This is a genomic window from Rhizobium sp. 05L429, assembly GCF_056397645.1.
This window is the reverse complement of the sequence record NZ_JBFTNV010000005.1, coordinates 221767-276219: the sequence shown is the minus strand read 5'-3', so window position 1 is coordinate 276219 and position 54453 is coordinate 221767. Positions and strand designations below refer to the sequence as shown.

The following is a 54453-nucleotide window of genomic DNA, read 5'->3' as shown; positions in this document are numbered from 1 at the left end:
CTCGATATGACAAGCTCATGCTCAACTTCGCGGCAACTTGCTACATCGCCGCCATCGTCATTTGGTGGGCCTGATTGAGTCTGGAGCCTAGAGCGCCGGGGCGGCAGCTGCCGCGGCGCTCGATCCGGGAACCGAAGTTGCCGATTCTTCGTCCGATTTCGAGGGCAGTGCCTGCAGGTGCAGGGTGCGCGGGTGCAGCGCTTCCAGATAGGTTTCCGAGCGGCCGATATAGATCATGCCGGTGTCCGGCATGGTGGCGAGCAGCTTCGTCATCGTGCGCTGCCATTCCGGCTCCATGCCTTCGAGCACTTCATCGAAAACGGCCCAGCGCGGCTTGACGAGAAGCAGGCGAGCAAAGCCGATGGCCTTTTGCTCATCGGCATCGAGAAGCTTGTCCCAGCGCGCGCGGCTGTCGAGGCGGGCGATCAGCGAATGCAGGCCGGCAGCCTCAAGTGCGGCCTCGACGGTCGCCTTGTCATAGGCCTCGGGTTTTTGGGGGAAGGAAATTGCCTCGCGCAGCGTGCCGCCCGGCACGTAGGCGACCTGCGGGATGAACAGCATGTCGGCAATGGGCGGTAGGCCCATTGTGCCTTTGCCACATGGCCAGAGGCCGGCCATGGCCTGGAAGAGCAGGCGGCGGTTCACGCTGTGATCGCCGTTGATCATGACCTTTTCGCCGGCCTTGATCGTCACATCCGCCTCGCGCATCCGGAAGCCGCCGCAATCCTCGATGTCTTCGCCAAGCTTGGCGAGGATGACGACATTCTTCAGCGTCAGCGTATCCGGCGCGGTTTCCTCATAAACAATGGTGTCTTTCAGATCGAAGCCATCGTCCATCTCCAGCAACGCCTGACGGAAATCGGTGACGCGCATCAGCGTGGCGCGCCATTCGGCAATCGGGCCGAAGTTGGCGACGTACCAGCGCAGCGCTGTATTGACCTGATTGAAGGCGCCGACCGACATCATCAACTGGCCGAAGGTCAGCCCGCCAGAAAAATAGGCTGGGGCTGCGACGATAATCGGGATGACGATGACCAGCCAGCCGTACCCTGCCGAAACCCAGGTCAGGTTGGTATTGGCTATGGCCAGCCGCTTGATGACGGCAAGAACATTGGTGATATCGCCGTTGATGCGCTTGCGCTCATTCTCCTCTCCGCGCGCCACTGTGATCGCCGGCATGTTCTCATTGGCATGCATCAGCGCGAAGCGCAGTTCGGCCTCCTTCGAGAACCGGTCGGCATTGAGTTTGACGAGCTTGCGGCCGACGACCTGGCTCAATAGCGAGGCTGATGCGGCGTAGAAGATTGCTGCCCAGACCATATAGCCGGGAATGGTGAAGTTATAGCCGCTGATATGGAAGATGAAGCCGCTCGAAAGCTCCCATAGCACGCCGATGAAGCTGACGAGCAGGATGGTCGACTGCAGCAGTCCGAGCACAAGCCCGGTCGTGCTTTCCGCCAGATTCCGCGAATCCTCATGCAGGCGTTGGTCGGGGTTTACGCCGATGATGCCGATGGTGGAAAGCTTGAGGGCGCGTTTGCGCTTCAGCCATTGATCGACGAGATCGCGCGAGAGGCCTTCGCGCATATAGAGCGCGGTCATCTGGTTCAGCCAGGCCTGCAACACGTTGAGCAGCAGCAGAGCGCCGGCAATCATCGCGAAGACTTCGAGCTGCTTGAAGAATTCGCCAAGGTCACGGCGTTCGAGGGAATCATAGAAGGGCGCATTCCACTCATTGAGGATCACCTGTCCATAGGCGGTTGCCAGGATGATGACGACGAGCGTTATCGCAAGCAGCAGCACCCTGCCACGAACCTCAGAATTCCAGAATGCGGAGAACATCACTCCAAGTCGATATGTCAGGCTGAGATCATACCCTACCCGGTCCTGACTCTGGATGCCCCTCCCCCTTTCAACGTCATTTGCCATTACAACTTTCCAAATCCGCCCATCCTTACATTAATAACATGGGGGCGTTACTGGTCCATCAACAGATTCCACCACCCATAAAGAAAGCGTGATGGCTTTTGCAGCTATCTGCATTGACAGTTGATTCGCAACGAGACTGGCGCTATTTAAGGTGCCTCGTGGTGATTTGGCCGGCCGGCTTGCAGCCACGTTAAATAAATCGCTAAAGGGCCGCGTGCGGACCGGTAGCGATTCTTTCGCCGCCGGTTTTTTATTTTGATCGAGTTGACCGCAATGCCCATCAAGATCCCCGACACGCTGCCCGCCTTCGAAACCCTCGTGAACGAGGGCGTGCGGGTGATGACCGAAACGGTGGCGATCCGCCAGGATATCCGTCCCTTGCAGATCGGGCTGCTCAACCTCATGCCGAACAAGATCAAGACCGAGGTGCAGATGGCGCGCCTTGTGGGCGCGTCGCCGCTGCAGGTGGAATTCTCGCTGATCCGCGTCGGCAACCACAAGGCCAAGAATACGTCTGAAGAACATCTGCTCGCCTTCTACCAGACCTGGGAGGAAGTGAAGCACCGCAAGTTCGACGGTTTCATCATCACGGGCGCGCCGATCGAGACGCTGCCCTACGAGGATGTTACCTATTGGAAGGAAATGCAGCAGATTTTCGACTGGACCCAGACGAATGTGCATTCGACCATGAATGTCTGCTGGGGTGCGATGGCGGGGATCTATCATTTTCACGGTGTGCCGAAATATGAGCTGAAGGAAAAGGCCTTCGGCGTTTACCGCCACAGCAATCTCAAGCCCTCATCTGTCTATCTCAATGGTTTCTCTGATAATTTCGAGGTTCCTGTGTCGCGCTGGACCGAGGTGCGCCGGGCCGACATCGAGAAGGTCGATGGTCTTGAGATCCTGATGGAATCCAGCGAGATGGGCGTCTGTCTCGTGCACGAGGCGAAGGGCCGGCGGCTCTATATCTTCAACCATGTCGAATATGATTCCACATCGCTTTCGGACGAATATTTCCGCGACGTGAATGCCGGCGTGCCGATCAAGATGCCGCACAACTACTTCCCGCATAACGATTCCACTCTTGCGCCACAGAACCGCTGGCGCAGCCACGCGCATTTGCTTTTCGGCAACTGGATCAACGAGATCTACCAGACGACGTCCTACGATATCGAAGAGATCGGCTCGGGCATCTGAGCGTCATCGGGCGGGCTTACAAATAACGCCGTCGCATTTCTGTGACGGCGTTTTGTTTTCCGGTTTGCCCGGTTGCGGTTTGCAGGAAATGGGGGCAGGTTCCGGTTCCTGAATTCTAGGGATGGAGTGAGCGTCGATCATGGCGGACAAGTTGGAACGGGAAGTTTTCGGACAGACGAAGGACGGCGAGACCGTCCATCGCGTCGTCATCCGCGGTGGCGGATTGACGGTCAAGGTGTTGAGCTGGGGTGCAGTTATCCAGGATATCAGGCTGGAGGGTCATGACGCACCGCTGGTGCTCGGCTTCGAGGATTTCGCAAGCTATCTCGCTCATTCGCCTTTCTTCGGCGCGACGCCGGGACGCTGTGCCAACCGTATTGGCGACGGCAAGTTCACGCTCGACGGCAAGGACTACCAGCTCGAACTTAACGAGAAGGGCGTCACACATCTTCACGGCGGCAGCAATAATATCGGCACGCTTGTCTGGACGGTCGTCGAGCATGAGACCGACCGCGTGGTGCTGAAGATCGTCGATCCCGATGGCCGTGCCGGTTATCCGGGCAACTGCACGATCCAGGCGACCTATCGCGTGCATGGCGATGGCGAGCTTTCTGTCACCTACGAGACGACAACGGACCAGCCGACGATCGCCAATGTCTGTCAGCATTCCTATTTCAATCTCGATGGCCGGGAGGATGCGCTGGCGCACGACATCATGATCGCCGCCGATCACTATCTGCCGACCAATGAAAGGCAGATACCGACCGGCGAGATCCGCTCCGTCGAGGGCACCGCATTCGATTTCCGTGCGATGGCGCCGATGAAGCGTTTTGCCGGTCAAGAGCAAGCGCTCTACGACCACAATTTCTGCTTTTCGAGCGAGCGCACAGCCAAGCGCTCCGTCGTACTTGCCCGCAGCCTGCATTCCGGCGTGTCGCTGGAAGTGCGTACGACAGAGCCGGGCGTGCAGTTCTATGCCGGCTTCAAGCTCGGCGTGCCGGTGCCGGGTCTCGATGGCCGCAGATACAGTCCCTTCGCCGGCTTCTGCCTGGAAACGCAGATCTGGCCCGATGCCATCAATCATCAGGACTTTCCGAACGCGGTATTGCGTCCCGGTGAAGTGCTGCGCCAGGAAACGGATTATATCTTTACGAAGAACTGAGTTCGTATTTCCTGTCCTGATTAATGAGACCCTCGCGGCCAACCGCGAGGGTTTTTTCTTTGGTGAAGCGAATCCGGCTTGCCGATTGGTTCTAAATAGGTTCTATTGTGTATCCATGGATAGAACCAGTCTGATAGCGGAACTGAATGGCCGTGGGCTGCGCGATGAGGCGGCAACGGGACCGCTTTACAAGCGGCTGGCGCAGGGCCTCACCGGCCTCATTCAGGAGGGCCTCTTGAAGCCCGGCACGGCGCTGCCCGGCGAACGCGATCTGGCGGAAGCTCTGAAACTCGGCCGCGTCACTGTGCGAACAGCCTATCGGGATCTCATGACATCGGGTGCGCTTGAATCCCGGCACGGCAGCGGCACCTTCGTTTCCAGCAAGGTCGAGCGTATGGAGCAGTCGCTGTGGCGACTTTCCTCCTTCTCGGCGGACATGCGTTCACGCGGGCGCTCGCCGGCGGCCCAGATCCTGTCGCGCACCATCAACAGCCCATCTCCGGAAGAGTCCTTCCTGCTCGGCCTCAGTGTCGACGAGCCGGTGCTGCGGCTCGACCGCCTTCGTTTGGCCGACGGGCTGCCACTCGCCATCGAACGCGCCGTCGTTCCGGTCAAGTTTCTTGGCGACAATGCCGGCGGCGAAGGCTCGCTCTACGATGCGCTTGCGCAGAGCGGCCACAAGCCGGTGCGCGCCATGCAGCGATTGACGGCCGTCACGCTCGATCCCTCTTCGGCCGCTATTCTTGATGTCAAGGCCGGTGCGCCTGCGCTTCTGATCGAGCGCGTATCGCGCCTGGAAGACCAGCGTGTCGTTGAATACACCCGCTCGCATTATCGTGGCGACGCCTATGATTTCGTCGCCGAACTGAGAATTGGAGATGACCTATGAGTGAGAACCAGTCGTTGATGCTGCAGGAAGCGGGCCAGTCGCCCGAAGTGGTCGCCGCCTTGCTCGAAAAGGAAAAGCCGGTTTTTGCCGAAATCGCCCGGCTGTTTTCGTCCGCCCGTCCGAGCGTCGTGACGACGGCGGCGCGGGGCTCTTCCGACCATGCAGCGACCTTCTTCAAATATCTCTTCGAGATCACTTGCGGCGTGCCGGTCGCCTCGATCGGCCCTTCGATCGCCTCGGTCTATGGCGCTTCCCTACATCTGAAGGGTGGCATCCACTTCACCGTTTCCCAGTCGGGCGCCAGTCCCGATATCGTGGCACTGCAGGAAGCGGCCAAGAAGGGCGGAGCGACGACGATCGCCGTCGTCAACGTCACCGACAGCCCGCTCGCCAAGCAGGCCGATATCGTTCTCGGCCTCAATGCCGGTGCCGAAAAGAGCGTTGCCGCGACCAAGTCCTTCATCGCATCGGTTGCCGCCCTTGCCGGTGTCACTGCTGCGATCGGCGGCAAGGCCGATCTGCAGGCCGCTATCGAGAAGCTGCCGGCCGCTTTGTCTGCGACATCGGGCATCGATACTGCTGCTGCCGAGGGTGTTCTGTTCAGCGCCGCATCGCTTTACACAGGCGGCCGCGGCACGGCTTTCGCCATTGCTCTTGAAGCGGCGCTGAAGGCTAAGGAAACCGCAGGTCTTCATGCCGAGGCCTTCTCGCTTGCCGAACTGATGCATGGCCCGATGCGCCTCGTGCAGCCGGGCTTCCCGATCGTCGGTTTCGTGCCTGAAGATGCTGCTTTCGACAATAATGTGAAGGCACTGGATCGGCTGCAGAAACTTGGCGCCACGACCGTGCCCTTCTCCACAAAGCCGCTTGCCGGCGTCAACCTGCAGGTTCCGACGACCGGCAACGGCCTCGTCGATCCCCTGGTCTCGCTGCTCGTCTATTACCGCCTGATCGAGTCGGTCACCCGCCGTAAGGGCTTCGATCCGGACAAGCCGGCAAACCTGCTCAAGGTGACGGAGACCGTCTGATGAGCCGCAAGATCTTCACGGGCGCCCGTATCTTCGACGGAGAGCGCTTTCATGACGAGCGGGCGCTGATCGTCAAGGACGGACGCGTCGAGGCGATCGTCGGCCTGAATAAGCTGCCCGAGGGCGAAGTCGTGACGCTTGATGGAGGCGTGCTGTCTGCTGGCTTCGTCGATGCGCAGGTCAACGGCGGGGGTGGTCGTATGCTGAACGACGACCCATCGCCGGTTTCCATGTACATGATCGCCGATGGACATCGGCCATACGGCACGACGGCACTGCTGCCGACGCTGATCACCGACACGGCCGAGGCAACGGCAACAGCGATCGAGGCGGCCAAGGTTGCGGTGAAGACGAACCGCGGTGTTGCCGGCCTGCATCTGGAAGGCCCGCATCTGGCGCCGGCGCGCAAGGGCGCGCATCTCGCCGAGCTCATGCGGCCGGTCGAGGACAAGGACGTCAAGGCCTTCATCGCTGCGCGCGAGGCGATCGGCACGTTGCTCGTCACCATGGCGGCGGAACAGGTAACGGTTTCGCAGGTGCGCGAACTCAGCGAAGCCGGCGTCATCGTCAGCATCGGCCATTCCGACAGCACGAGCGAAGCGGCGGAAGCTCGTTTCGATGCCGGTGCCCGGGGAGTGACACATCTCTTCAACGCCATGAGTCAGCTGGCGCATCGCGCGCCAGGGCTCGTCGGGGCGGCGATCGATCATCCGGCGGTCTGGTGCGGCATCATCGCCGATGGTCACCATGTCGATCCGAAGGCATTGCGCACGGCGTTGCACGCTAAGCGTGGCGAGGGCAAGCTTTTCTTCGTAACCGACGCCATGTCGCTCGTCGGCTCGGAGAAGGACACGTTCATGCTCAATGGCCGCACCGTGCGACGCGAAAGGGGCGGTTTCTGTTCCAAACTCGTGCTTTCGGACGGCACGCTGGCAGGCTCGGATGTCGATATGGCTTCGACGATCCGCTACGGCGTCACCTATCTGGAACTGACGCTTGCTGAAGCGCTCAGGATGGCGACGCTCTATCCGGCGCGGTTCCTGCGGCTTGCCGATCGCGGCCACCTTTCGCCGGGCGCGCGCGCCGATCTCGTGCATTTCACCGATGCGATCGATGTGACGGCGACCTGGCTCAACGGCGAAGCGGCTTAGGGAGCGGCGGATGAGCGACATTACGGACGCCTATTTCGCCAATCTCATCGGCCGGCTGGAGGAGCTGAAACAGGCCCTTGCGGAGCCGATGGCGCAGGCCGCTGCCGTGATACTCGAGGCTGCCCGTGGCGACAAGCGCGTCTATGTCTTCGGCACCGGCCATTCGCATATGCTGGCGGAAGAAGTTCACTATCGAGCTGGCGGGCTCGCCTTCACGGTGCCGGTCCTGGTCGGTTCGGCGATGCTGCATGAGGGTGCGGTCATCAGTTCGGTCTATGAACGCACGCAGGGTCTGGTACGGCCGATGCTGGAGCGTTACGGCATGCAGCCGGGCGACGTCATCATCATCGCCTCGAATTCGGGCGTGAATGCCGCGCCGATCGAGGCGGCCGACTATGCGCGAGAGATCGGCGTCAAGGTGATCGCCATCACATCGATTGCCTATTCGACAGCGATCGCCAATGGCCGCCGGCGGTTGGCCGATGTCGCAGATGTGGTGCTCGACAACGGATTGCCGCCGGGCGACGCCGTTCTCGATCTGGATGGCACCGGCCTCCGGGTCGGGCCGGTCTCGACGGCGGTCGGGGTGACGGTCATCAACGCTATCTTCGCGGACGTCGCCTCCGAGCTTTCCAAGTCCGGCGATGCGCCGGTCTATCTTAGCGCCAACATGCCGGGTGCTGCGGAGATCAACCAGAAACTGGTGAAGAAATACCGGCCGCGCAATCCTCATCTCTGAGTACGGAGGCCGGCGTTTTTCCGGCCTTTCTCTATATGGCCACGGGCGCCGTCAGGGCGATCGTGCCCTTGGAAGCAGACGTCAAATGAAAACGGCCCGAAGCGGGTGCTCCAGGCCGTTGGAATGTCTGGAACTGATGCGCTCAGTTCTTGGCGCGCTCGACGTAGGAATTGTCTTCCGTCGCGATGACGACGCGGGTGCCGGCGTCGATATGGGGCGGAACCAAAGTGCGGATGCCGTTCGACAGGATCGCCGGCTTGTAGGAGGAGGAGGCCGTCTGGCCCTTCACGACCGGCTCGGTCTCGACGATCTCGAGGGTGACGTGGCGCGGCAGATCGAGCGCCAGCGGAATGCCTTCGTGGATCGACAGGATGCAGGTCATGCCTTCCTGGAGGTAGGCCTTCTGGTCGCCCATAGTGTCAACGTCGACGACGACCTGGTCATAGGTGGCCGGGTTCATGAAGTGGAAGCCTTCGCCATCTTCATAAAGGTACTGGAAGTTGACGTCTTCGACGAAGGCGCGCTCGACCTGCTCGGTGGTGCGCCAACGCTCGGAAACCTTCACACCGTCGACGATGCGGCGCATGTCGACCTGGGTGACCGGCGTGCCTTTGCCCGGGTGGAAATTCTGAGCCGTGAGAACGACGTAGAGCTTGCCGTCGACATCGAGAACGTTGCCCTTGCGGACCGAAGAGGCGATGACCTTGACCATAAGACTTCCTTGTAAGTCGGCTTTCGGCGTCGTAGAGGACAGTCGGAATGGCCCTGAAGACGCAAAATGTTTTTCTTTCGGGGCGCACTAACCTAAAATCGCAGAAATAGCCACCCCCATACCGGCTGAATCCGGCGAGGAAAGCGCTGAATGAACCTCACGAGCGCCAAAGCGTCTCCCTGGTGGACCCCCGCCGTACACGCCGATCGCCGTCCGTTCCTCATGGGGCGCAACGCGATCCAGGCAGCGTTGCGCGGCTACTTCGCGCGTGAGGATTTCATTGAGGTCGATACCGCCACCTTGCAGGTCTCTCCGGGCAATGAGGCGCATCTGCATGCGTTTGCCACACAGGCCCTGACGACAGATGGACAGGCTGCACCCTTCTACCTGCACACGTCGCCGGAATTTGCCTGCAAGAAGCTCTTGGCCGCTGGTGAAGAACGCATCGTCTGCTTCGCACATGTCTATCGCAACCGCGAGCGTGGGCCGCTCCATCATCCTGAGTTCACCATGCTCGAATGGTATCGTGCGGGCGAAAGCTATGAGAGCCTGATGATGGATTGTGTGCGCATGCTGGCGCTCGCCGCCGAAACGATTGGAACCACAACGCTCACCTATCGTGGCGCCGAGTGCGACCCCTTCGCCGGGCCGGAGCGTATCAGCGTTGCAGAAGCGTTCGGTCGCTATGCCGGCGTCGATCTTCTGGCTTCTGTGTCTGCTGACGGCTCGACCGATCGCGAACATCTCGCTGCCGAAATGGGGCGGGTCGGCATGCGCGTTGCCGATGATGACCATTGGGCCGATCTATTCAGCCGGGTGCTGGTGGAGAAGGTCGAGCCGCATCTCGGCTTCGGCCGCGTCACCATTCTCGATGAATATCCGGTTTCCGAAGCCGCGCTTGCGCGGCCGTCGGCGCGCGATCCCCGCGTGGCGGAGCGGTTCGAACTTTATGCTTGCGGCGTCGAGCTTGCCAACGGCTTTGGCGAATTGACCAATGCCGCCGAGCAGCGGCGTCGTTTCGAGATCGAGATGGCGGAGAAGGTGCGGGTCTATGGCGAGACCTATCCGCTCGACGAGGATTTTCTGGCCGCGCTGGCAATCATGCCGGAAGCAAGCGGTATCGCGCTCGGCTTCGACCGCCTGGCGATGCTGGCGACGGGTGCCTCTCGGATCGATCAGGTGCTCTGGGCGCCGGTCGCGGAGTACGGCCGATGAATATCATGCGTCCGATCAAGAGCGTGGACGATCTTGTCAGGGCGGGGCTGATCGAAGAAGCCGAACGGCTGGCGCTCGACGAGGTTGCCACGCGTTATGCCCTCACGCTGACGCCCGCCATGGCGCGGCTGATCGATCATGCCGATCCGGCTGACCCGATTGCCCGGCAATTCGTGCCCGATGCAGCGGAGCTCGTCACCACGTCGGAGGAACGGGCTGATCCCATAGGCGATCATGCCCACAGCCCGGTCGAGGGCATCGTGCATCGCTATCCCGACCGCGTGCTGCTGAAGGCCGTGCATGTCTGCCCGGTCTATTGCCGCTTCTGTTTCCGGCGGGAGATGGTCGGGCCGCAGGGGCTCGGCACTCTCGATGCAGCGGCGCTCACTGCCGCCTTCGACTATATCCGCGGGCATGGCGAAATCTGGGAAGTGATCCTGACGGGCGGCGATCCGCTGGTGCTTTCACCGCGGCGTCTTGGTGAGATTCTCAGCCAGCTTGCAGAGATCGAGCACGTGAAGATCGTGCGCTTCCATACGCGCGTGCCCGCCGTCGATCCGCAAAAGATCGATGCAGAGCTGATCGCGGCTCTGAAAGCGAGTGGCAAGACTGTCTATGTCGCGCTTCACGCCAACCATCCGCGGGAACTGACGGCGGAAGCACGCGCCGCCTGCGCCCGGCTGGTGGATGCAGGCATCGTCATGGTCAGCCAGTCGGTGCTCCTGAGGGGCGTCAATGATGATCCTGATATCCTGGCGGAACTGATGCGGGCCTTTGTCGAGACGCGTGTGAAACCCTATTATCTGCATCATCCGGATCTTGCGCCCGGCACCAGCCATTTCCGGCTGTCGATAGAGGAGGGGCAGAAGATCGTCGCCTCGCTTCGCGGCCGTATCTCCGGGCTCTGCCAGCCTACCTATATTCTCGATATTCCCGGCGGTTACGGCAAGGCGGTAATCGGCGAGAGCGCCGTGAAGACGACCGGGGAGGGCTGCTACTCGATCTCCGATTATCGCGGTGGCGAGCATTCCTATCCGCCTGCCGGTTAACGCAAAAGTGCGCGTTTGGCGTACCATTTCTGCACTCGGCACAGCCGCCGCCAGTTGCGGCCGCTCTGCTTAGACTATATCAAACTATTGATAGAAATTAAGTATTAGGCATCAGCCCGGCATGATTTGTAAAATGCCAAGTATGGGCGATAGTTATATTTAACTAATAACATTAGCGGAATGTTCTGTTTTCCGCACTAAAAGCACTCCCATGAAAAGGCGATGAATGCCGGCTCAGGATCATGAAAATCTGGAGTTAATGGGATGAACAAGACAATCCGCGACCTCGTAGCCAAATTCGGTAAGCTTCCTGTTTCGATTGATCAGGTTGCCGATGATGCGGATCTCTACACCGCGGGTCTGACGTCCTTCGCCTCGGTGCAGCTCATGCTCGGCATCGAAGAGGCATTCGACATCGAATTTCCGGATAATCTCCTGAACCGCAAGTCCTTTTCCAGCATTTCAGCGATCGCCAAGACGGTCGATCTCATTCAGGATAGCCGAAAGGTCGCCTGATGAACTTCCCGGTCAAGATCACGGAAGACAGCCTCGTCGCAAGGGCTGCTCGCGTCGCCGAAATTGCGGCAAGGCATGCGGATGCCGTCGATTTTGAGGGCCGGTTCCCGCAGGAAGCCGTAAACGCGATGAAGGCCGAGCGTCTGTTCGGCATCCAGATTCCCCGCCATCTCGGCGGCGAGGCCGCTTCCATTACCGATATCGCCGAATTGTGCTCGGTGCTCGGTCAGGCCTGCGCGGCAAGCGCGATGGTCTTCGCCATGCACCAGATCAAGCTTTCAAGCCTTGTCGAACATGGCGTTGACAGCGAATGGCATAGCGCCTTCATGCGCCGCATAGTCGCCGAACAGCTCCTCATCGCCTCCGCCACCACCGAGGGCGGGATCGGCGGCAATCTGCGCAACAGCATCTGCGCGATCGAAATCGACGGTGATACCTGCCGGCTGGAAAAGGACGCAACCGTCATTTCCTACGGTTCGCATGCCGACGCCATTCTCATCACCTCGCGCAGCCATTCGCAGGCCGCCTCTTCCGATCAGGTGCTGACAGCTTTCCTGAAAGACCAGTACACGATCGAAAAGACGCATGTCTGGAATACACTCGGCATGCGCGGCACTTGCTCCGACGGCTTCCTGTTCAAGGGCGAGGCGCCGGCTGTACAGATCCTGCCGAAGCCTTTTGCTGAAATCGCTGCACAGTCGATGCTGGCATCTTCACACCTGCTCTGGAGCGGTGTCTGGTACGGCATCGCGGTTGACGCCGTTTCCCGCGCTCAAGCATTCGTGCGTGCCGCCGCCCGCAAGTCTCCCGATGCCACGCCGCCCGGCGCGCTTCGCCTCGCGGAGGTCTCCAACCTTCTGCAGATGGTGAAGTCGAACGTCGTTGCCGGCCTCAAGGCCTATGAAGACGCCAAGGCTGACGGCGACAAGCTTTCTTCGATGGGTTTTGCCGTTGCAATGAACAACGTGAAGATCGCTTCTTCCGAAACGATCCTGGAAATCGTCAATCATACCATGCTGATCTGCGGCATCATGGGCTACAAGAACGGTACGCCCTTTAGCCTCGGACGCCATCTGCGCGATGCCCATTCCGCGCAACTCATGATCTCGAACGACCGCATCCTCGGCAATACGTCGAGCATGCTTCTTGTCCATAAGCAGGACACTAGCCTACTGGGGTAAAGCCATGGATATGCAGACCTCGTTTCTGGACCGGCTCTTCGAGTCCGGTCTGCTGATCGATACCGGCGTTGACGGTCTTTACGGCCGCAGTGGTCAGTTCGAAGACGTTATCGCCGCCTTTGAACGGCTGATCGATAAGTTTGGCGGCGCCGATGGCGCCGAGGCGATGCGTTTTCCGCCTGGCATGAACCGCGCACTCTTCGAAAAGAGCGGGTACATGAAGAGCTTTCCGCAGCTCGCCGGCACGGTGCACAGCTTCTGCGGCAGCGAGCTCGACCATATGAGCCTGTTGCAGTGCATGGAAGTCGGCGAGGACTGGACGAAGGACCAGAAGGCGACCGATATCGTGCTGACGCCGGCAGCCTGCTATCCGCTCTATCCGACTGTTGCCAAGCGCGGCAACCTGCCTGCCAAGGGCGGCCTCTTCGATCTGCAATCCTATTGTTTCCGCCATGAGCCTTCCAAGGATCCGGCTCGTCAGCAGCTCTTTCGCATGCGCGAATATGTCTGCATGGGCACCGAGCAACATGTGACCGATTTCCGCCAGAGCTGGATGGATCGCGGCCTTGAAATGATGAAGCAGGTCGGGCTCGACGTTACGATCGATGTTGCCAACGACCCCTTTTTCGGCCGTGCCGGCAAAATGATGGTCAATAACCAGCGTGACCAGAACCTGAAGTTCGAACTCTTGATCCCGATCACCTCGGCGGCAAATCCGACGGCTTGCATGAGCTTCAACTACCATCAGGACTCCTTCGGCGTGAAGTGGGGCCTGAACCTCGAAGACGGCAGCGTCGCCCATACCGCCTGCGTCGGCTTCGGCCTGGAGCGCATCGCGCTCGCGCTCTTCCATCACCACGGTCTCGACGTCAAGGAATGGCCGGCAAGTGTGCGGAAAGTCCTGTGGGGCTGAGCGGCACGATGACATCGGTCTTTGCGGGTATCGACCCTGATGCCTACAAGCCGCATGCGCTGCATTCCAACGAGCGCATATGGCCGGAGACCAATTGCTATATCGATCTCTGGATCGAGGTTCTCTCGACCTTCGGCGTTGCGCCGGAAGCCATGCTCGGTTTTACGCTGACGCAGGATTTCGAGGGCGACCAGTTCACCTTCTTCAAGGTGCCGTTGGAGGATCTCGAAGCGCTCTACGGCATCCGCGCCACCGAGCTTGCGATCTACGACCGTATCGAGCGGCATATCGAGGTGCAGACAGCCCGCGGGCGGCTCTGCCTCATCGAAATGGATTCCTTCTACATGCCGGATACGCGCGGCACCGCCTACCGGCAGGAGCATGGCAAGACCACGGTCGCGATCAACCGGCTGGATTTTGCCGGCAAGCGCGTCGACTACTTCCACAATGCCGGTTATTTCCGCATCGAAGGCGAGGATTTCGACGGGCTGTTCCAATCCCATCTGACGGACGAGGATGCGCCGTTCCTGCCCTATACGGAATTCGTCAAGTTCCCGGAACGCCCTGTCGGCGAAGCGCATCTGCGCGAGGTTTCCCGGCGTCTCCTTGCTTTCCATTTTCGTCGCCGCCCGAGCGCCAACCCGATCCGCGCTTTTGCCGAGGTCTTTCCGCTGCAGGTCGAAGCAGTGGCCGATCGGCCCTTCGGCTTCTTCCACAAATATGCCTTCAACACGCTGCGGCAGGTGGGTGCGAATTTCGAACTTGCTGCCGATCATCTGACCTGGCTTTCAGCCGGCGAGTTTGGTGTTGCCGCTGAGGAGGCGCGCCGCATCTCGGAAGGGGCGAAGTCGGTTCAGTTCCAGCTTGCCCGCGCGGTCACCCGCCACAAGTTCGAGCCATTGAAAGCGGCACTTGATCCGGCAGCCGATGCATGGGATTCGATGATGGCATCGCTTGTGGAGCGAGTCTGAAGCCGGAGATCTGACCATGCGGGGGCGGTTAGCAAGCATCGGAGCTGAGGAAAGCTTGCTTTCCGAAGGGTGGAATCTGGTTCTGACCGAGCCTGATGCCTGCGCGACACCCCATGATATTCACCTTTCCGCACAGTTCATTCCAGCGCCCGTTCCGGGCACGGTCGCGGCCGCGCTCGAAAGGGCTGGTCTCTTCGACCGCGAAAATCCGCGGGCTCTGAACACCAAGGACGCCTGGTATCTGACCCGCCTGTTCGATACGGAGCCGGGTGAGGCGATCCTGCGTTTTGAGGGGCTGGCGACGATCTGCCATGTTTTTCTCAACGGCCAGGAAATCCTCTCTTCCGAGAGCATGTTTACTGCGCACGAAATGCCGGTGACGCTGACAGGCGGTGATGAACTGGCGCTTTGCTTCCGGGCGCTTGGCCCTCGCCTTGCGGAACCCGGACCGCGTGCTCGCTGGCGGCCGCAGATGATTACGCCGCAGGGGCTGAAGAATGTCCGCAACACGTTGCTCGGGCATATGCCCGGCTGGTGTCCGGAGATCCATGCCGTGGGGCCATGGCGTCCGATTTCGCTCGTGCGGCGAGGAGTGGCTGCGGTCGACAATGTCTCGGTACGCGCCATGCTCGAGGAAAACCGGGCGGGGCGGCTCAGCGTTTCCCTTTATACCGATGGCGAAGAGCCTGTGATGCTGCTGCGCTGCGCTGGCGTCGAACAGGGTTTTGAGAAGATCGGCGACCGGCATTATTCGGCGATCCTCAAACTGCCCGAAGTCGAGGCATGGTGGCCGCACACGCATGGTGTGCCACATCTCTATGACGTGACGCTGATCCTCGACGGCGAAGAACACTCGCTGGGCAAAACGGGTTTCCGGCGGATCGAGGCCAACCATGGCGCTGACGGCAGCGATTTCGCGCTTCTCGTCAATGGCGAGCGGGTCTTCTGCCGGGGCGCGGTGTGGACGACAGCCGATATTGCACGGCTACCGGGCGAGCGGGCCGATTACGAACCCTTCCTGCGGCTTGCGGCCGAGGCCGGCATGAACATGATCCGCATCGGCGGAACCATGGCCTACGAGACACCTGATTTCTTCGCGCTCTGCGACGAGCTCGGCCTGTTGGTCTGGCAGGACTTCATGTTCGCCAATTTCGACTATCCGAAGAATGACAAGGCGTTTATCGGCCATGTGCATGCCGAGGTGGAGGAATTCCTGCACGGAGTGCAGCTCTCGCCCTCGCTTGCCGTGCTCTGCGGCGGCAGTGAAATCCACCAGCAGGCCGCGATGTTCGGCCTCCCCTCGGATTTCTGGAGCGGGCCGATCACCGACGAGATCATCCCGGCAATCTGCCAGCGCGTGCGCCCGGATGTCCCCTATGTGCCGAATTCGCCCTATGGCGGAGCGATGCCCTTCTCGCCGAACGCCGGCGTTACGCACTATTACGGCGTCGGAGCCTATATGCGGCCGCTCGATGATGCGCGACGTGCCGAGGTCCGTTTCGCGGCCGAGAGCCTGGCATTTGCCCATGTGCCGCAGCAGAGGATGCTACAGCGGCATCTCGATGTGCCATCGGTTCACAGTCCGCTCTGGAAAGAGCGGGTCCCGCGCGACCGCGGTGCCTCCTGGGATTTCGAGGATGTGCGCGATTTCTATCTCGGGCTTCTTTACGATCTCGACCCGGCCAGGCTCCGCCGCGAAGACCCTGAACGCTATCTCGATCTTTCGCGTGCTGTGACGGGTGAGGTGCTGGAGGAAACCTTTGCCGAATGGCGGCGCAAGGGATCGTCCTGCAATGGCGCGCTCGTCTGGACCCTGCAGGATCTGTTGCCAGGGGCTGGCTGGGGTGTGATCGATTCCACCGGCGAGCCGAAGCCCGTCTGGTACGCAATGCGCCGCGCCTTCCGTCCTGTCCAGGTCGTCTTCACTGATGAAGGGACGAACGGGCTTTACGCTCACGTTATCAATGAAACGGACAAGGTGGTCGCTCTCGAACTCGATGTCGCCTGCCTGCGCGATGGGCGCCAGCAGGTGGCAAGCGGCAGCAAGGCCTTCAACCTTGACCCCAGAAGCGTGGAGCGCATCGCCTGCACCGACCTTTTCGGCGGCTTCTTCGATGCGGCCTATGCCTTCCGTTTTGGCGCGCCGTCACATGATGTGAGCGTCGGCTGGCTGCGGTCGACGATGGACGGCGGGCTCCTGGCGCAAGCTTTCCATTTTCCTCGCGGGCGGCCGAAAGCCTTCCACGACGCGACGATCGAAGCGTCCTTCATGCGCGAGGGCGACGACTGGTTCATCACGCTTGCGACCGACAGGCTGGCGCAGTCGGTGCACATCGATGTCGAAGGCTATCGAGCGGAAGAGGACTGGTTCCATCTGGCGCCGGGTCCGGCCAAGCGGGTGAAGCTCATTGCCGCTGCGGGCACCGATGGAGAAGCGCTGCCGACCGGTGAAATCAGGAGCGTCGGCGCCTCGCGCCGTTTCGCGCTTTAAGGACCAGGGAGCGGTCATGACGATCAGAGTGCAGGCGGAAGAGGCTTTGCGGGGCGTCTATCGGAGCGTGCGCGGGCATCTGCTGCAGCGCCTCATCGTCAAATCGCGCCTTGCCTTCAATCCGCGCCGACCTGTCGAGATCGTCGGCTATCTGTCGATGGCTGCAGGCGTCGGGGAATCCGCAAGGCTTTGCGCTGCCGCACTCTCGAAGGCGGGTAGAGAGATCATGCTTGCTGACGTCAGCACCCATCCGGACGAAGACAAGCTGGTGGAATGGGCACCGGCGAATCTCTCCGACGGTCAGCCGGGAAGCCGCATATGGCATCTCAATCCGCCCATGCTGCCGCGCGCGATCCTGAAGAAGGGGCTCGGTAATTTCACCCGCACCTTCAACATCGGCTACTGGGCCTGGGAGCTCGAAGTGGTACCAGCGGAATGGCGCAATGCCGTGCACTATATGAACGCCGTCTTCGTTCCCTCGGAATTCACGAGACGGGCGATCGCGCCGCATACGACCGCACCTGTCATCGTCGTGCCGCATCCAGTAACCGAGCGCCCGGCGGCTGAAGGCATCCGGCGGAAGTTCGGGATCGCCGATGACGCCTTCTTCGTGTCGTTCATCTTCAGTGCCGGTTCCTCGATCAACCGCAAGAACCCGCAGGGCACGATCGAGGCCTTCAGGCTGTTCAGCGCTGAATGCCCCAATGCCTTTCTCCTGATGAAGGCGAGTGGCAATCCGGCAAGGGACGAGACGCTTCGAGCAGTCATGCAGTCCGTCGAAGGCGATCCTAATATCAGGATCGTTACCGACAATCTGACGAGTTCGGAGATCAACGGCATTATCCGCGATTCCAACGCCTATCTTTCCCTGCATCGTTCCGAGGGTTTCGGCCTGACGGTCGCCGAGGCGATTATGCATCGCACGCCTGTCGTCTCGACCGGCTGGTCGGGCACTGCAGACTTTTGTGACCCCGATAATACCTGGCTGGTCGAGCCGTCGCTCATTCCCGTCGTCGATAGCCATCCGGAATTTGCAGATCTCAAGGATGCAGTCTGGGCCGATCCTTCGCCGGCGGCAGCGGCAGCGCATCTGAAGAGCATCCATTCGGATACAGATGGTGCGAGGCGGAAGGCGGAGGGGGCCAGGGACTATCTGATGCGCCATCTTGCCGAGCACAGCTATGACAAGGCGCTTTCAAGGCTTTCGGCGATGCAGGTGAGCTAAGCTGAGGGCGTCACTCCCCTTTATTTTAACATTTCCAATTTAGAGATGGCTTGTTTTTGGCCGCGATGCGGCGTGCAACGGATGGATCGATGTCGAAGGGCATTATTGCAAACTCGATGATGAATGCGGCGGCGGGCATGCTGCTTCTGGTGACGGGGTTTGCTTCCTCGATCATAACCGCACGCCTGCTCGGACCTGAGGCCAATGGCATTGTTGCCTTCTCGCTCTGGCTCGTCGTCACCGGCGCCTCGATTGCCGAACTCGGCTCCAGCATCACGCTTCTGAAGACGCTGCCGCAACTCTCGGCGCAGGGCTACAGCCTTGAGCAGCGCAGGGGATTTGCCTCGATCCTCGTCACATTCATGGTTTGCTCCACGCTCGTGTTGCTGGGGCTCTATGCCATGTTCTTCCTGACCTCGGAGGAGATGCACTGGGCCGATACCGCGCCGTCGGTGGCGCTGGTCACCGGTATCCTTTTCTTCGTTCAGGCAATCGGCTCCTTCGTCAAATTCTACCTTATCGGCGAGAAGCGGCTCGGCACCTTCTTTCGGCTGACGCTGATCGTCTCGGTCTTCCAGCTAGTGGGCGTGGCGATCGGCGCGGTTTTTTATGGGGTGCTGGGCGTGCTGGTCGGCTATGCGCTCGGCCAGTTCGTGCTTTTCGTCGCGACCTTGCCGATCCTCTCTACCCGCCGTGACCGCTGCGGCGTCTCGCTCAAATATCTGGCGTCATCGTCGGTCATCCTGTCGATGCAATTCATCATCGATTCGATCTTCCTCAACCGTATCGAGCTGCTTTTCCTGCAGCAGTTCTGGTCGGTGGAAATGGTTGGTTTCTATGCTGCCGGCCTGTCCATCGCCAATATCGCGCTGCAGCTTCCCATCCAGATGAGCGGCAGCCTGCTGCCCTATTATTCGGAACGGCGCCATGCCAGCGCCGATGCGAAATTCCCGGTCGAGGCCTTCGCTGCAGTCATCCGCAGCATGGCCTATATCGTGCTGCCGATGAGCCTCGGGCTTGCCGCGATCTCCAGTGAACTGGTGCATGTGGTATTCGGCGAAGCCTTCGATCGAAGCGGCGGGGTTGTTGCCCTGCTTGCGCTTGTGGCGCCGGCGTACACTTTGATGCAGGTTCTCAGCCTGTACCTGCTTTCGATCGACAAGGCCAATGTACGGTTGAAAATCAGTGTGATAGGTGGCCTCCTGATGGTAGTGGGTTGTTTACTCATCGTACCTAGGCTGGCCGCTGAGGGTGCCGCGCTTGTGCGCATAGCCGTATTTGTTGCGATGTCGGTAATGATGGTCAGACAAACGGGATTCGGAGCTCAGCTTTCGGGGCTTTATCTCAGCCTTACGAAAATCACGCTTGCGGCGGTATTGTGCGCTTGCGGCGCAATTACCGCGCTCGAGATCTTCCAGGGGCCTGTTGGCCTTGTCGTCGCGATCATTGCCGGCACATTTGCCTATTTTGCTGCGCTTAAGGTCTTCCGTGCCGTTCCGGCCGAGGATATCCAGGTGCTGCGCTCGATCCTCGACAAGATCCCGGCGCTGTTGAAGGGACCGGCAAGGCGCGCGGTTGATTTCATCACCGCGCCGACCCCCGAAGGGGAACAGAAGAAGCCGGTCAACGAAGAATTCTCGCGCGAACCGGCAGAAGGCGCCGGCCGTGCTGCTGCTCTTCCCGTTGTCTTCGATGGCACGATCGGTCTCTTCATGCCTGAAAAGGCTGACGTTACAAAACGTTCGGCTGCCGTTCTCTTCGTCAGTCCCTGGGGTTTCGAGGAAATGTGCACGCGGAAATTCTACCGTGTGGCGGCAGAGCATTTTGCCGATATCGGCGTCCCGAGCCTGCGTTTCGACTATACGGGTACGGGTGACGCTCTGGATTTTGGTGATCACACACCGAGCCTGGAAATCTGGAAGAATTCTATCCGCGCGGCGGCTGGAAAGCTGAAGGCGCTCAGTGGTTGCTCGCAGATCATTCTTGTCGGCCAGGGTCTCGGTGGCACGCTTGCTCATCTGACCGGCCATACAATCGAGGGCGTCGACAGCGTCGTGCTGCTTGCGCCTATTCTGAGCGGCAGGGGGCATCTGCGCGAAATCAACATGTGGTCGCGCATCATCCATGCCGACCTTGGTCTCAGCAAGGAGCATGCGCCGAGCGCACAGGTCCAGATCGCCGGTCTGTCTTTGCCCGACGCAATTGCTGCGGAAATCGGCAAACTCAATATCAGCTCACCGCAGGACCTGGCAGCGCCGAATTACCTCATCCTCGAACGCCCGGTTCGCGTCGACGATACGGGGTTTGCTGACGCACTGAAGGCGCTCGGCGGCAATGTCGAGCAGCGCGTTTTCGAAGGTTATGACGAGCTGGTCACGAACCCGCTCTTTGCGAAGACGCCGATGGCAGTCATCGACCTGCTCGCCGAATGGCTTGTCGAGACGACCTCGCCAGAAGCATCCGCCACTCATTCTCCGCAGATGGTCGAAAACCAACCGCTCGCGGGTGATGGTTTTGAGGAAATTCCGGTTCGTTTCGGCGCATTCCAGCATCTCATCGGCGTCATCAGTCGCCCGCAGGGCGAGATCAAAGGCAATGCCGTGCTCTTCATGTCGACGGCCTATGATCGGCACGCCGGTTGGGGTCGTACGACTGTCGATATGGCGCGTGAACTGGCTCGCCAGGGCGTCGTTTCACTGCGCTTCGATTCCGCCAATGTCGGCGACAGCGTTCCCCGCCCGGATGCGCCGGAACAGGTTCTCTATTCGGCGACGCAGACGGAAGATGCGCTCGCCTCGCTGGATCTCTTGGAAAGCTTCGTCGCGGGCCCGATCATGGTCGCGGGTCGCTGCAGTGGCGGCTATGTGGCCCTGCGTGCGGGCATCGAGGACGAACGCCTGAAAGCGATCGTTTCCATCAATCCCTTCGTCTACTACTGGGATCCCGAGATGCCGGTGCGGCGCGAGCATGTCGTCTCCGTTCCGCGCAGCGTCGACGACTACGGTCAGCGGATGATGCGGCTCGACACGGTCAGGCGACTGTTCCGCGGCGAGGTCGATGTCTTTGCGGCGTTGCAGAATATCTTCATCGCGATCGGCCGCCGGCTTTCGCCGCGCATCGCGCCGCTTGTCGAACTCATTCCGGGCCGCCGTCATATCGCACGGCAAGTGCGCCAGTCCTTTGCCGCGCTCGGCAAGCGCAAGGTGCCGCTGACCCTGATCTACAGTGAAGGCGATGTCGGTCTCGACCACATGTATTTCCACTTCGGTCCGCGCGGGCACAAATTTACCCGGCACCCCAATGTGCGAGTGGTGATGCTGCAGGATGCCGATCACAACCTAACGCCGCCGGAATCGCGCAAGCTGGTGCTGGACGAGATCGTCCGGCTGGCGAAGGCCTGAGAATCTCCTGATTTTCTGGAGCATTTTCGTTTTCGTTGAAACACGAAATGCTCCGTCGCCTCGTGTTCCCACAATTCCGGATGCAAAACTGCTGTTCGCTTTTGCTTGAATTTCTCTAGGCGATAATGCCGATCGACCGGTAGAGGTCGATGTAGCGCCCTGCCACAGCATCCCACGAATAGGCCTGGGTGGCTTCGATGAGGCTTTCCCGCAGGACCGCACCCTCGGCAGCGACTTTCCGGTAAGCTTCTTCGATCACATCCGCGGCCGCGTCCGGTTTCGTGAAGTCGGCGAGGGCAATTGCCTCATGCCTTCCAGCCAGCGCGCGATAGGCCTCATTGGCGTTGAGAACCGGCAGTAGGCCGGCGCTCATCGCTTCCAGGGCGACAAGCCCGAAACCTTCGTATTCCGAAGCGGAAGCGAAGAGGGATGCTTTGGCAATGATGTCGCGGATCGCCTGGTTGTCAGGCGAGATGCTGAGGGTGACAGACTTCTCCAGCGATCTCTCGGCGATTTCACGCTTGAGATCGGCGGCATTGAGATCGGATTCGGCGCCGACAATATCGAGATGCCAATCGGGATTGCGTCTGACGAGGGCGGCCCCAGCATTCAGCAGGTTATCGAGCCGCTTGTTCACGGAGAAACGCCCGATCGTGACGATGCGACGTTCGGGTGCGCGCGAGCCGATATCGGCAAATTTGCCGATATCGGCGCCGTTTTCGATGGTGATGCCGTCAGGAACGATCCGAATGAACTGGCTGAGGTCGGACGCGCTGCAGCACACGACCTGCCGGTAGGCCATCGCCGAGAGCCGTGTCAGCGTGCTGAACCAAACCTTCTTGATGACAAGAAATTTCTTGGTGTGAAAGAAGCCGCCATGGGTCGTCACGACCATGGGTTTGCGATGCAGGAGCCTGCCCCAGGCGAGTGCATCGAAGAAGAAGTCGATCGCATGGACATGAATGAGGTCGGCATCGCCGATATGGCGGAACACCTGCGGTGCTACCGGATAGCGGCTACTGCCGGACCAGGGGATGCGCACCACCTCGATGCCGTCGATGATTTCACGTAGCGGAAGCTTCTTTTCGGGTGCGGTGAAAAGGGAATCAAGCGTGACGACGCGAACGCGATATCCGCGCTTCAGCGTCTGGCGAGCCAGATTGGCAACCACATCTTCCATCCCGCCACGGTTTGGCAGGAACTGGCGCACCACATGCACGATGAGGGGCGCCGCCTGCGGCTGCGCCCTGTTCTCAAAGGTCTCGATCATGGAGACGGACATTTCCCACCTATTCTTCGTGGGAAGGATCAGCCATGCCGGCCGTTAATGTGCGGTATATGCGGGCGCACTACAGCCGGCTTTGTTAACAGAAGGGTTAATCGCGTCAGAACGCCTTGAAGGTCAATGTCGTCAGAGAACGGATGATGCCGGGGATATTGGCGATGTTGTCGTTGATGAACTTGCCGATATCCTGGCCTTCCTCGATGTAGACCTTGAGCAGCAGGTCGTAATTGCCTGATGTCGAATAGAGCTCCGAGACCAGTTCGGTCTTGTAGATGGCGTCAGCGACCTCATAGGTCTTGCCTGGGGCGCACTGGAGCTGGACGAAGATCGGCTTCATGGGAATTTCCTGCGTCGAATTCTGATGGCGCGCATAATGGTCGAAACCGCTGCTGCGATGCAAGCCTTCCTTACGTGTCCGGATCCGAACCGGCCTCGGAGACGATCCAGTCGCGGAAGGCGGCAAGCGGCGCGTAATCGGCACGCTCCGGTGGGAAGGCGAGATAGTAGCGCTCGCGGCTTTCCATCTCCCTGTCAACGGCGGCAATGAGATCGCCGCGTTTCAATTCCTCCTGCATGAGGAAGGTTGGCAGCAGGGCGACACCGAGGCCGGCGATTGCTGCCTGCGCTGCCGTGGCGAACTGGTCGAACAACATGCCGTGCACGCTTTCGAAGTCGACGCCGCTATCGGCAAACCAGCGTTCCCAGGCGTCGGGCCGGGTCGTCAGATGCAAGAGAGGCACCGTCAGGAGGTCTTCCGGTCGGGTGATCGCATTGCGTTTGAGGAAGTCTGGACTGCAGGCGGGCAGCGTGTGCTCCGACATCAGGAAGGCGAGTTCCGCGCCGGGCCAATGCGGATGACCGAAATGGATGGCGGCATCGATGGAATCAAGGCGGAAATCGAAGGGGGAAAGCCGGGTAGCGAGATTGATCGTGACGCCCGGATTGGCGGCAAGGAAGTGGCCGAGGCGCGGTGCCAGCCAGCGTGTACCGAAGGTCGGCAGGATGGCGAGGTTCAGCGTGCCACCATGCGGGTTGGCGCGCAGGTTCAGCGAGGCGCTGGAGATGCGCCGCAGCGCTTCGCGAATTTCTCGAGCATAGGCATCACCGGCGATTGTAAGGCGCACGGTTTGCCGCTCGCGCAGGAAAAGCTCGACACCGAGGTGTTCCTCCAGTGCCTTGACCTGGCGGCTGACGGCGCTCTGCGTCAGGTCGAGTTCGCGGGCCGCCGCCGTCACGCTGCCAGTGCGGGCTACTGCCTCGAAGGCGGCGAGATGGGAGATCGAGGGCAAAAACCGTCTTGGTGCGAGCATGATCATTCCGTTTCAGAATGGGCTATTTCCGAAACGTCGATATTCATGGCTCAAGCTGGATTGTAAAGAATTTCATCCTGCAAAATCGGAATGAACGCGGAGTTCCTTCATGCCCGTCCCTTTCGTCTCCACGGACCACATCCGTTCGCTTTTCACCGAAGCCATGTCGCAGATGTACCGGACGGAGGTGCCTCAATACGGGACGCTGATCGAGCTTGTGGAGGAGGTCAACGCCGAAGTCCTCGCGAGAGACCAGGAACTCAGCGAGCGGCTTCGGCGTGCGGGAGAGCTGGAACGTATCGATGTCGAGCGTCATGGCGCGATCCGTCTCGGAACGGCCGAAGAGCTATTCACGATCCGCCGGCTCTTTGCCGTCATGGGCATGCAGTCGGTCGGTTACTACGATCTTTCGGTCGCCGGCGTTCCCGTACATTCCACCTGCTTTCGGCCGGTCGATGAGGCGGCGTTGAACGTCAACCCGTTTCGCGTTTTCACCTCACTTCTACGCTTGGAGCTGATCGAAGATGAAGATTTGCGTGCGGAAGTTGCTGCAATCCTCGCCAAACGGCGCATCTACACACCTCGTGCCATCGCTCTCATCGAACAGCACGAGAAGGCCGGCGGTCTGACGGAGCCGGAAGCTTCGGAATTTGTTGCCGAAGCGCTGGAAACCTTTCGCTGGCATGGCGAGGCGACGGTCAGTGCGGGGACCTACAAGCGGCTGCATGATACGCATCGCCTCATTGCTGACGTCGTCAGTTTCAAGGGTCCGCATATCAATCACCTGACACCGCGCACGCTCGATATTGACGAAGTGCAGCGGCGCATGCCCGCGCGCGGCATCACACCTAAGGCTGTCATCGAAGGCCCTCCGCGGCGAGATTGCGATATCCTGCTGCGGCAGACGAGCTTCAAGGCGCTTGAGGAGCCGATCGCCTTCACGGGTGCTGCTGGGGCAATATCGGGCACGCACACGGCCCGCTTCGGCGAGATCGAACAGCGCGGCGTGGCGCTGACGGCCAAGGGCCGGGCGCTCTATGATAAGCTGCTTGCCTCTGTGCGCGGCGAAGTGCAGGTCGGCGCAGCCGGCGCCAAGGCTGGCGATTATGATTCTGAGCTTGCCGAACGGTTCAAGGCGTTGCCGGATAATTGGGATGAGCTGCGGCGCGAAGGGCTGGCCTTTTTCCACTATTCCGCAACTCCTGCCGGCATTGCGGCCAGAGGGCATTTGCCGTCTGATCCGGAAGCATTGATCGCCAAAGGGTATCTGCACTTCGATCCGGTTATCTACGAGGATTTCCTGCCCGTCAGCGCGGCTGGTATCTTCCAATCGAATCTCGGTACGGACCAACAGCAGAATTATGCGACGCGATCGAACCGTGTTGCCTTCGAGGAAGCGCTTGGCGTTGACGTGCAGGACGAGCTCGCACTTTACGCCGAGCGGCAGGCTGCATCGCTCGATCTTGCCATGGTAAAGTTAGGCCTTTGCGACCTGACGCTGAAGACAGTGGCCTGATATTTGGCCGCTTCCGCAAGCGCGGAGGCGGCGCTAGAGTGCCGATTTCGATCCTGACTGGACTGTCCGATGCTCAATGATCCGCGCTCCCACGGCCTGTGGGAAAAGACTGCTCCCCAGCCGCCTGTTACGTCTGCGCTGGAAGGCGCTGCCGAGGCCGATGTCGTCATCGTCGGCGGCGGCTATACGGGCCTGTCCTCCGGCCTGCATTTAGCCGAGGCCGGGTCGCGAGTCGTGCTCCTGGAGGCGAAGGACATCGGTTTTGGTGGAGCAGGCCGCAATGTCGGCCTTATCAATGCAGGCATGTGGGTCATGCCTGATGATCTGCCCGGTGTGCTTGGATCTGTCTATGGTGAGCGGCTACTCGATCTGCTCGGCAATGCGCCGCAGCTGGTGATGGCGCTGATCGAAAAGCATGGCATCGCCTGCGAGCTTGAGAAGCAGGGCACCCTGCATTGTGCCGTCGGCCCTGACGGATTGAAGGAAGTCGAGGAACGCTACAAACAGTGGTCGGCGCGCGGCGCGGCCGTCACGCTGCTCGATGCGGATGAGACGGCAAAACGCATCGGCACAAACGCCTATAGCGGATCGCTGCTCGATATGCGGGCCGGCACGCTGCAGCCGCTCGCCTATGCGCGCGGGCTTGCCCATGCCGCGCAACAGGCGGGCGTCGTGCTGCACACGGCGAGCCCGGTGATTGCGACGGAGAAGCAAGGCAGCCGCTGGGTGGTGAAGACGGCGCGGGGGCAAATCACCGCTGACTGGATCATCGTGGCGACCGATGCCTACAGCACCGGCCCCTGGGAGCAGGTTCGCAACGAGCAGGTGTTTCTACCCTATTTCAATTTCGCCACCGTGCCGCTCGGCCATAATCTGCGTCAATCGATCCTGCCCAATCGCGAGGGTGTGTGGGACACGAAGGAGATCCTCTCCTCCTTCCGCATGGATCAGGCTGGTCGTCTGGTCTTCGGCAGTGTCGGAGCGCTGCGCAATACCGGCCTTTCCATCCACAAGGGCTGGGCGAAGCGCTCGCTGAAGCGGCTTTTCCCTGAGATCGGCGATGTCGAATTCGAGTGCGAATGGTACGGCCAGATCGGCATGACCGACAATGCGCTGCCGCGCTTCCACAAATTCGCTCCCAATGTCATCGGCTTTTCAGGCTATAATGGCCGCGGCATCGCGCCCGGCACGGTGTTCGGCCGCACATTGGCAGAGCATATCCTCGGCCGGGTCGGCGAGGCGGACCTGCCTCTGCCTCTGACCGATCCCCGCGAGACGAGCTTCCGCACGCTCAAGGAATTATGGTACGAAGCCGGCGCTCAGGTCGCCCATTTCGCCGATGCCCGTTTCTGAGAACAACAAGACTGGAACCAAGATATGACCATCGCCGTCCTCGATCTCGCCACCGAAACCGCCAAGCTGCTCGCCGATCTCGGCGTTGATGCCGGGAGCTATACGGGCGGAACGCTCTCCGTCTCCTCGCCGATTACGGGCAAGGAAATCGGCAAACTGAAAGAGCATTCCGTCTCGGACGCCAAGGCGGCGATCGACGCGGCGCATCAGGCCTTCCTCGAATGGCGAGCGGTTCCGGCGCCGAAGCGTGGTGAGTTGATCCGCCTGCTCGGTGAAGAGTTGCGTGCCTCCAAGGTGGCACTCGGCCGGCTGGTCTCGATCGAAGTCGGCAAGATCACCTCCGAAGGCCTCGGCGAAGTGCAAGAAATGATCGATATCTGCGATTTTGCAGTCGGCCTTTCCCGCCAGCTTTACGGCCTGACGATCGCCACCGAGCGTGCCGAACACAGGATGATGGAAAGCTGGCATCCGCTCGGCGCCATCGGCATCATATCGGCCTTCAACTTCCCGGTGGCTGTCTGGTCGTGGAATGCGGCGCTCGCCATCGTCTGCGGCAATTCCACCGTCTGGAAGCCCTCGGAAAAGACACCGCTGACGGGGCTTGCCGTTCAGGCGCTGTTCGAAAAGGCGCTGAAGCGTTTCGTCGCTGAAGGCGGCAAGGCGCCGGCAAATCTCTCGACGCTGCTGATCGGCGGTCGCGAGATCGGCGAAGTGTTGGTCGACCATCCAAAGATCCCACTCGTTTCTGCGACCGGTTCCACGGCCATGGGCCGCGCCGTCGGTCCGCGCCTGTCGCAGCGTTTTGCCCGCGCGATCCTGGAGCTCGGGGGCAACAACGCCGCGATCGTCTGCCCGACGGCCGATCTCGATCTGACGCTGCGCGGTGTCGCCTTTGCGGCGATGGGCACGGCCGGCCAGCGCTGCACGTCGCTGCGCCGTCTCTTCGTGCATGAGAGTGTTTACGACCAGCTCGTGCCGCGATTGAAGAAGGCCTATGGTTCGGTGACGATCGGCAATCCGCTGGAGACCGGCACGCTCGTCGGCCCGCTGATCGACGGGCAGGCTTTTGAGAAAATGCAGGCAGCGCTTGGTCAGGCAAAGGCTGCAGGCGGCTCCATCGTCGGTGGCGACCGCATCGAGAATGGTTCGGCAGAAGCCTTCTACGTTCGCCCGGCGCTCGTCGAAATGTCCACCCAGGCTGGCCCGGTCGAGAACGAGACCTTCGCGCCGATCCTCTATGTCATCAAGTACAGCGATTTCGACGCCGTGCTGGAGCTGCATAACGCCGTGCCGCAGGGCTTGTCTTCCTCGATCTTCACCAACAACATGCGCGAAGCCGAGACTTTCCTCTCCTCGCGCGGTTCGGATTGCGGCATTGCAAATGTCAACATCGGCCCGTCCGGCGCTGAAATCGGCGGCGCCTTCGGCGGCGAGAAGGAAACCGGCGGTGGCCGCGAATCCGGTTCGGATGCCTGGAAGGCCTATATGCGGCGTGCCACGAACACGATCAACTACGGTAAGACCCTGCCGCTGGCGCAGGGCGTGAAGTTCGACGTCGAATAAGGCGAGGCTGGTTGAAATTGCAAAAGGCGGCGTCCTCGGACGTCGCCTTTTTTGACGAGATCTGGATTTATTCCCGCGAAGATGAAAGATTTAGTCAAGATAATGTGATGCCGTTTTCGGCAGCGAAACTTGAAGTAATCAGTCAACAAAAATATACGGCTGCCATCACCCTTGGGGAACTCGGGTGACATCGTCACGGAGGCCATCATGAAAATTGCTCTTACCCGTTTTTCCGGCGCGTTCGCGCTTGCCGCTTCGCTTCTCGCTGCCACTACACTCGCTGGCAGCGCCAATGCGCAGGAGGCCGAAGGTATCGTCGTTTACAATGCGCAGCACGAAAGCCTCGGCCGCGAATGGATCGATGCCTTCACCAAGGAGACTGGCATCAAGGTCACCATGCGCCAGGGCAGCGACATGCAGTTTGCCAACCAGATCATTCAGGAAGGCGATGCTTCGCCTGCAGACGTATTCCTGACCGAAAATTCGCCGGCGATGACGCTGGTCGATGGCGCCGGCCTCTTCGCGCCGGTCGAGAAGGAAACGCTGGATCAGGTTCCGGAACGATATCGCCCGACCGACGGCATGTGGACCGGCATTGCCGCCCGTACCACGGTTTTTGCCTATGACAAGACCAAACTGACCGAAGATAAGTTGCCGAAGTCGATGCTCGACCTCCAGGACCCGGCCTGGAAGGGCCGCTGGGGTGCCGCTCCTGCCGGCGCTGACTTCCAGGCGATCGTTGCCGCCTTCCTGCAGCTGAAGGGCGAAGATGCCACCAAGGCATGGCTGAAGGGCCTCAAAGACAACGCCACTCCCTATAAGGGCAACAGCGTCGCCATGAAGGCCGTCAATGCCGGCGAAGTCGAAGGCGCAATCATCTATCACTATTACTGGTTCGGCGATCAGGCGAAGACCGGCGAAAACAGCAAGAATGTCGGCCTTCACTACTTCAAGAACCAGGACCCAGGCGCCTTCGTCAGCGTGTCCGGCGGCGGTATCCTGAAGTCCACGCAGCACATGAAGGAAGCTCAGGCTTTCCTGAAATACATCACCAGCAAGACCGGCCAGACCGTCCTCAAGGATGGCGATTCCTATGAATACGCCATCGGCAAGGACGCTGCCTCCAACGACAAGCTGGTGCCGCTTGCCGACCTCAATGCGCCTGATGTCGAAGCCTCGACCCTCGACAGCAGGAAGGTCGTGGAGTTGATGACGGCCGCAGGCCTCATCTAAGCCTGTCGCGCAAAAGCGTGCCGCGGTTTTCGTCAACGACAGTCGCGGAACAAGGACTTAAAGCGCGGCAAGCGGATCTGACAGATCGCGACGCGCTTTAAACCTTTCTGCCGCAGGCTTGTTCCGGCTAAAACTATTGCTTTTGGCTCAAGAAAACCTTAGGGCATGACGAAATCCGGCAACCGCTTCTCAAAAGCGGTTGCCTTCCTTTTTCAGCGTGTAAAGGCATCGGCCTTGCTGCAGGACAACAGATTGCTTGCATCCGGCAATAAGGCGCCGGTAGCGCCAAGGGCCGCGCGAACGGTTTTGCCGCGCGGGCGCATGCCGAACGCTTCCGTCGTCCTCCTCGCATCGATCGTCGCGATCTTCAGCCTCGTGCCACTCGGCTTCATCGCCTGGGTGACCTATGATGTCGGCTGGGAAGTCGTGAAGACGCTAGTCTTCCGACCGCGTGTCGGCGAGCTTCTTGTTAATACGATCCTCTTGGAATCGTTTACTATTCCCCTGTCTGTCGCGCTTGCCGTCACGCTTGCCTGGCTGACGGAGCGAACAAATATCCCCTTTGCAAGACTTTGGGCGTGGCTGGCGATCGCACCCCTCGCGGTGCCGGCCTTTGTGCATTCCTACGCCTGGGTCAGCCTTCTTCCAGGCATGCGCGGCCTGCAGAGCGGTGTCTTCGTTTCCGTGCTTGCCTATTATCCGTTCCTGTACCTTCCGGTTGCCGCGGCGCTCCGCAGGCTCGATCCGGCGATCGAGGATGCCGCCGCCTCGCTCGGCCTTGGGCCTTGGCGCGTCTTCTTCCGCACGGTCCTACCGCAGCTTCGCCTTGCCATTTGCGGCGGCTCGCTGCTGATCGCGCTGCACCTGCTTTCGGAATATGGTCTGTTCGTCATGATCCGGTTCGACACGTTCGCTACCGCGATCGTCGACCAGTTCCAGTCTTCCTACAACAGCCCGGCCTCCAATATGCTCGGCGGTGTGCTCGTCGCCTGCTGCCTGTTCCTGCTTGGCCTCGAAGTGCTGCTGCGTGGCAATGAGCGCTATGCCCGTGTCGGTTCCGGTTCCGCGCGTCCGGCCGATCGCCGCCGGCTCGGCTGGTTCGTGTTGCCGGCCGTCGTGTTGCCGGTCGTCCTCGCGGCGCTGACGCTTGGCGTGCCGCTGATCACGCTTGGGCGCTGGCTCTATCTCGGCGGTGTAGAAATCTGGCGCATCGAAGTGGTGAGCGCTTTTGCGCAGACGATCGTGCTTGCCATTGCCGGTGGCGTGCTGACGACGATTGCCGCTGCGCCCATGGCCTGGCTATCGGTGCGCGCGCCGGGACGTCTCCAGCGCATTCTTGAAGCCTGCCACTATTATGTCGGCTCGTTGCCGGGCGTCGTCGTGGCGCTGGCGCTGGTCTCGATCACAGTCCGTATGATCCTGCCGCTCTACCAGACTTTCGCAACGCTGCTCGTCGCCTATGTGCTGCTCTTCCTGCCGCGCGCCATGGTCGGCCTGCGTGCCAGCATCGCTCAGGCGCCGGTCGAGCTCGAGCGGGCGGCAATGGGGCTCGGCCGCACGCCGGGACAGGCGGTCCGGCAGATCACCATGCGGCTTGCCGCGCCAGGTGCGGCGGCCAGCGTGGCGCTTGCCGCGCTCGGCATCACCAACGAGTTGACGGCGACGCTGATGCTGTCGCCGAATGGCGTCGATACGCTGGCGACGAAATTCTGGTCGCTGACCAGCGAGATCGATTATGTCTCGGCAGCACCTTACGCCTTCATGATGGTCGTGTTGTCGCTGCCACTTACTCTCATGCTCTATGCCCAATCGAAACGGACTGCCGGCCAATGACGCTGCTTACCATCGACACTATCAGCAAGCGCTATGGCTCGGTTCAGGCCTTGAAAGATATCTCGCTCGAAGTACAGGCGGGCACACGCACGGCGGTCGTCGGTCCGTCCGGTTCCGGCAAGACGACGTTGCTGCGCATCATCGCGGGCTTTGAACAACCTGATGTCGGAAGGGTGACGCTCAATGGCGAAGTTCTTGCCGATGGACCGGCGAGCGTTCCGGCCCACAAGCGCGGCATCGGCATCGTCTCGCAGGACGGTGCGCTCTTCCCGCACCTGAGCGTCGCAGAGAATATCGGCTTCGGTTTCGAGCGCGGCGCGCCGGACCGCGAGAAACGTATTCGTGACCTCCTCGAAATGGTGGAACTCGAAAACAGCATGCTGGATCGTCGTCCGCACCAGCTTTCTGGCGGCCAGCAGCAGCGTGTGGCGCTTGCCCGTGCGCTCGGTCGCCGGCCGCGCCTCATGCTGCTTGACGAACCGTTTTCGGCGTTGGATACGGGCCTCAGGGAAAATATGCGCAAGGCGGTCGCCCGCGTGCTGCAGGCGGCGGGTATTACGGCCATCCTCGTCACTCACGATCAGGGCGAGGCGCTGTCATTTGCCCATCAGGTGGCCGTGCTGCGCGAAGGGCGGCTGGTGCAGGCCGGATCGCCAGAGACGCTCTATCTCAAGCCGCGTGATCGCGAGACGGCGCTTTTTCTCGGCGATGCCGTCATGCTGCCGGCGATCATCAAGAACGGGTTTGCAGATTGCGCGCTTGGCAGCGTACCGGTCGAGGAAGGCCATCAGGGCAAGGCGGAAATCATGCTGCGGCCGGAACAGATCCGCGTCGTCGTCGACGAGGCCAATGCGAAATATGGCGGGCGTGTCGTGGATGTGGAATTCGGCGGCGCCACCTGCACGGTGGCCGTGTCGCTTGCGGCTGTCGCCTTGCCGCCGATCCTTATCAAGACATCAAGCGTGGCGCTGCCGGCGCGAGGCGATCTCGTTCGCCTCGATATCGCCGGCAAGGCGCATGTCTTCACGCGGTAAGTTCAGCCAGCCTTCAGAACCAATTCTTCCGGTTCTTCGCCTGCCAGCCAGCCGCCAGTGAAGCCGGCGCGCTCCAGACCGAGGCGAATGACCGGCGACTTGCGCATCAGCTTCCAGATGAAGTCAGAACGTTCGTTCTCGACCGTCATAACGACGAGGCCCTGGTCTATGGCGACGGTGCGGTCGTCGACCCAGCCTTCCGGCCGCTTTGTCTGGACCGTCGGGTTGAAGCCGCCGGGGAAGCCGCCTTCAAGGAGCAGGTTCGGATAGGTGGTCAGCAGTGCCTTGGTGCCGTCGATGGCGGCCTGCCGGTCGTAAGGCAGGCAGCCAAGCGCTGCCCAGGGCGCAATCGTGCCGTCATCGGGACCGAGTGGAGCGCCACGGGCAGCATAACCCAGCACCTTCGGGCTGCGGCCACCGCGCATGCGGCGCGTTGGCGGCGGGCCATCGCAAGCGGTAAAGCCCCAGATATCCTTGCTGTAGCCAACGAACTGGCCGGGATTGCGTTCCGCATAATCGCGCTGGACGTTGATGACGACCTGTGTGTTGCGGAAATAATCCCAGTTCCGCTCGGCCATCGGCTTGTCCTGGATGCCGCGGAAATCGATCCAGGCATGGGAGAAGAGATGGATGAAGAGCGGACCGGCGTAGAGGTAGGGCTGCTCATTGAAGATCATCCACGAATAGCTTGCCGTGAAGGCGTCATAGCTCGATTGTGGAATCGGATAGGTCGGTGACGCGAGCGCCAGCGTGTAGAGGATGATCGCTTCATCGAAGCCATGGTAGCGCCAGCGCAGGAAACCGGAAGAGGGCTTCCAGCCCATCGAGATACAATCGCCCTTGTTCAGCGCCCAGCGCCAGTCGACGCGCTCGTAAATGAATTTTGCGAGCGCGCGTATCTCGGTCTCGGTTTCACCCTCGCCGTCGAAATATTGTGCTGCGGTCAAAATACCGGCGATGAGCAGAGCGGTATCGATGGTCGACAGCTCGCTATTCCACGCGCGGTTGCCGGTATCCACGTGGAGAAAATGGTAGAAGAAGCCGCGATAGCCAGTCGCGTGGCGTTCCGTGCCCTGTTTGGCGTTGGCGAAGAAGTGCAACGTGTTGAATACGCGCTCTGCGGCTTCCTCGCGGCTGACCCAGCCGCGCTCGACGCCAACCGGATAGGAAGAAAGCCCGAAGCCGACTGCGGCGATGCTGGCCGGGACGCCAGGGATCGACGTGTCCGGCACAAGGCCGTTTTCAGGATTGGAATATTTCAGGAAATACTTGAACGCTGAATGCTGCAGCCTGTCGACTAGCGCGGCATCAATGTCATCAATCCGTTGCAGCATGTGCTCCTGCCCGACTGTTCTATCGCCCCATGGTTCAACATGGTGGCTGCCCCCAAGCAAATCAAACCTTTTTGATTCGCAAGGATAAGAGAACACAAACGCCAGCGATTGGCGTTAATAATTCCCAGTGAAATAATATCTGGAATAAATGATATAAGCGATGCAGCAAAAGGGATTAAACCGCACCCTCGGATGCGGCCTGTTTCCTGCAATAGCTGTCTTTCTCAAACAGCCGCCTAAGCCTCCCGGACTAACTCAGGCGGCTTCGTCCATCCGTACCATATGGCCTGCCGCGACCTCGCGGTACTGACGCTTCGGAGGCACGTAACCCACGGGGCGGACGGGGCTTTTCAGTTCGTCGGTGCCGAGGTTGCGGCGGATGCCGCGGCGAGCTGGATCGGGCACGGGAACAGCCGCCATCAGCTTCTTGGTGTAGGAGTGTTGCGGGTTGCGGAAGAGTTCTTCGCGCGGGCCGATTTCGACAATCTCGCCGAGATACATGACCGCAACGCGGTGGCTGACGCGTTCGACGACCGCCATGTCGTGGGAGATGAAAAGGAAGGCGAGGTTGAGGCTCTGCTGCAGATCCATCAGCAGATTGCAGACCTGCGCCTTGATCGAAACGTCGAGGGCCGACACGCTTTCATCCGCTACGATGACCTTCGGATCGAGCGCAAGGGCGCGGGCGATGCAGATGCGCTGGCGCTGGCCGCCGGAGAATTCGTGCGGGTAGCGCTTCATCATATCCGGCTTCAGCCCGACGCGTTCGAGCAGGTCGGCGGCCTTGTCGCGCGCCTGGGCGCGGGTGCCGAGGCCGTGTTCGACAATGGGTTCGGCGACGGCGGCCCCTATCGTCATGCGTGGATTGAGGCTCGCGAAAGGGTCCTGGAAGATCATCTGGATGCTGCGGCGCATCTGACGCAGGCTGATCGCGTCGAGGTTCAGCACGTCATAACCGTCAAGGCTGACGGAACCGGCATTCGGCTGCACCAGGCGGGTGATCGAACGTCCGGTCGTGGATTTGCCGCAGCCGGATTCGCCGACGAGCGACAGCGTCTCGCCCTGGAAGAGCTCGAAGGAGACATCCTCGACGGCGTGGATGGCGCCAGTCTTGCGGCCAAGCAGACCGCCGCGAATATCGAAGCGGGTGACGAGGTTCTTCACTTCGAGGATCGGGGTTTTGCGGCGGTCGATGGTTTCGGCCACCTCCACCGGTTCGCGACGTTCGCCAGTCGCCGCATCGATAACCGGGAAACGCAGAGGCCATTTGCGGCCATCCATCGAGCCGAGGCGCGGCACAGCCGAGAGCAAGGCGCGCGTATAGGGATGTTTGCCGCGATGGAAAATGTCGTCCGTCGTGCCGGTTTCGACCGCCTCGCCGCGATACATGACGATGGTGCGGTCGGCGATCTCGGCGACCACGCCCATGTCATGGGTGATGAAGAGAACAGACATGCCCTCCTCTTCCTGCAGCACCTTGATGAGATCGAGAATCTGGCCCTGTATGGTGACGTCGAGCGCGGTTGTCGGCTCGTCGGCGATCAACAGCTTCGGCCTTGATGCGAGCGCCATGGCGATCATCACACGCTGGCGCATGCCGCCGGAAAACTGGTGCGGATATTCGTCAAAGCGGGATGCGGCGTTCGGAATGCGCACCTTCTCCAAGAGGCGGATGGTTTCCGCGCGTGCGTCGGCCTTGCTGATATCGCCGTGGCAGGTGAGCGCCTCGGAGATCTGCCTGCCGATGGTGAAGATCGGGTTCAGGCTGGTCATCGGCTCCTGAAAGATCATCGCGGCATCCTTGCCGCGCACCGCGCGCATTTCCTTTTCGGAGAGCGAAAGAATGTCGCGGCCGTTCAACGTGATGCTGCCTTCGACACGGCTCGAGCCCTTGGCGAGCAGACGCATGATGGAAAGCGAAGTGACGCTCTTGCCGGAACCGCTCTCGCCGACGATGGCGACCGTCTCCCCCGGCATGACATCGAAGGAGACGTTGCGGACGACGGATTTCCATTCGCCGTCAGCGAGAAAGGAGGTCGTCAGGTTCTTCACGGAAAGAACCGGAGAGACGGATGCTGCGGACTGATCACTCATATCGTTCCCTTACTCTTATATGCCTGGTGGTCGGGCTCTCAGGTCTTCGGAGGCGTAGCGAAGGAGGCCGAGGGCCGCCCTTCCGCAATGCGCGCCGCTTCCAGCGTCGCGATCTTTTCATCGATCTCGCGCCTGTCAATCATTCCGTCAGGATTGGCCTTTGTCGCCATCGTCTCGGCGACATGCATGTAACGCTCCTGCGCCACCGCGTAGAGCCTGTGCAGTTCGGCGAGCGGATCCGGATGATCATCGGCGCGGATGCTGAGCCAGGGATAATCCTGATCGCGGTAGACGAGGAGGGCGGCAGACTGCTTGCCACGCTTGTCACCGCCGGCATCCTCGCCGGCCTGCATGGCTTCGAGCAGGCGCTCGATGAAGGGCTTGTCCGTCGCCTTCCTGTAGATCGCAAGCGTCTCGGCAACGACCTCGGGACCGGCCAGCATATTGCCGGCAACGGAGACATTGTCGTCGATCAGATGGCCGGCCCAATCGATGCATTCGGTGCCGGTGAAGGCGGCGTTGCGGCCGTGAGCATCGATCAGGTGAAGCTGGCGCTGGTCGCGGCCAGCATCACGACCGGTCAGCTCGGCGATGATCTCATCCGGTGCTTTGCCCTCGGCAAGCAGGGCAAGTCCGTCGGTGCCATAGAGCGGGCTGACGAAAGCCTGCGTGGCGACCGCGCCGATGCCGCCGCGGATATGCGGCACCAGCCCGCCGACCGCAAAGAAGCGGGTGGCGACGGCGATGCCGAGATAGCCGGTCTTGGGATCACGGGCGACGATGGACCAGGTCATGCTATCTCCCCACAGCATAGGCCTGCATGAGGCGTGGTGTGGCGGCTGCGCGCAGCAGTCCGTCGGCATCGCGGCGCGCGGCCGTCAGGCGGCCGATGGTCCAGGGCTCGGAGACCGTAAGGTCATGGCCACGGGCGCGCAGGCTGTCGAGCACGGCGGCGTTGAAATTGCCTTCCACCATCAGGCCACCCGGCTCACGCGTGCGCGGATAGAAGGAGCCGGGGAAATGCGAGGTGTGGAAGAGCGGCTGGTCGATCGCCGCCTGCAGGTTCATCTTGTGATGAACATAGCGCAGGAAGAAAGAAAGCTGCCATTGTTCCTGCTGGTCGCCGCCGGGCGTCCCGAAGGCGAGCGTCGGGCGGCCTTCGTAAAGGGCGAGCGAAGGCGTCAGCGTGGTGCGCGGGCGCTTGCCGGGGGCGAGCGAGGTCGGCAGACCTGGCTTCAGCCAGAACATCTGGGCGCGCGAATTCAGGCAGAAGCCAAGACCCGGAATGATCGGCGAAGACTGCAGCCAGCCGCCCGACGGCGTGACCGAGACCATGTTACCTTCGCGGTCGATGACGTCGATATGCACGGTATCGCCGCGTTTTTCCGTCAGATGCGCCATGGTCGGTTCGTAGACGGCGCCGGTCTTGGAATCTGCGCCGAGCATCTCCATGGTTACATCGTATTGCTGCTCGAAACCGGGCAGCTTTCCGGGACGCAGGTCGAAGGAGGCTTCGCCCGTTATGAGTTTGCGACGAGCGGTGGCGTAGGTATCCGACAGGAGATGGTCGAGTGGTACATCGGCGAAGTCGGGATCACCGTAATAGATTTCGCGATCGGCGAAGGCGAGCTTCATGGCTTCGGTGACGGTATGGACGAAATCGGCTCCATCCGGCTCCATCGAGGCGATGTCCATGCCCTTGAGGATCGACAGAGTCTGCAGGAAGACAGGACCCTGACCCCAGGGGCCGATCTTGGCGACAGTCCAGCCGTGATAGTCGTAGGTCTTCGGCTCTTCGATTGTTGCCGACCAGTTGGCCATGTCATCCGCGGTCAGCACCGCCTTGTGACGGCTGCCGGTCGCATCCATCACTTCGGCGGTCTTCAGATAGTTTGCGATCTTCTCGGCGACGAAGCCGCGATAGAAGGCGTCGCGGGCGGCGTCGATCTGTGCTTCGCGACCCTGCTTTGCTTCCGCCTCGGAAACAATGCGCTTCCAGGTCTCGGCCAGAACCGGGTTCTTGAAGTTGGAATTCGGTTCGGGAACGGAGCCGCCCGGAACCCAGGTCTGGTAGGACGTCGGCCATTCTTTTTCGAAGAACTCGGCGAGCCCGTTGATGGTGGCGGAAACGCGCGGCAGCAGCGGATGGCCGTTCTCGGCGTAGTAGATCGCAGGCTCCAGCACGTCGCGCACGCTTAGCCTGCCGTAGTCGCGCAGCATCAGCATCCAGCCATCGAAGGAGCCGGGAATGACGGTTGCGAGCAGACCGTCGCCGGGGATCAGTTTCATGCCTTCGGACGTGTAATGCTCGATGGTGGCGCCCGCCGGGGCGGGGCCCTGGGCGCAGATGACTTCGACCTTGTCCTTCTTCTTCGAATAGATGATCGCCGGCATGTCGCCGCCGGGGCCGACGAGATGCGGCTCAAGAATCTGCAAGGTAAAGCCGGTCGCAACTGCGGCATCGAACGCATTGCCGCCCTTTTCCAGGATGCTCATGCCGACGGCAGAGGCGATCCAATGCGTTGAGGTGACGACGCCGAATGTGCCCAGAATTTCGGGGCGGGTCGTGAATGCGGTCATTTCATATATCCTTTCGAAGAGTCATGCTTCGCGCGGATCGAGCGCATCGCGCAGGCCGTCGCCCAAGAGATTGAAACCGATAACGACGAGGAAGATGGCGATACCCGGCCACATCGCCATCCATGGTGCCTGGCTGAGGAAGTTCTTGGCAACGTTCAGCATCGAGCCCCAGCTCGGTGCCGGCGGCTGCTGGCCGAGGCCGAGGAAGGAGAGGCTGGCTTCGGCGATGATCGCGGTCGCAATCGTCAGTGTCGCCTGCACGAGGATCGGCGCGAGCACATTGGGCAGGATGTAGCGGGTGATGATGCTGAAGTGACGGAGCCCGACGGAGCGCGCACCTTCGATATATTCCTCGGTCTTCACAGCCAGCACCTGGCCGCGGGTCAGCCGCACGAAGATCGGCATGGCCGAAAGCCCGATCGCGATCATCGCATTGGTGAGGCTTGGGCCGAGGAAGGCGGCGAGGGCAATGGCGGTAATGAGGAAGGGCATCGCCAGGAAGGCTTCAGTGATGCGCGAGATCACCATGTCGATCCAACCGCCGAAATAGCCGGATACAAGGCCGAAGGGCACGCCGATGAGGACGGCGATCGCCACGGAAAAGACACCCGCCATCAAAGAGGCCTGAGCGCCCCAGATCATGCGAGAGAGGATATCGCGACCGAGGTCGTCTGTGCCGAACCAATGGGCGGCGGATGGCGCCTTGCGGATCGCCGACCAGCTCGTTGCGATCGGATCGGGAATCGGCAGAAGCGGTGCGATAATCGCAAGGATAGTGAAGAAGGCGATGATGGCGAGGCCGACGAGCGCGCCCTTGTTGGCTTTCAGCTTGCGCCACGCACGGTTCGGCGAACGTTGCTCGCTGGAGGCGACGGGTGCGGCTGCGACTTGATCGATTACGGTCATAACGAGGCCCTCATGCGCGGATTGAGGAGGACGTAAAGCACGTCGGCCACGAGGTTCATCAGGATGAAGCCGATCGCGGTGCATATGACGACGCCCTGGACGACGGCATAATCGCGGTTGAAGACGGCATCGACGATGAGTTTCCCGAAGCCGGGAATGGTGAAGATCTGCTCCGTGAGAACGGCGCCGGCGAGAAGCTCGCCAAACAGCAAGGCGGTCAGCGTTACGATGGGCAGGACGGCATTACGGAAGCTATGCTCCAGTACCACGGAGCTTTCCGAAAGCCCCTTGGCACGGGCGGTGCGGATATAGTCGGCGCTCAGGACGCTCAGCATGGCCGATCGGGTGTGGCGCATGAGCGTGGCGGCGAGTGCATTGCCGAGCACGAAGGAAGGCATCAACATGGTTTCGAGCGAACGTAGCGGATTCGAGAAGAAGGGTTCGTAGCCCGAGGCTGGGAGCCAGCCGAGATTTACGGAGACCAACAGGATCAGCATGATGCCGAGCCAGAAATTCGGGATCGAAAGGCCTGATAGTGCGATGATGTTGGCGATATAATCGATGGCAGTGTTCTTCTTGACCGCCGCCAGAATGCCCATGGGAACGCCGATCGCGAAGGCGAAGATCATCGACATGATGGCGAGCTGGATTGTGACCGGCAGCTTTTCGGCCACGAGTTCCAGAACCGGCTGGTTGGTGCGCAGGGAAATGCCGAGATCACCCTGAAGCGCAGAGCCCAGCCAGTAGAAGTACTGATAGGGGACTGGGTCGTTGAAGTGATATTTTTCGCGCAGGAATTCCAGCACCTGCGGGTCCCGCTCCTCGCCGGCCATGGCCAGAATCGGATCGCCGGGTAGAAGCTTCTGCAGCGAGAAGACGAAGACCGAAATGATCAGCAATGTTGGAATGGCGACCAGCAGCCGCTTGGCGATGTAACTGTACATGGGCGCTCCCGTAGCGTCGGGAGGACGCGGCAAAAGCTGCCGCGCCCTCAGAGACTTGGCGTATCAGCCTTCTTTTTTCACGCCGATCAGGCGAATCATGCCGTCAGGCGAGGGGATGAAGCCAGAAACATTCTTGTGGAATGCCCAGCTCCAGGACTGGTGACCGATGAAGGTGATCGGCAGGTCCGCGTTGAGGATCACAGCCGCCGCATCATACTTCTGCTTGCGCACGGAATCATCGGTGGATTGACGAGCCTCGCTCAGCAGCTTGTCGACATCGGGATTGCAGTACTTGCTGTCGTTCAGGCCGGCATTGCACGTGACGAACTGCTGAATGTTGCCGTCAGGATCGACGCGGCCAGACCAATCCGAGCGGCTGAGTTGGTAGTTGCCGGCGGTCTGCTCGTTGAGAAGGGTCGCAAATTCGGTCGCCTTCAGCGTTACGTCAAAGCCAGCCTCCGCGACCATCGACTGGATGATCTGCATCATCTGCATCGTGACCGGACCGTTCGCGACCATGATCTCTACGGGAACGCGATCGTAACCGGCTTCCTTCACGAGAGATTTGGCCTTTTCGACATCGCGGGCCGGGACCGGGATATCCTTATCGAACCAGGGGCTGCTCGGCGGGAACGGCTGGTTGCCGGCAACGGCCGTGCCGTCATAAACGATCTGCATGGCGGCTTCGCGGTCGATGGCCAGCGAGAAAGCCTGTCTCAGGCGCTTGTCCTTGCCGAGCGGATTGTCAGCGCGCGCACCGTTACCGACATTGGCGTAAATGCCGAGCCAGCCGGTATTGACGACATCGTTGTAGACGAGGTTCGAATCGGCTTTGATCGTCGCGGCGTCAGTTGCTGCGGGACGCTCGATCATGTCGAGATCGCCTGATTGCAGGTTAGCGAGGCGCACGGTCGTATCCGGGATCGGCAGGTAAGTGACCTTGTCGACGAAGACGTTGTCCTTGTTCCAGTAATCCTGGAACTTCTCGAGCACGATGCGATCCTGCTGGACGCGTTCGACAAATTTGAACGGGCCGGCGCAGACCGGATGGTCGCCGAACTTGGCGCCAAGTTCCTTCGCTGCCTTCGGCGAGACGATCATGCCGGCGCGGTCGGAAAGTTGGGCGAGAAGGGAGACGTCCGGGCTTTTCAGCGTGAACTTGACTTCGTATTCGCCGGTGGCCTCGACCTTGGCGACGGAGGCAAGCTCGCTCTTTCGACGGGATTCCGGCAGGGTGATGTTTCGCTCGATGGTAGCGACGACGGCCTCAGCGTTGAAAGGCGTCTCATCCTGAAATTTTACGCCCTGACGGAGCTTCATGGTGAGCTCCTTGCCATCGGCTGACCAGTTCCACTCGGTCGCAAGCTGCGGCACGATCTTCAAATCCGGCGAAACGTCGACCAGCTTGTCACACATCGCGGTATAAACGATGCGGCCCACGAATGAGCGCGACTGAGCCGGATCGAGCACATCAGCGTCGTCCTGCAGGCCGATCTTCAGGTCGACCGCGAAAGCCGGAAACGCAAACAGCGCTGCCGTTGCGGCGGTCGTTAATAATTTGGCGAATTTCATTCCATTCTCCTCTGTTATGTTGTTGTTTCACGCTGTCGTTGGAAGCCGGCGAGTTATGGCTCCGCAGGTCTTCCTTCGCGTTCAGCTGGCCTTCTCGGCGCCCGTTTCACCGTGATCCAGCGAGGTGATGCGGATGAGGCTCTCCTGCAGGGTCAGCAGATGCTGGCGCATGGCCTCGCCTGCCCTGGCCGGATCGCGCGCGGCAATGGCGTCGACGATGGCCTTGTGCTGGCCATGCGTGACTTCACGTGTGCGGCTTATGCTGCGGGCGCGCTCGCGGATCATCTGCCAGGCGGGGTCCTGGCGTACGCGATTGATGACGTCGAAAATCGTCAGGAAGAACTGGTTGCCCGCGCACTGCGCGATCTGTCGATGCAGCGTACCGTCCCACAACTCGCGACCATCAGCATCGGTGCTCTCGTAGATCTTCTCTACCAGATCGTACATGCGTTCGATCTCCGCCACCTTGGCGCGCATGGCGGCAAGCTGGACGAGCTGCGGCTCGACGCGGAGACGCACCTCCATGATCTCCATGAAATCGGTTTCAGCGACGATGGAATCGACTTGACTGCTCCATTCGTCCGGCCGCTTGCCGGCGAAGGTGCCGGAGCCTTGCCGGCGCCATATGCGGTCTTCGGCTTCCAGCACTTCCAGTGCGCGGCGGATGGAGCGGCGGCTGACGCCGAGCATTTCGGAGAGGGTGCGTTCTGTCGGCAGCTTGCCGTCCGCGTCAAGACTATCCGATTGCAGGAGAGCTCTCAGCTTCTCCAGCGCATAGTTGGAATTGCCCTGCGTTTCGTCCATTGCCGCCCGAACCAATTTGATATTGGTTCAGTGCAAACCAAATTCGACCAATCGTCAAGCGCTTTTTTGTGCAGATAAATATCTGCCTGTTTTTTCGCCGTGCAGCATGGTTTTGCGGCAGATGCGAAGGCCGAATGCACGATTTCAAGCGACCAACGGCTTCATCCGGCGTGCCGAACCAAAACGTAATTGGTACGACGCTTCAGCGCTTGGCGGATCGTGCGGACGGGAAGGTCTGCGGTTCGAAGGCAAAGTCCTTGTCGAAGGGGTAGGTCGGATGCTGCTTGCGCAGGCGCGGCAGGCGCTCGACGAACTGGTCGACAACGCCGGCCGAAAGCGCCATCAGGCTCGGATTGGCGATCGGCGCAAGTTCCGGCGAGAGATAGCCGGACTTGACCACGATGATTTTGGCCGTCCGCGGATCGAGGCCGAGGCGGGTGAAATCGACGATGTTATGGTAGGGGCGGCGTTTGGCCGAAAGCACCAGATCGATGCCGCGAATGGAAACGACGGCTTGGCGGTCGGCAGTATCTGCGGTCTCGTGCAGGAACTTCACAGTAAAGCGTCCCGTCAACGGCTTGCTGCCCTTGGTATCGAGCGAGGCGCCGACCGTCAGCTCCAACGCAGCGCCCATACCGGCAGCATAGCAGGTGTCGGTGGCAGCCTTGTCCGCGATGCCGGCGAAGACCACGCCGGTGGCGCCCTTTGCAATCAGCTCGGCCAATACGTCGGCGCGATCGCCCACGCCGCCGCCAGTCGGATTGTCGCCGGATTCGGCAAGCACGACGGGGCCGGTAGGGCTGGCGATCGCCTTGGCGACGCACTCCTCGATCGAGCCGGTTTCGCAGCCGAAGATGAATTCTGCGCGCACCTCCCAATAGGCTTTTGCCAGACGTTTTGCCTCGCGCTCCAGAACCGCGCGGTCCGTGCCGGTCATGATGGCGGCAGCCGTGGCGCGGGGCTCGTCGGCCCAGACGTAGCCGACCATCAGCGAGGCATCCCAGACGCCGTCAAGCGTATCGATGCCGGGCAGTTCGGCATAGAGGCTCTTTGCCGGTTCATCGACGGTGCTGGTGCGTTCACCCGGCAGGACGACCGGGATCGGGGCCCACAGCAGGGTGGGCTTCACACCGGTCTTCAGGCTCTTCACCAGCATGGAGACCGAGCGGCGCATGGTTTCCTCGACATCGATATGGGGCGCGGTGCGATAGGTGGAGTACATGTCGAGCGCGTCGAGGATGCGCTGGGTGACGTTGCCGTGCAGGTCGTAACTTGCCGAAACCATGCAATCATCGCCGACGAGCGCGCGGGCCGCGCTGATCCAGTCGCCTTCCGCATCCTCCATGCCCTCGACATACATGGCGCCGTGCATGGCGAGATAGAGGCCGTCGAGCGGCAGAAGCGGTTTCAGGCGCTCGAGGAATTCGGCCTTGAAGGCCTCATAGGTGTGACGTGCGACCGGGCCGCCGGCAATCGCGCGGGCATGGATCGTCGGCAGGAATTCGGCATCGTAATCCCGAAGGAACGCAAAGTAGGGAGCGGCCAGCAGTTCCTCTCCGCGCACCACCCGGAAATCCTTCTCTTCGTTCAGGACGGGATTGTACGTGCTGCATTCGATGTGAATGCCACCGACGGCGATGCGCATGGGAAACCTCAGCTTATATTGGGACCAATCAGAAAATTATGGGCGGCGATGCTGGCAGCCCCCCGCGCCCAGACGTCGCTATCGACGCGGCGGGTGCGGATTGGCGTCTGGCCGGCATAACGCGGGAGAACATTGGCTTCGATCGCCTGTTGCACGACCGTGCCGAACAGGCCATCGAAGGAGCCATCGACGTGGGTGACGAGGATCATGCCGGGATCGTTCATCTGGATCAGATGCGAGATCGCCAGGCCGAGTGCTGCGCCGGCCTTGTGGATGATGGCGATCGCCTCGGCCGTGCCGTGCGAGGCTTCCTCTTCCAGTTCCGACAGCGAGGCGCATTTCAGGCCGGCGGTTCGCGCCATTTCCTTGATCGCCTTCATGGAAGCAATGGTATCCAGGCAGCCGCGCTTGCCACAGCGGCAGGGCGCGCCGCCCGGCTCTATCGTCGCATGGGCGATTTCGCCGGCGCCGCCATGATTGCCGCGATAGAGCCTGCCGTCGATGAAATGGGCGCAGCCGATGCCGTCTCCGAGTGAAACGACCGAGAAATTCGGCGTGTCGCGGGCAATGCCGAAGAGCTTCTCGCTGACGGCCACGGCCTTGGCGTCGTTCTCGATGAAGGTGTCGACGCCGCTCGCCTGACGGATGATATCGGCGAGCGGTACGTCCTGCCAGCCGAGCAGGGTGGACTGTACGCAGGTTGCCTGCTTTTCATCGACGAAGCCGGACAGCGCCACGCCGATGCCGGCAAGCTTCGAGCTTGCCTGCGGGTGGCCCTTCAGGATTTCCGGCAGGCAGTAGGCGATGGCATTGGCGATGACCTTGGGGTCGCGGGAATGGGGCAGCTGCTGACGGGCGATGATATTGCCGTTGAGGTCGCTGAGGATCATCGGCGCAGGATCTTCCAAAAGCGAGATGCCGATGAAGAAGGCGCATTCGGGTTTCAGGTCGAGCAGGACGGAGGGACGGCCCTGGCCGTAGACCGTTTCCGTTTCATGCAGCACGCCGCGCTCGATCAGCTCGCGGGCAATGCCGCTCATCGCCGCCTTGCTCAGCCCGATCGCGGCCGCAAGGTCGGTCCGGCTGAGGGGACCGGACTCGCTTATGACCCGCAGAAGCTCGCGCTGCGATGAGTTGAACATTCAATTCCTGACCCTGTTGCTTCTGATTTTGCCTTGACAATAAGTTCACAAAATGAACCAATCAATCAAAATAAATTACAAAAATTGATCAAGGCCGACCGAAAGGCGGCTTCAAGAATCAACAAGAGGGTGAACCAATGGAAATCATTCGCAAGAAATTTATTAGCACTCGCCAGTTTGCATTGAGCTGCGCCGTCGCCGGAGCGCTGTTTGTGCCGTTTTCTGCCTTCGCTTCCACGCTGACGGTCATGCAGACCGAAGCGCCGCGCTCGATGGATCCGGGCGATCAGACCGCGACGTTCACGGCCGCGGTTCTGGACCCGATGTATGAGGGGCTTCTCGCCCGCGCCAAAGGCCTTACTCTCCAGCCTGCGCTTGCTACGGAGTGGTCGAGCGACGATGCCGGCATCGTGTGGACCTTCAAGCTGCGCCAGGGCGTAAAATTCCATGACGGCACTCCGTTCGATGCCGATGCCGTGGTCAAGAACTTTACACGCCATCTCGACACCAAGCGCGGTCTTGCCGCCAGCGGCCGTCTGCGCACCTTCATCGACAGTGTCAGCGCTATCGATCCTTCCACGGTGCAGTTCAAGCTTAAAAAGCCTTATCCGGCCTTTCTCGCGCTCCTGACCACAGGCGCCTGCCTCATGGTCAGCCCGACCGCAGATGCTGCCGGCACGATCGGCAGCAAGGCAGTCGGCACCGGTCCCTACAAGCTGCAGGAATACAAGTCCGGCGAATATGTACTGGAAACGAAGAACACCGATTGGTGGGGAGGCGCCCCGAAAGGTGCCGACGAGATCAAGTGGACCTGGACGGCCGAGCCGTCGGTCATGAACATGGCGCTGCAGACGGGTGATGCCGATATCGTCAATCCGCTGCCGGCCGCCTTTGCCAAGCAGCTCGCGGCCAACTCGGACATGAAGGTCAACAAGTCGGATGGTTCGGCAGTGTTCTGGGTTTCGCTCAACACCAAGCTGAAGCCGCTCGACGATGTGCGTGTGCGCCAGGCTCTGAACTATGCGACCGACCGGGACGGCCTCGTCAAGGCGATCATGCAGGGCAATGCGACGCCGGCAAATTCGCCGTTGGCGCCGGTCACGCCCGGCTATGACAAGACGCTTGCGCCCTACACCTATGACGTCGACAAGGCGAAGAAGCTGCTCGCCGATGCCGGCTATCCCGATGGTTTCTCGATGACCACCATCGTGCAGGAGCCCGAGGCACGCATTGGCGAACTGCTGCAGGCCATGTGGGCGAAGGCCGGGGTGAAGCTTGACGTTCAGCGCATGGAAAGCGGTGTCTGGGCAAAGGCCGCCTTTGCTGATCCGGCCGGCAAGGCGGCTGCCAATACGGGTTCGGTGATCGCCTCCTGGTCTTCCGGCGTCAACGGCGCCGACTTGCAGTTCCGGCCGCTCTACTATTCGGCAAGTGCTTCGCCTGCCAGCGCCAATCTCGGCTTCTTCAACGATCCGAAGCTCGACGAGCTGATCGACAAGGCGGCCTCGACACTGGACGAGAAGGCGCGCAACGCGGTCTATGTCGATGCCCAAAAGGAGGTCAACGAGCAGGCGCCGCACGTTCTCCTCTATACGACGCAGGATCTCTATGCTGCCCGCAATAACGTGAAGGGTGCCTGGGTCATCCCGGGAGGCCAAGTCGTGGTCAAGGAAGCCACCAAGGACTGATGCGTATCCGGGCGGGCTGCGTATTGCGTCGTCCGTCCGATCACTGACAATGACGGTCCGATGAAAGCCTATCTTCTCAAGAAGCTGCTCGCGTTGCCGCTGATCCTGATCGGCGTGTCGCTGCTCATCTTCATCGCCATCCGCGCGCTTCCCGGTGATCCGGCCCGCATGATGGCCGGCCCCGAAGCCACGCAGGAAGCGGTCGATAATATGCGCGCCCGGCTGGGGCTCGACCGCAGCATCGCCGAACAATATGGTTCGTTTGCCTATGGCGCCGTCAGGGGCGATCTCGGCATGTCCCTCAAGTCGAAGCTGCCTGTCGTCGATGAAATCGCCGAGCGGATGCCCTTTACGCTCGGCCTTGCGATCACCGCCTATCTGCTGGCGATCGCCATCGGTGTCCCGGCCGGCATGATCGGCGCGATCTACCGGCATGGCTGGCCGGACCAGGCCGTGATGTTGCTTGCCATCGCCGGCGCTTCCATCGCCAATTTCTGGCTGGCGCTGATGGCGATGAATACGTTCTCCGTCAGTCTCGGTTGGTTGCCGCTTCTCGGCGCCACCTCATGGAAGAGCTTCATCCTGCCGTCGATCACGCTCGCGGTGCTGCCGATGGCTGTCATCGCCCGCATGACGCGCTCCAGCATGATCGAGGTGCTGGCGCAGGATTATATCCGCACGGCGCGGGCCAAGGGTGTGGCGCCTAGCTCAATCTATTGGAGCCATGCGCTGCGCAACGCGCTGATCCCGATCGTCACCATCGCCGGCCTGAATTTCGGCAGTCTGATCGGCGGCGCCGTCGTCACCGAATCGGTCTTCAACTGGCCGGGCATCGGTCGCCTGCTGGTCGATTCCGTGCGCTATCGCGACTATCCGGTCATTCAGGGTGTGACGCTGGTCGCTGTGACAGGCGTCGTCGTCATGAATTTCCTGGCGGAAATGATGATCGCTGCGCTCAACCCGAAGATAAGGTTCGACTGATGGCGGTGAGCGAAGCGGAAAAGGTTGCGACCGGCAGCAGCGGTATGCGCCGCGCCTTGCGCTGGCTTGCGACGCATAAGGGCATCACTATCGGCGGCGGGCTGATCGGCATCATCGTGCTGATGGCAATCTTTGCGCCGCTCGTCACCTCGGCCGATCCCTATTCTCAGGATCTGCTTTCGACCATGCTGGAACCATCCTGGGAGCACCCCTTCGGCACCGATGACAATGGCCGGGATATTTTCGCCCGCGTGCTCTACGGTGCTCGTATCTCGCTTTTAGAGGTCGTCCTCAGCGTCGGGCTCGCTGTCGTCGTCGGCGTGCCGCTCGGCATTGTCTCGGGCATGACCGGGCGCTATGTCGACCAGGCGATCATGTGGTGCATGGATATCCTCTTCGCCTTCCCGGGCATCGTGCTTGCCATCTTGATCGTCAGCGTGCTCGGCACCAGCCTGGTGAACCTGCTGATCGCCATCGCGATCTTTTCGGTGCCGGTCTATGCGCGGCTCAGCCGCAACCTGACGCTCGGCCTCAAGGCGATGGATTATGTCGAAGCGGCGATCTCGCTCGGCGTGTCGCGCCACCGAATCATGACGCATTACATCCTGCGCAACGCGATCGGCCCGATCATCGTGCAATCGACGCTGACGGCAGGCACGGTCATCCTGTCGGCCGCAAGTCTTTCCTTCCTCGGGCTCGGCGCGCAGCCGCCGCTTCCGGAATGGGGAGCGATGATGAGCGATGGCCGCAATTATCTCGGCCTCAACATCTATATGTCGCTCTTTCCGGGCCTTGCGATCATGGTCACCGTGCTCGGATTCAACATTCTCGGCGACGGCCTGCGCGACCTGCTCGATCCGCGGAAATAGCCAACGTGGGGCGTAGCGAGCCGCACTTTTCATTTAATCGGTTGGGAAAGTTTTGAGAAACTGGAGCGGGCGAAGGGATTCGAACCCTCGACCCCAACCTTGGCAAGGTTGTGCTCTACCCCTGAGCTACACCCGCTCAATCCACACAGGTCCGGGGTAGTAAGTAGCGGACCGTGGGCGCCACCTTGCGGCGACGGGCGCTATATCGCCCAAACGATTTTCAAATGCAACAGGGAAATGACGGAAAAACGAAGAAAAGTTCGGATGGCGGAGAACCGGCTTCGGAAACGCCGCGAATGCAGGGCAACGCGTCGGTCCTGAAGATTGCCAAGCTCGCGAGGCGGACTTAAGCAGACAGTCCAATCTGCCTTACTCTTGTCTGATGGAATGATGATGACCGAAAACAAGCCCAAGACTCGCCAGGATCTTCTCGCCTTTCTCGATGGCCTCGGCATCGCCCACAGTACCAAGGACCATGCGCCCGTCTTCACGGTAGCCGAATCGGCGGCGCTGCGGGACGAGATCCCCGGCGGACACACCAAGAACCTGTTCGTGAAGGACAAGAAAGATCGTTATTTCCTGCTGACCGTGGAGGAAAATGCCGTCGTCGACCTCAAGCAGGTCCATACCATCATCGGCGCTTCCGGACGCGTCTCTTTTGGCAAAGCCGAGAAGCTGATGGAATATCTTGGTGTCATTCCGGGCGCTGTGACCGCGCTCGGCGCGATCAACGATACCGGCAACAATGTCACCTTCGTGCTCGATGCGCATCTTATGCATGATGACATCATCAACTGCCATCCACTCTCCAACGACGCGACGACTTCGCTCGCCAGCGCCGATCTGATACGATTCATGGAAGCGACAGGGCATAAGCCGCTTGTCTTGAAAGTGACGTCCTGACATACGATTTTAGCGCTATCAGAGAGACGCCGGCAGATCGGCGCGGCGGGAGATATCTATGAGCGGCAGCGACAATCCCTATAACGGCTCCTTCGGCAACCAGATGTCGGCAACGGCAAGTTTCGGCACGACACCGCAGCCTGCGGTGGAGGGCGGCCATATCAAGGACACGACGACAGCGAATTTCACCAAGGATGTTCTGGAGGAATCGCGCAACCAGCCGGTGCTGGTCGATTTCTGGGCGCCCTGGTGCGGTCCGTGCAAGCAACTGACGCCGGTGCTTGAAAAGGTCGTCAACGAGGGGCAGGGCCGCGTCAAGCTGGTCAAGATGAATATCGACGATCATCCGTCGATCGCCGGCCAGCTCGGCATTCAGTCCATTCCCGCCGTCATCGCCTTTGTCAACGGCCGCCCGGCCGACGGCTTCATGGGTGCGGTGCCGGAAAGCCAGGTCCGCCAGTTCATCGATCGCCTTGCAGGTCCTGCAGGCGCCGATCAGGCTGCTGAGATCGAGGGGGTTCTCACCGAAGCTGGCGAGTTGCTTGCTGCCGGGAACATCAATGAAGCGGGACAGCTTTATGGTGCCGTCATGCAGGCCGATCCGGAAAACACCAAGGCGCTTGCCGGCGTGGCGGAGTGCTTGATTGTGGCTGGTCAGCATGGTGAGGCCCGCCAGATGCTGAGCGAGCTGCCGGAAGAGCTTGCCAAGGATACCGGCATTCAGGCGGTTCTGAAGAAGCTCGACCAAATCGAAGAAGCCCGCAAGCTCGGCGATCCGATCGCCCTGGAACGTGAGTTGGCTTTGAACCCCGATCATCATGAAGCGCGCCTGAAGCTTGCCAAGATCCTCAATGTCGAAGGTAAGCGCGATGAGGCAGCCGAGCATCTGCTCACCATCATGCGCAAGGACCGCACCTTCGATGATGACGGCGCCCGCCGCCAGCTCCTGCAGTTCTTCGAGGTCTGGGGTTTCAAGGATCCGGCGACGGTTTCGGCCCGCCGCAAGCTTTCCTCGATCCTGTTTTCCTGAGTTTGCACCTTCGCCCTTGCGTTTTCAGACAAGGGCACCACATTTCTCGTCAGGGCGGACGCGTTAGACGCGCCCGTCGCAAGAGTGCGGGACCAGTCTTCATGCAAGTGGGCAATGCCAGATACCTGAAGCCCGGCGATCTACCGGACGAAATTGCTGTTTTCCCCCTGACAGGTGCGCTTCTCCTGCCTGCCGGGCAGTTGCCTCTCAATATCTTCGAACCGCGTTATCTTGCGATGTTCGATGCTGCGCTCACCGGAAACCGTCTGATCGGCATGGTGCAGCCGGCGCACGGCGAACATGAGGACAAGGCGCATGCGCCGGAACTTGCAGCTGTCGGCTGCCTTGGCCGGATCACCTCCTATGCCGAAACCGGTGATGGGCGTTATATCGTCTCGCTGACGGGCGTATGCCGTTTCCGGCTGCTGGGGGAGCGATCGCACGGCCAGCCGTTCCGCACTTTCCGTATCGCGCCGTTCATATCGGACCTTTCGGCCGAAAACGAGGAGGATGCCGTCGACCGCAATGCGCTGCTGACGGCCTTCAAGGCCTATCTCGACGCCAACAAGCTGGAGGCGGACTGGGAGAGTGTGGAGCGCGCCAGCAACCTCACCCTCGTCAATTCGCTCGCCATGATGTCGCCCTTCGGCCCGGCCGAAAAGCAGGCGCTCCTTGAGGCACCCGACCTGAAGACCAGGGCGGAAACCCTGATCGCCATTACCGAAATCGTGCTCGCTCGCGTTTTCGGCGATTCCGACACCGTGTTGCAGTAGAGGCGCCGTGGACGAAAAGCTGAGCCGGGTCGATCCCAAACTTCTCGAACTTCTCGTCTGCCCGCTCACCAAGGGGCGGCTTTCCTATGACCGCGAGCATAATGAGCTGGTTTCGGAAAAGGCGCGGCTTGCCTATCCGATCAGGGACGGCATTCCGATCATGCTGGTTTCGGAAGCGCGCACGCTCGAGGACTGATTTCTAGAGAATTTCTTTGTTTTTATGCAATTCCAAAACCGCTGCACCCTTTGCTGGAATTGCTCTCATTTCAAATCGTTTCGCCTGAGAGCAGTCGCGGATTGTCCTTGGCTGTCGTTCCCGCAGCCTGGCCGATGAAGAAGGACTTCAGACCGGGCAGGCGATCGACGATGCCGAGGCCGAAGTCGCGGGCGATGCGGATTGGCGCCATATCGTTGGAAAAGAGCCGGTTCAGCACATCGGTCGTGACGCCCATGCGGAAGGTGTCGAAACGGCGCCAGCTCTGGTAGCGCTCGAGAATGTTGATGGCGCCGATATCCAGGCCGAGGCGATCGGCTTCCACGATGGTTTCGGCAAGTGCCGCCACATCCTTGAAGCCGAGATTGAGGCCCTGGCCGGAAATCGGATGGATGCCGTGTGCGGCATCGCCGGCAAGCGCGAAGCGCGGTGCGACGAAGGAGCGGGCGAGTGTCAGGCCAAGCGGAAAGGCGCGCTTGTCGCCGACGACCTTGAGAGTGCCGAGCTTGTGGCCGAAGCGGCGCTCCAGTTCCTCCTCGAAAACCAGATCGTCGGCGGCAACGAGCCTGTTGGCATCGTTCGTCCGCTCGGTCCAGACCAGCGATGACCGGTTGTTGCGTAGCGGCAGGATGGCGAAGGGGCCGGAGGGCAGGAAGTGCTCTTCGGCACAGCCATTGTGCGGGCGCTCATGCTCGACGGTTGTGACGATGCCGGACTGACCATAATCCCAGGTGACGGTCTTGATGCCGGCAAAGTCGCGCAGCCTGGAGCGCACGCCGTCGCAGGCAACCAGCAGGCGCGATTGCAGCGTGCTGCCGTCGGACAGGCTGACCTCGATATTGGTATCACCGGTCGTCAGGCCCGTGGCGCTGAGGCCGTGGCGGATCTCGATGCCGAGCCGTTCGCAGACGCCGCGCAGCGCGCCGACCATGACGACATTGGGGATCATGTGGGCAAACGGCCGGCCCTCGGCCACTTCACCGTTGAAGGTCAGGAAAATCGGACGGACGGGATCGGACATCTTGGAGTCGGTGACGATCATCTTGGTGATCGGCTGGGCCTCCGGCTCGATCTCGGCCCAGATGCCGAAGACCTCAAGCATCTTCGTTGCAGCGGCGATGATGGCGGAGGCGCGCATGTCTTTCTGCCAGACATGTTCGGGTGCGGCTTCGACGACGGCGACGTCAAGGTGAGGTGCAGCCTGCTTGACCGCCACTGCCACGGACAGGCCGACATAACCTCCGCCCACAACCAGCAAATCCAGCATCATCCGCTCCTGTTACTTTCTACGATCAGATGCGATCTATATAGATCATCACACTGCCACTTCCTACCGCCGGGAGCCGAACAAAATGACGGAGCAAACGGACAAGCCCACCGCTATGGAAACGTTGATTTCGACGCTCGATATCGAGCCGATCGAGGTCGATATCTTCCGAGGCCGCAGCCCGCAGGTCGGCTGGCAGCGGGTGTTCGGCGGACAGGTGATCGCGCAGGCGCTGATGGCGGCTCACCGGACCGTCGATGACGAACGTTTCATTCACTCTCTGCATGCCTATTTCATGCGTCCTGGCGATCCCTCCGTGCCGATCATCTATCAGGTCGAGCGTATCCGCGACGGATCGAGCTTCAATACGCGCCGGGCCGTCGCGATCCAGCACGGCAGGGCGATCTTTGCGCTGTCGGCCTCGTTCCAGGTGGAAGAGGCGGGCTTCGATCACCAGATCCCCATGCCATCAGTGCCGATGCCGGAAACGCTGCTCGGCGAACAGCAGATCAAGGAACAGTACCTCGCCCATGCGCCGGCGGCAGTGCGCAAATATTGGGAGCGCGAAAGGCCGATCGAAATCAGGCCGATCTCGCTCAAGCACTATTTCACCCGCGAGAAGCTCGAGCCGCGTCAGGATGTCTGGGTTCGCGCCACCGGTCCCGTGCCGGACAGCCGGCTTTATCAGGCTGCCGTACTTGCCTATCTCTCAGACATGACGCTGCTCGACGCGTCGCTGCATGCCCATGGAACGTCCATCTTCGATCAGAATTTGCAGGTCGCAAGCCTTGACCACGCGATGTGGTTTCAC

Annotated in this window: 46 protein-coding genes, 1 tRNA gene and 1 riboswitch (1 of these 48 only partly in view); of the genes, 30 read left to right on the top strand and 17 right to left on the bottom strand. The window is 60.8% G+C overall.

The window, feature by feature from the left end; all coding sequences use genetic code 11:
- Positions 1-87: 87 nt before the first annotated feature.
- The gene (locus AC1DNW_RS07555) at positions 88-1929 is read right to left on the bottom strand and encodes an ABC transporter ATP-binding protein/permease (protein ID WP_113308656.1); all 1842 of its coding nucleotides are present in this window, start codon (positions 1927-1929) and stop codon (positions 88-90) included.
- Positions 1930-2077: 148 nt separating this feature from the next.
- Positions 2078-2155, top strand: a riboswitch (SAM riboswitch).
- A gap of 47 nt (positions 2156-2202) precedes the next feature.
- Between AC1DNW_RS07555 and metA the strand changes: the two genes are divergently transcribed.
- From metA to AC1DNW_RS07525, 6 genes are all read left to right on the top strand, one after another.
- Positions 2203-3126: a homoserine O-acetyltransferase MetA gene (metA, locus tag AC1DNW_RS07550; RefSeq protein ID WP_113308657.1), complete on the top strand. Its 924-nt coding sequence runs from the start codon at positions 2203-2205 to the stop codon at positions 3124-3126.
- 139 nt (positions 3127-3265) lie between these two features.
- Positions 3266-4288 (top strand): aldose epimerase family protein, encoded by a 1023-nt coding sequence (locus tag AC1DNW_RS07545; RefSeq protein WP_113308658.1) that lies wholly within the window; start codon positions 3266-3268, stop codon positions 4286-4288.
- Positions 4289-4403: 115 nt separating this feature from the next.
- Positions 4404-5177 carry a GntR family transcriptional regulator gene (locus tag AC1DNW_RS07540; RefSeq protein ID WP_113299552.1) on the top strand — a complete coding sequence of 258 codons (774 nt, stop codon included), beginning with the start codon at positions 4404-4406 and terminating at the stop codon, positions 5175-5177.
- Entirely contained in the window at positions 5174-6205 is a 1032-nt protein-coding gene (locus tag AC1DNW_RS07535) for an SIS domain-containing protein (protein WP_113308659.1), read from the top strand. The genes AC1DNW_RS07540 and AC1DNW_RS07535 overlap by 4 nt, the downstream gene beginning before the upstream one ends.
- Positions 6205-7356, top strand: coding sequence for an N-acetylglucosamine-6-phosphate deacetylase (gene nagA / locus AC1DNW_RS07530; RefSeq protein WP_113308660.1), 1152 nt, complete (start codon positions 6205-6207; stop codon positions 7354-7356). Before AC1DNW_RS07535 ends, nagA begins: the two co-directional genes overlap by 1 nt.
- Before the next feature lie 10 nt (positions 7357-7366).
- On the top strand, positions 7367-8095 hold the full coding sequence (locus tag AC1DNW_RS07525) for an SIS domain-containing protein (protein ID WP_113308661.1): 729 nt from the start codon (positions 7367-7369) through the stop codon (positions 8093-8095).
- Positions 8096-8237: 142 nt separating this feature from the next.
- On the opposite strand, the gene efp is transcribed toward AC1DNW_RS07525, so the two are convergent.
- A complete protein-coding gene (gene efp, locus AC1DNW_RS07520; protein ID WP_113299556.1) occupies positions 8238-8807 on the bottom strand; it encodes an elongation factor P in 570 nt (189 codons plus the stop codon).
- A 150-nt stretch (positions 8808-8957) separates the two neighbouring features.
- Between efp and epmA the strand changes: the two genes are divergently transcribed.
- The 9 genes from epmA to AC1DNW_RS07475 all read left to right on the top strand — a co-directional run bounded on the left by epmA (position 8958) and on the right by AC1DNW_RS07475 (position 21769).
- Positions 8958-10022, top strand: a complete 1065-nt coding sequence (gene epmA, locus AC1DNW_RS07515; protein ID WP_113308662.1) for an EF-P lysine aminoacylase EpmA — start codon at positions 8958-8960, stop codon at positions 10020-10022.
- Positions 10019-11071, top strand: a complete 1053-nt coding sequence (locus AC1DNW_RS07510; protein WP_113308663.1) for a lysine-2,3-aminomutase-like protein — start codon at positions 10019-10021, stop codon at positions 11069-11071. Before epmA ends, AC1DNW_RS07510 begins: the two co-directional genes overlap by 4 nt.
- Positions 11072-11335: 264 nt before the next feature.
- The gene (locus AC1DNW_RS07505; protein ID WP_113299559.1) at positions 11336-11587 is read left to right on the top strand and encodes an acyl carrier protein; all 252 of its coding nucleotides are present in this window, start codon (positions 11336-11338) and stop codon (positions 11585-11587) included.
- Positions 11587-12768, top strand: a complete 1182-nt coding sequence (locus AC1DNW_RS07500) for an acyl-CoA dehydrogenase family protein (RefSeq protein WP_113308664.1) — start codon at positions 11587-11589, stop codon at positions 12766-12768. Before AC1DNW_RS07505 ends, AC1DNW_RS07500 begins: the two co-directional genes overlap by 1 nt.
- A 4-nt stretch (positions 12769-12772) precedes the next feature.
- Entirely contained in the window at positions 12773-13681 is a 909-nt protein-coding gene (locus AC1DNW_RS07495; protein WP_113299561.1) for an amino acid--[acyl-carrier-protein] ligase, read from the top strand.
- 8 nt (positions 13682-13689) lie between these two features.
- A complete protein-coding gene (locus tag AC1DNW_RS07490; protein WP_113308726.1) occupies positions 13690-14652 on the top strand; it encodes a DUF1839 family protein in 963 nt (320 codons plus the stop codon).
- Between the two features lie 16 nt (positions 14653-14668).
- Positions 14669-17143, top strand: coding sequence for a glycoside hydrolase family 2 protein (locus tag AC1DNW_RS07485; protein ID WP_113308665.1), 2475 nt, complete (start codon positions 14669-14671; stop codon positions 17141-17143).
- 46 nt (positions 17144-17189) lie between these two features.
- The gene (locus AC1DNW_RS07480) at positions 17190-18368 is read left to right on the top strand and encodes a glycosyltransferase family 4 protein (protein ID WP_113308725.1); all 1179 of its coding nucleotides are present in this window, start codon (positions 17190-17192) and stop codon (positions 18366-18368) included.
- Positions 18369-18457: 89 nt separating this feature from the next.
- On the top strand, positions 18458-21769 hold the full coding sequence (locus AC1DNW_RS07475; protein WP_113308666.1) for an oligosaccharide flippase family protein: 3312 nt from the start codon (positions 18458-18460) through the stop codon (positions 21767-21769).
- Between the two features lie 115 nt (positions 21770-21884).
- Here AC1DNW_RS07475 and AC1DNW_RS07470 read toward each other — a convergent pair whose 3' ends face one another.
- The 3 genes from AC1DNW_RS07470 to AC1DNW_RS07460 all read right to left on the bottom strand — a co-directional run bounded on the left by AC1DNW_RS07470 (position 21885) and on the right by AC1DNW_RS07460 (position 24370).
- Positions 21885-23051, bottom strand: coding sequence for a glycosyltransferase family 4 protein (locus tag AC1DNW_RS07470; RefSeq protein WP_113308667.1), 1167 nt, complete (start codon positions 23049-23051; stop codon positions 21885-21887).
- Between the two features lie 103 nt (positions 23052-23154).
- Positions 23155-23391, bottom strand: coding sequence for an Lrp/AsnC ligand binding domain-containing protein (locus AC1DNW_RS07465; protein WP_113299657.1), 237 nt, complete (start codon positions 23389-23391; stop codon positions 23155-23157).
- Between the two features lie 70 nt (positions 23392-23461).
- On the bottom strand, positions 23462-24370 hold the full coding sequence (locus tag AC1DNW_RS07460; RefSeq protein WP_113308668.1) for a LysR family transcriptional regulator: 909 nt from the start codon (positions 24368-24370) through the stop codon (positions 23462-23464).
- Between the two features lie 103 nt (positions 24371-24473).
- On the opposite strand from AC1DNW_RS07460, the gene hglS reads away from it, so the two are divergent.
- From hglS to AC1DNW_RS07425, 7 genes are all read left to right on the top strand, one after another.
- Entirely contained in the window at positions 24474-25880 is a 1407-nt protein-coding gene (hglS, locus tag AC1DNW_RS07455; RefSeq protein WP_113308669.1) for a 2-oxoadipate dioxygenase/decarboxylase HglS, read from the top strand.
- Between the two features lie 69 nt (positions 25881-25949).
- The gene (locus tag AC1DNW_RS07450; RefSeq protein WP_113308670.1) at positions 25950-27233 is read left to right on the top strand and encodes an NAD(P)/FAD-dependent oxidoreductase; all 1284 of its coding nucleotides are present in this window, start codon (positions 25950-25952) and stop codon (positions 27231-27233) included.
- Positions 27234-27257: 24 nt separating this feature from the next.
- Positions 27258-28796: an L-piperidine-6-carboxylate dehydrogenase gene (amaB, locus tag AC1DNW_RS07445; RefSeq protein ID WP_113308671.1), complete on the top strand. Its 1539-nt coding sequence runs from the start codon at positions 27258-27260 to the stop codon at positions 28794-28796.
- An 11-nt stretch (positions 28797-28807) separates the two neighbouring features.
- Positions 28808-28984, top strand: coding sequence for a hypothetical protein (locus AC1DNW_RS07440; RefSeq protein WP_162747193.1), 177 nt, complete (start codon positions 28808-28810; stop codon positions 28982-28984).
- 19 nt (positions 28985-29003) lie between these two features.
- Positions 29004-30029, top strand: coding sequence for an iron ABC transporter substrate-binding protein (locus AC1DNW_RS07435; RefSeq protein WP_113308672.1), 1026 nt, complete (start codon positions 29004-29006; stop codon positions 30027-30029).
- 165 nt (positions 30030-30194) lie between these two features.
- Positions 30195-31862 carry an ABC transporter permease gene (locus tag AC1DNW_RS07430; RefSeq protein WP_113308673.1) on the top strand — a complete coding sequence of 556 codons (1668 nt, stop codon included), beginning with the start codon at positions 30195-30197 and terminating at the stop codon, positions 31860-31862.
- A complete protein-coding gene (locus AC1DNW_RS07425) occupies positions 31859-32896 on the top strand; it encodes an ABC transporter ATP-binding protein (protein WP_113299572.1) in 1038 nt (345 codons plus the stop codon). Before AC1DNW_RS07430 ends, AC1DNW_RS07425 begins: the two co-directional genes overlap by 4 nt.
- Positions 32897-32898: 2 nt before the next feature.
- Here AC1DNW_RS07425 and AC1DNW_RS07420 read toward each other — a convergent pair whose 3' ends face one another.
- The 10 genes from AC1DNW_RS07420 to AC1DNW_RS07375 form a co-directional block, all read right to left on the bottom strand.
- A complete protein-coding gene (locus tag AC1DNW_RS07420; RefSeq protein ID WP_113308674.1) occupies positions 32899-34230 on the bottom strand; it encodes a glucoamylase family protein in 1332 nt (443 codons plus the stop codon).
- A 255-nt stretch (positions 34231-34485) separates the two neighbouring features.
- Positions 34486-36324 (bottom strand): ABC transporter ATP-binding protein, encoded by a 1839-nt coding sequence (locus AC1DNW_RS07415; protein ID WP_113308675.1) that lies wholly within the window; start codon positions 36322-36324, stop codon positions 34486-34488.
- 38 nt (positions 36325-36362) lie between these two features.
- Positions 36363-37118 carry a DUF1028 domain-containing protein gene (locus AC1DNW_RS07410; RefSeq protein ID WP_113308676.1) on the bottom strand — a complete coding sequence of 252 codons (756 nt, stop codon included), beginning with the start codon at positions 37116-37118 and terminating at the stop codon, positions 36363-36365.
- A gap of 1 nt (position 37119) precedes the next feature.
- Entirely contained in the window at positions 37120-38904 is a 1785-nt protein-coding gene (locus tag AC1DNW_RS07405; protein ID WP_113308677.1) for a gamma-glutamyltransferase family protein, read from the bottom strand.
- A gap of 21 nt (positions 38905-38925) precedes the next feature.
- Positions 38926-39810: an ABC transporter permease gene (locus tag AC1DNW_RS07400; RefSeq protein ID WP_113308678.1), complete on the bottom strand. Its 885-nt coding sequence runs from the start codon at positions 39808-39810 to the stop codon at positions 38926-38928.
- Positions 39807-40754: an ABC transporter permease gene (locus AC1DNW_RS07395; RefSeq protein WP_113299578.1), complete on the bottom strand. Its 948-nt coding sequence runs from the start codon at positions 40752-40754 to the stop codon at positions 39807-39809. The genes AC1DNW_RS07400 and AC1DNW_RS07395 overlap by 4 nt, the downstream gene beginning before the upstream one ends.
- 63 nt (positions 40755-40817) lie before the next feature.
- Entirely contained in the window at positions 40818-42326 is a 1509-nt protein-coding gene (locus tag AC1DNW_RS07390; RefSeq protein WP_113308679.1) for an ABC transporter substrate-binding protein, read from the bottom strand.
- An 81-nt stretch (positions 42327-42407) separates the two neighbouring features.
- Positions 42408-43130: a FadR/GntR family transcriptional regulator gene (locus AC1DNW_RS07385; protein ID WP_477852274.1), complete on the bottom strand. Its 723-nt coding sequence runs from the start codon at positions 43128-43130 to the stop codon at positions 42408-42410.
- 202 nt (positions 43131-43332) lie between these two features.
- Positions 43333-44775: a M81 family metallopeptidase gene (locus AC1DNW_RS07380; RefSeq protein ID WP_113507245.1), complete on the bottom strand. Its 1443-nt coding sequence runs from the start codon at positions 44773-44775 to the stop codon at positions 43333-43335.
- 8 nt (positions 44776-44783) lie between these two features.
- Positions 44784-45917: an ROK family transcriptional regulator gene (locus tag AC1DNW_RS07375; protein WP_113299582.1), complete on the bottom strand. Its 1134-nt coding sequence runs from the start codon at positions 45915-45917 to the stop codon at positions 44784-44786.
- 212 nt (positions 45918-46129) lie between these two features.
- Here AC1DNW_RS07375 and AC1DNW_RS07370 point away from each other — a divergent pair, with 212 nt between their 5' ends.
- Genes AC1DNW_RS07370 through AC1DNW_RS07360 form a run of 3 tightly spaced genes read left to right on the top strand, consistent with a single transcriptional unit; the run spans position 46130 to position 49455 of the window.
- The gene (locus AC1DNW_RS07370) at positions 46130-47605 is read left to right on the top strand and encodes an ABC transporter substrate-binding protein (protein ID WP_477852272.1); all 1476 of its coding nucleotides are present in this window, start codon (positions 46130-46132) and stop codon (positions 47603-47605) included.
- Positions 47606-47665: 60 nt separating this feature from the next.
- Complete coding sequence (locus tag AC1DNW_RS07365) at positions 47666-48586, top strand: ABC transporter permease (RefSeq protein WP_113308683.1); 921 nt, start codon at positions 47666-47668, stop codon at positions 48584-48586.
- Positions 48586-49455 carry an ABC transporter permease gene (locus tag AC1DNW_RS07360; protein ID WP_113308684.1) on the top strand — a complete coding sequence of 290 codons (870 nt, stop codon included), beginning with the start codon at positions 48586-48588 and terminating at the stop codon, positions 49453-49455. Before AC1DNW_RS07365 ends, AC1DNW_RS07360 begins: the two co-directional genes overlap by 1 nt.
- Before the next feature lie 61 nt (positions 49456-49516).
- Here the strand turns inward: AC1DNW_RS07360 and AC1DNW_RS07355 are convergent.
- Positions 49517-49591 (bottom strand) — tRNA-Gly (locus tag AC1DNW_RS07355).
- Between the two features lie 257 nt (positions 49592-49848).
- Here AC1DNW_RS07355 and AC1DNW_RS07350 point away from each other — a divergent pair.
- The 4 genes from AC1DNW_RS07350 to AC1DNW_RS07335 all read left to right on the top strand — a co-directional run bounded on the left by AC1DNW_RS07350 (position 49849) and on the right by AC1DNW_RS07335 (position 52357).
- The gene (locus tag AC1DNW_RS07350; protein ID WP_113308727.1) at positions 49849-50358 is read left to right on the top strand and encodes a prolyl-tRNA synthetase associated domain-containing protein; all 510 of its coding nucleotides are present in this window, start codon (positions 49849-49851) and stop codon (positions 50356-50358) included.
- A 58-nt stretch (positions 50359-50416) separates the two neighbouring features.
- Positions 50417-51388 (top strand): thioredoxin, encoded by a 972-nt coding sequence (trxA, locus tag AC1DNW_RS07345; protein ID WP_113308685.1) that lies wholly within the window; start codon positions 50417-50419, stop codon positions 51386-51388.
- Positions 51389-51489: 101 nt separating this feature from the next.
- On the top strand, positions 51490-52161 hold the full coding sequence (locus tag AC1DNW_RS07340) for an LON peptidase substrate-binding domain-containing protein (protein WP_113299587.1): 672 nt from the start codon (positions 51490-51492) through the stop codon (positions 52159-52161).
- A gap of 7 nt (positions 52162-52168) precedes the next feature.
- A complete protein-coding gene (locus tag AC1DNW_RS07335; RefSeq protein ID WP_007814601.1) occupies positions 52169-52357 on the top strand; it encodes a Trm112 family protein in 189 nt (62 codons plus the stop codon).
- Positions 52358-52427: 70 nt separating this feature from the next.
- Here AC1DNW_RS07335 and AC1DNW_RS07330 read toward each other — a convergent pair whose 3' ends face one another.
- Positions 52428-53642: a ubiquinone biosynthesis hydroxylase gene (locus AC1DNW_RS07330; RefSeq protein WP_113308686.1), complete on the bottom strand. Its 1215-nt coding sequence runs from the start codon at positions 53640-53642 to the stop codon at positions 52428-52430.
- A gap of 85 nt (positions 53643-53727) precedes the next feature.
- Between AC1DNW_RS07330 and tesB the strand changes: the two genes are divergently transcribed.
- Positions 53728-54453: the 5' portion of an acyl-CoA thioesterase II gene (gene tesB, locus AC1DNW_RS07325; RefSeq protein ID WP_113308687.1), read on the top strand. Its footprint extends 159 nt past the window's final position; the window shows 726 of its 885 coding nt (coding positions 1-726); it begins with the start codon at positions 53728-53730; its stop codon lies off the right edge, out of view.

Coding starts and splice junctions, on each gene's coding strand:
- AC1DNW_RS07380 (WP_113507245.1), bottom strand. CDS start 44,775: ATGCGCATCGCCGTCGGTGGCATTCACATCGAATGCAGCACGTACAAT.
- AC1DNW_RS07425 (WP_113299572.1), top strand. CDS start 31,859: ATGACGCTGCTTACCATCGACACTATCAGCAAGCGCTATGGCTCGGTT.
- epmA (WP_113308662.1), top strand. CDS start 8,958: ATGAACCTCACGAGCGCCAAAGCGTCTCCCTGGTGGACCCCCGCCGTA.
- AC1DNW_RS07535 (WP_113308659.1), top strand. CDS start 5,174: ATGAGTGAGAACCAGTCGTTGATGCTGCAGGAAGCGGGCCAGTCGCCC.
- AC1DNW_RS07385 (WP_477852274.1), bottom strand. CDS start 43,130: ATGGACGAAACGCAGGGCAATTCCAACTATGCGCTGGAGAAGCTGAGA.
- AC1DNW_RS07415 (WP_113308675.1), bottom strand. CDS start 36,324: ATGAGTGATCAGTCCGCAGCATCCGTCTCTCCGGTTCTTTCCGTGAAG.
- AC1DNW_RS07465 (WP_113299657.1), bottom strand. CDS start 23,391: ATGAAGCCGATCTTCGTCCAGCTCCAGTGCGCCCCAGGCAAGACCTAT.
- AC1DNW_RS07405 (WP_113308677.1), bottom strand. CDS start 38,904: ATGACCGCATTCACGACCCGCCCCGAAATTCTGGGCACATTCGGCGTC.
- AC1DNW_RS07545 (WP_113308658.1), top strand. CDS start 3,266: ATGGCGGACAAGTTGGAACGGGAAGTTTTCGGACAGACGAAGGACGGC.
- AC1DNW_RS07475 (WP_113308666.1), top strand. CDS start 18,458: ATGTCGAAGGGCATTATTGCAAACTCGATGATGAATGCGGCGGCGGGC.
- AC1DNW_RS07350 (WP_113308727.1), top strand. CDS start 49,849: ATGACCGAAAACAAGCCCAAGACTCGCCAGGATCTTCTCGCCTTTCTC.
- efp (WP_113299556.1), bottom strand. CDS start 8,807: ATGGTCAAGGTCATCGCCTCTTCGGTCCGCAAGGGCAACGTTCTCGAT.
- metA (WP_113308657.1), top strand. CDS start 2,203: ATGCCCATCAAGATCCCCGACACGCTGCCCGCCTTCGAAACCCTCGTG.
- AC1DNW_RS07435 (WP_113308672.1), top strand. CDS start 29,004: ATGAAAATTGCTCTTACCCGTTTTTCCGGCGCGTTCGCGCTTGCCGCT.
- nagA (WP_113308660.1), top strand. CDS start 6,205: ATGAGCCGCAAGATCTTCACGGGCGCCCGTATCTTCGACGGAGAGCGC.
- AC1DNW_RS07470 (WP_113308667.1), bottom strand. CDS start 23,051: ATGTCCGTCTCCATGATCGAGACCTTTGAGAACAGGGCGCAGCCGCAG.
- AC1DNW_RS07540 (WP_113299552.1), top strand. CDS start 4,404: ATGGATAGAACCAGTCTGATAGCGGAACTGAATGGCCGTGGGCTGCGC.
- AC1DNW_RS07390 (WP_113308679.1), bottom strand. CDS start 42,326: ATGAAATTCGCCAAATTATTAACGACCGCCGCAACGGCAGCGCTGTTT.
- AC1DNW_RS07340 (WP_113299587.1), top strand. CDS start 51,490: ATGCAAGTGGGCAATGCCAGATACCTGAAGCCCGGCGATCTACCGGAC.
- AC1DNW_RS07525 (WP_113308661.1), top strand. CDS start 7,367: ATGAGCGACATTACGGACGCCTATTTCGCCAATCTCATCGGCCGGCTG.
- AC1DNW_RS07555 (WP_113308656.1), bottom strand. CDS start 1,929: ATGGCAAATGACGTTGAAAGGGGGAGGGGCATCCAGAGTCAGGACCGG.
- trxA (WP_113308685.1), top strand. CDS start 50,417: ATGAGCGGCAGCGACAATCCCTATAACGGCTCCTTCGGCAACCAGATG.
- AC1DNW_RS07400 (WP_113308678.1), bottom strand. CDS start 39,810: ATGACCGTAATCGATCAAGTCGCAGCCGCACCCGTCGCCTCCAGCGAG.
- AC1DNW_RS07410 (WP_113308676.1), bottom strand. CDS start 37,118: ATGACCTGGTCCATCGTCGCCCGTGATCCCAAGACCGGCTATCTCGGC.
- AC1DNW_RS07430 (WP_113308673.1), top strand. CDS start 30,195: ATGACGAAATCCGGCAACCGCTTCTCAAAAGCGGTTGCCTTCCTTTTT.
- AC1DNW_RS07495 (WP_113299561.1), top strand. CDS start 12,773: ATGGATATGCAGACCTCGTTTCTGGACCGGCTCTTCGAGTCCGGTCTG.
- AC1DNW_RS07450 (WP_113308670.1), top strand. CDS start 25,950: ATGCTCAATGATCCGCGCTCCCACGGCCTGTGGGAAAAGACTGCTCCC.
- AC1DNW_RS07505 (WP_113299559.1), top strand. CDS start 11,336: ATGAACAAGACAATCCGCGACCTCGTAGCCAAATTCGGTAAGCTTCCT.
- amaB (WP_113308671.1), top strand. CDS start 27,258: ATGACCATCGCCGTCCTCGATCTCGCCACCGAAACCGCCAAGCTGCTC.
- AC1DNW_RS07420 (WP_113308674.1), bottom strand. CDS start 34,230: ATGCTGCAACGGATTGATGACATTGATGCCGCGCTAGTCGACAGGCTG.
- hglS (WP_113308669.1), top strand. CDS start 24,474: ATGCCCGTCCCTTTCGTCTCCACGGACCACATCCGTTCGCTTTTCACC.
- AC1DNW_RS07395 (WP_113299578.1), bottom strand. CDS start 40,754: ATGTACAGTTACATCGCCAAGCGGCTGCTGGTCGCCATTCCAACATTG.
- AC1DNW_RS07365 (WP_113308683.1), top strand. CDS start 47,666: ATGAAAGCCTATCTTCTCAAGAAGCTGCTCGCGTTGCCGCTGATCCTG.
- AC1DNW_RS07460 (WP_113308668.1), bottom strand. CDS start 24,370: ATGATCATGCTCGCACCAAGACGGTTTTTGCCCTCGATCTCCCATCTC.
- AC1DNW_RS07500 (WP_113308664.1), top strand. CDS start 11,587: ATGAACTTCCCGGTCAAGATCACGGAAGACAGCCTCGTCGCAAGGGCT.
- AC1DNW_RS07360 (WP_113308684.1), top strand. CDS start 48,586: ATGGCGGTGAGCGAAGCGGAAAAGGTTGCGACCGGCAGCAGCGGTATG.
- AC1DNW_RS07375 (WP_113299582.1), bottom strand. CDS start 45,917: ATGTTCAACTCATCGCAGCGCGAGCTTCTGCGGGTCATAAGCGAGTCC.
- AC1DNW_RS07330 (WP_113308686.1), bottom strand. CDS start 53,642: ATGCTGGATTTGCTGGTTGTGGGCGGAGGTTATGTCGGCCTGTCCGTG.
- AC1DNW_RS07490 (WP_113308726.1), top strand. CDS start 13,690: ATGACATCGGTCTTTGCGGGTATCGACCCTGATGCCTACAAGCCGCAT.
- AC1DNW_RS07510 (WP_113308663.1), top strand. CDS start 10,019: ATGAATATCATGCGTCCGATCAAGAGCGTGGACGATCTTGTCAGGGCG.
- AC1DNW_RS07485 (WP_113308665.1), top strand. CDS start 14,669: ATGCGGGGGCGGTTAGCAAGCATCGGAGCTGAGGAAAGCTTGCTTTCC.